The sequence below is a fragment of the Helicobacter canadensis MIT 98-5491 genome (assembly GCF_000162575.1).
GTDB classification, from domain to species: domain Bacteria; phylum Campylobacterota; class Campylobacteria; order Campylobacterales; family Helicobacteraceae; genus Helicobacter_D; species Helicobacter_D canadensis.
In genome coordinates this window covers 1,469,900-1,527,570 of the sequence record NZ_CM000776.2, presented here as the reverse complement: position 1 = coordinate 1,527,570, position 57,671 = coordinate 1,469,900, and the positions used below count along the sequence as shown (strand labels likewise).

General features: G+C 33.9%; 59 protein-coding genes and 1 tRNA gene (1 of these 60 cut by a window edge). 27 read left to right on the top strand and 33 right to left on the bottom strand.

Features of this window, described 5'->3' with window-relative positions; all coding sequences use genetic code 11:
• The 4 genes in view from HCAN_RS07560 to HCAN_RS07545 are tightly spaced (at most 58 nt apart) and all read left to right on the top strand, a layout consistent with a single transcriptional unit that may run on beyond the window.
• A protein-coding gene (locus HCAN_RS07560; RefSeq protein ID WP_006656520.1) for a D-alanine--D-alanine ligase crosses the window boundary here: on the top strand, positions 1-262 show its end. 776 nt of this gene lie to the left of the window's left edge; the window shows 262 of its 1,038 coding nt (coding positions 777-1,038); the start codon falls outside the window, past its left edge; it ends in the stop codon at positions 260-262.
• Entirely contained in the window at positions 262-996 is a 735-nt protein-coding gene (locus HCAN_RS07555; RefSeq protein WP_006656519.1) for an alpha/beta fold hydrolase, read from the top strand. The genes HCAN_RS07560 and HCAN_RS07555 overlap by 1 nt, the downstream gene beginning before the upstream one ends.
• Before the next feature lie 58 nt (positions 997-1,054).
• Entirely contained in the window at positions 1,055-2,512 is a 1,458-nt protein-coding gene (locus HCAN_RS07550) for a Mur ligase family protein (RefSeq protein WP_006656518.1), read from the top strand.
• A gap of 8 nt (positions 2,513-2,520) precedes the next feature.
• Positions 2,521-3,027, top strand: a complete 507-nt coding sequence (locus tag HCAN_RS07545) for an HIT family protein (protein ID WP_006656517.1) — start codon at positions 2,521-2,523, stop codon at positions 3,025-3,027.
• Between the two features lie 3 nt (positions 3,028-3,030).
• Here the strand turns inward: HCAN_RS07545 and HCAN_RS07540 are convergent, their stop codons facing one another.
• The 3 genes from HCAN_RS07540 to HCAN_RS07530 all read right to left on the bottom strand — a co-directional run bounded on the left by HCAN_RS07540 (position 3,031) and on the right by HCAN_RS07530 (position 5,568).
• Positions 3,031-3,414: a cyclophilin-like fold protein gene (locus HCAN_RS07540; RefSeq protein WP_006656979.1), complete on the bottom strand. Its 384-nt coding sequence runs from the start codon at positions 3,412-3,414 to the stop codon at positions 3,031-3,033.
• A gap of 83 nt (positions 3,415-3,497) precedes the next feature.
• On the bottom strand, positions 3,498-4,550 hold the full coding sequence (locus HCAN_RS07535) for an alpha/beta hydrolase (RefSeq protein WP_006656978.1): 1,053 nt from the start codon (positions 4,548-4,550) through the stop codon (positions 3,498-3,500).
• Positions 4,551-4,734: 184 nt separating this feature from the next.
• Positions 4,735-5,568, bottom strand: coding sequence for an aldo/keto reductase (locus HCAN_RS07530; RefSeq protein ID WP_006656514.1), 834 nt, complete (start codon positions 5,566-5,568; stop codon positions 4,735-4,737).
• A gap of 251 nt (positions 5,569-5,819) precedes the next feature.
• On the opposite strand from HCAN_RS07530, the gene HCAN_RS07525 reads away from it, so the two are divergent.
• Positions 5,820-6,227, top strand: coding sequence for a DoxX family protein (locus HCAN_RS07525; protein WP_006656977.1), 408 nt, complete (start codon positions 5,820-5,822; stop codon positions 6,225-6,227).
• Positions 6,228-6,243: 16 nt separating this feature from the next.
• Here HCAN_RS07525 and HCAN_RS07520 read toward each other — a convergent pair whose 3' ends face one another.
• Positions 6,244-6,933, bottom strand: a complete 690-nt coding sequence (locus HCAN_RS07520; protein WP_006656512.1) for a DNA-methyltransferase — start codon at positions 6,931-6,933, stop codon at positions 6,244-6,246.
• Positions 6,923-8,272, bottom strand: a complete 1,350-nt coding sequence (purB, locus tag HCAN_RS07515; protein WP_006656511.1) for an adenylosuccinate lyase — start codon at positions 8,270-8,272, stop codon at positions 6,923-6,925. The genes HCAN_RS07520 and purB overlap by 11 nt, the downstream gene beginning before the upstream one ends.
• Positions 8,273-8,392: 120 nt before the next feature.
• Here purB and HCAN_RS07510 point away from each other — a divergent pair, with 120 nt between their 5' ends.
• Positions 8,393-9,292: an RluA family pseudouridine synthase gene (locus HCAN_RS07510; RefSeq protein ID WP_006656510.1), complete on the top strand. Its 900-nt coding sequence runs from the start codon at positions 8,393-8,395 to the stop codon at positions 9,290-9,292.
• An 89-nt stretch (positions 9,293-9,381) separates the two neighbouring features.
• Here the strand turns inward: HCAN_RS07510 and hemB are convergent, their stop codons facing one another.
• The 8 genes from hemB to HCAN_RS07465 form a co-directional block, all read right to left on the bottom strand.
• Positions 9,382-10,347: a porphobilinogen synthase gene (hemB, locus tag HCAN_RS07505; protein ID WP_006656509.1), complete on the bottom strand. Its 966-nt coding sequence runs from the start codon at positions 10,345-10,347 to the stop codon at positions 9,382-9,384.
• A 3-nt stretch (positions 10,348-10,350) separates the two neighbouring features.
• Complete coding sequence (locus tag HCAN_RS07500) at positions 10,351-11,592, bottom strand: ArsS family sensor histidine kinase (protein ID WP_006656508.1); 1,242 nt, start codon at positions 11,590-11,592, stop codon at positions 10,351-10,353.
• The gene (locus HCAN_RS07495) at positions 11,585-12,271 is read right to left on the bottom strand and encodes a response regulator transcription factor (protein ID WP_006656507.1); all 687 of its coding nucleotides are present in this window, start codon (positions 12,269-12,271) and stop codon (positions 11,585-11,587) included. The genes HCAN_RS07500 and HCAN_RS07495 overlap by 8 nt, the downstream gene beginning before the upstream one ends.
• A gap of 235 nt (positions 12,272-12,506) precedes the next feature.
• Positions 12,507-12,899, bottom strand: a complete 393-nt coding sequence (locus tag HCAN_RS07485; RefSeq protein ID WP_006656974.1) for a CiaD-like domain-containing protein — start codon at positions 12,897-12,899, stop codon at positions 12,507-12,509.
• Entirely contained in the window at positions 12,890-13,141 is a 252-nt protein-coding gene (locus HCAN_RS07480) for a hypothetical protein (RefSeq protein ID WP_006656505.1), read from the bottom strand. The genes HCAN_RS07485 and HCAN_RS07480 overlap by 10 nt, the downstream gene beginning before the upstream one ends.
• A gap of 85 nt (positions 13,142-13,226) precedes the next feature.
• A complete protein-coding gene (gene trpF / locus HCAN_RS07475) occupies positions 13,227-14,714 on the bottom strand; it encodes a bifunctional indole-3-glycerol phosphate synthase/phosphoribosylanthranilate isomerase (RefSeq protein ID WP_006656504.1) in 1,488 nt (495 codons plus the stop codon).
• A gap of 2 nt (positions 14,715-14,716) precedes the next feature.
• Positions 14,717-16,336: a bifunctional anthranilate synthase component II/anthranilate phosphoribosyltransferase gene (locus HCAN_RS07470; protein WP_006656503.1), complete on the bottom strand. Its 1,620-nt coding sequence runs from the start codon at positions 16,334-16,336 to the stop codon at positions 14,717-14,719.
• A gap of 48 nt (positions 16,337-16,384) precedes the next feature.
• Positions 16,385-17,857, bottom strand: coding sequence for an anthranilate synthase component I family protein (locus HCAN_RS07465; protein WP_006656502.1), 1,473 nt, complete (start codon positions 17,855-17,857; stop codon positions 16,385-16,387).
• 117 nt (positions 17,858-17,974) lie between these two features.
• Between HCAN_RS07465 and trpB the strand changes: the two genes are divergently transcribed.
• Complete coding sequence (gene trpB, locus HCAN_RS07460; RefSeq protein ID WP_006656501.1) at positions 17,975-19,243, top strand: tryptophan synthase subunit beta; 1,269 nt, start codon at positions 17,975-17,977, stop codon at positions 19,241-19,243.
• A 1-nt stretch (position 19,244) separates the two neighbouring features.
• Positions 19,245-20,024, top strand: a complete 780-nt coding sequence (gene trpA, locus HCAN_RS07455) for a tryptophan synthase subunit alpha (RefSeq protein WP_006656500.1) — start codon at positions 19,245-19,247, stop codon at positions 20,022-20,024.
• A 153-nt stretch (positions 20,025-20,177) separates the two neighbouring features.
• Here the strand turns inward: trpA and HCAN_RS07450 are convergent, their stop codons facing one another.
• Positions 20,178-21,674, bottom strand: a complete 1,497-nt coding sequence (locus HCAN_RS07450; protein ID WP_006656499.1) for a flagellin B — start codon at positions 21,672-21,674, stop codon at positions 20,178-20,180.
• Positions 21,675-22,022: 348 nt separating this feature from the next.
• Here HCAN_RS07450 and HCAN_RS07445 point away from each other — a divergent pair, with 348 nt between their 5' ends.
• Both HCAN_RS07445 and HCAN_RS07440 read left to right on the top strand, forming a co-directional pair.
• Positions 22,023-23,432 carry a DegQ family serine endoprotease gene (locus HCAN_RS07445; protein ID WP_006656496.1) on the top strand — a complete coding sequence of 470 codons (1,410 nt, stop codon included), beginning with the start codon at positions 22,023-22,025 and terminating at the stop codon, positions 23,430-23,432.
• A gap of 258 nt (positions 23,433-23,690) precedes the next feature.
• Positions 23,691-24,599 (top strand): AEC family transporter, encoded by a 909-nt coding sequence (locus HCAN_RS07440; RefSeq protein WP_006656973.1) that lies wholly within the window; start codon positions 23,691-23,693, stop codon positions 24,597-24,599.
• A 76-nt stretch (positions 24,600-24,675) separates the two neighbouring features.
• Here the strand turns inward: HCAN_RS07440 and rplS are convergent, their stop codons facing one another.
• From rplS to ffh, 6 genes are all read right to left on the bottom strand, one after another.
• Complete coding sequence (gene rplS / locus HCAN_RS07435) at positions 24,676-25,032, bottom strand: 50S ribosomal protein L19 (protein WP_006656494.1); 357 nt, start codon at positions 25,030-25,032, stop codon at positions 24,676-24,678.
• Positions 25,022-25,726, bottom strand: a complete 705-nt coding sequence (trmD, locus tag HCAN_RS07430) for a tRNA (guanosine(37)-N1)-methyltransferase TrmD (protein WP_006656493.1) — start codon at positions 25,724-25,726, stop codon at positions 25,022-25,024. Before trmD ends, rplS begins: the two co-directional genes overlap by 11 nt.
• On the bottom strand, positions 25,726-26,277 hold the full coding sequence (gene rimM, locus HCAN_RS07425) for a ribosome maturation factor RimM (RefSeq protein WP_006656492.1): 552 nt from the start codon (positions 26,275-26,277) through the stop codon (positions 25,726-25,728). The genes trmD and rimM overlap by 1 nt, the downstream gene beginning before the upstream one ends.
• Positions 26,277-26,516 carry a KH domain-containing protein gene (locus HCAN_RS07420; RefSeq protein WP_006656491.1) on the bottom strand — a complete coding sequence of 80 codons (240 nt, stop codon included), beginning with the start codon at positions 26,514-26,516 and terminating at the stop codon, positions 26,277-26,279. The genes rimM and HCAN_RS07420 overlap by 1 nt, the downstream gene beginning before the upstream one ends.
• On the bottom strand, positions 26,516-26,743 hold the full coding sequence (gene rpsP, locus HCAN_RS07415; protein ID WP_006656972.1) for a 30S ribosomal protein S16: 228 nt from the start codon (positions 26,741-26,743) through the stop codon (positions 26,516-26,518). Before rpsP ends, HCAN_RS07420 begins: the two co-directional genes overlap by 1 nt.
• A gap of 101 nt (positions 26,744-26,844) precedes the next feature.
• Complete coding sequence (ffh, locus tag HCAN_RS07410; protein WP_006656489.1) at positions 26,845-28,185, bottom strand: signal recognition particle protein; 1,341 nt, start codon at positions 28,183-28,185, stop codon at positions 26,845-26,847.
• A gap of 278 nt (positions 28,186-28,463) precedes the next feature.
• Between ffh and HCAN_RS07405 the strand changes: the two genes are divergently transcribed.
• Positions 28,464-28,871 carry a Fur family transcriptional regulator gene (locus HCAN_RS07405; protein WP_006656488.1) on the top strand — a complete coding sequence of 136 codons (408 nt, stop codon included), beginning with the start codon at positions 28,464-28,466 and terminating at the stop codon, positions 28,869-28,871.
• 75 nt (positions 28,872-28,946) lie between these two features.
• Here HCAN_RS07405 and kcuS read toward each other — a convergent pair whose 3' ends face one another.
• From kcuS to msrA, 6 genes are all read right to left on the bottom strand, one after another.
• A complete protein-coding gene (gene kcuS, locus HCAN_RS07400) occupies positions 28,947-29,153 on the bottom strand; it encodes a KCU-star family selenoprotein (protein WP_006656487.1) in 207 nt (68 codons plus the stop codon).
• 70 nt (positions 29,154-29,223) lie between these two features.
• Positions 29,224-30,159 carry a Ppx/GppA phosphatase family protein gene (locus HCAN_RS07395; RefSeq protein WP_006656486.1) on the bottom strand — a complete coding sequence of 312 codons (936 nt, stop codon included), beginning with the start codon at positions 30,157-30,159 and terminating at the stop codon, positions 29,224-29,226.
• Entirely contained in the window at positions 30,159-31,397 is a 1,239-nt protein-coding gene (locus tag HCAN_RS07390; RefSeq protein ID WP_006656485.1) for an ATP-binding protein, read from the bottom strand. The genes HCAN_RS07395 and HCAN_RS07390 overlap by 1 nt, the downstream gene beginning before the upstream one ends.
• Complete coding sequence (locus HCAN_RS07385; protein WP_006656484.1) at positions 31,390-32,058, bottom strand: response regulator transcription factor; 669 nt, start codon at positions 32,056-32,058, stop codon at positions 31,390-31,392. The genes HCAN_RS07390 and HCAN_RS07385 overlap by 8 nt, the downstream gene beginning before the upstream one ends.
• A 2-nt stretch (positions 32,059-32,060) precedes the next feature.
• Positions 32,061-32,420 (bottom strand): hypothetical protein, encoded by a 360-nt coding sequence (locus tag HCAN_RS07380; RefSeq protein WP_006656483.1) that lies wholly within the window; start codon positions 32,418-32,420, stop codon positions 32,061-32,063.
• A gap of 111 nt (positions 32,421-32,531) precedes the next feature.
• The gene (gene msrA / locus HCAN_RS07375; RefSeq protein WP_006656482.1) at positions 32,532-33,035 is read right to left on the bottom strand and encodes a peptide-methionine (S)-S-oxide reductase MsrA; all 504 of its coding nucleotides are present in this window, start codon (positions 33,033-33,035) and stop codon (positions 32,532-32,534) included.
• A gap of 172 nt (positions 33,036-33,207) precedes the next feature.
• Between msrA and HCAN_RS07370 the strand changes: the two genes are divergently transcribed.
• The 11 genes from HCAN_RS07370 (at position 33,208) to HCAN_RS07320 (ending at position 47,718) form a co-directional block, all read left to right on the top strand.
• Positions 33,208-35,781 (top strand): ATP-dependent Clp protease ATP-binding subunit, encoded by a 2,574-nt coding sequence (locus HCAN_RS07370; protein WP_006656481.1) that lies wholly within the window; start codon positions 33,208-33,210, stop codon positions 35,779-35,781.
• 86 nt (positions 35,782-35,867) lie between these two features.
• Positions 35,868-37,622: a methyl-accepting chemotaxis protein gene (locus tag HCAN_RS07365; protein ID WP_006656480.1), complete on the top strand. Its 1,755-nt coding sequence runs from the start codon at positions 35,868-35,870 to the stop codon at positions 37,620-37,622.
• A gap of 219 nt (positions 37,623-37,841) precedes the next feature.
• A complete protein-coding gene (locus HCAN_RS07360; RefSeq protein ID WP_006656971.1) occupies positions 37,842-38,897 on the top strand; it encodes a quinone-dependent dihydroorotate dehydrogenase in 1,056 nt (351 codons plus the stop codon).
• Positions 38,898-38,944: 47 nt separating this feature from the next.
• Entirely contained in the window at positions 38,945-40,204 is a 1,260-nt protein-coding gene (locus tag HCAN_RS07355; RefSeq protein ID WP_006656478.1) for a M16 family metallopeptidase, read from the top strand.
• A 7-nt stretch (positions 40,205-40,211) separates the two neighbouring features.
• A complete protein-coding gene (gene dapA / locus HCAN_RS07350; protein WP_006656477.1) occupies positions 40,212-41,126 on the top strand; it encodes a 4-hydroxy-tetrahydrodipicolinate synthase in 915 nt (304 codons plus the stop codon).
• An 8-nt stretch (positions 41,127-41,134) separates the two neighbouring features.
• Positions 41,135-41,905 (top strand): enoyl-ACP reductase, encoded by a 771-nt coding sequence (locus tag HCAN_RS07345; RefSeq protein WP_172617279.1) that lies wholly within the window; start codon positions 41,135-41,137, stop codon positions 41,903-41,905.
• Positions 41,905-42,447, top strand: a complete 543-nt coding sequence (gene pgsA / locus HCAN_RS07340) for a CDP-diacylglycerol--glycerol-3-phosphate 3-phosphatidyltransferase (RefSeq protein WP_006656475.1) — start codon at positions 41,905-41,907, stop codon at positions 42,445-42,447. The genes HCAN_RS07345 and pgsA overlap by 1 nt, the downstream gene beginning before the upstream one ends.
• 3 nt (positions 42,448-42,450) lie before the next feature.
• Positions 42,451-43,521, top strand: coding sequence for an RIP metalloprotease RseP (rseP, locus tag HCAN_RS07335; RefSeq protein WP_006656474.1), 1,071 nt, complete (start codon positions 42,451-42,453; stop codon positions 43,519-43,521).
• Between the two features lie 9 nt (positions 43,522-43,530).
• On the top strand, positions 43,531-44,202 hold the full coding sequence (locus HCAN_RS07330) for a YggS family pyridoxal phosphate-dependent enzyme (RefSeq protein ID WP_006656473.1): 672 nt from the start codon (positions 43,531-43,533) through the stop codon (positions 44,200-44,202).
• A gap of 159 nt (positions 44,203-44,361) precedes the next feature.
• Positions 44,362-46,458, top strand: coding sequence for an RNA degradosome polyphosphate kinase (locus HCAN_RS07325; protein WP_006656472.1), 2,097 nt, complete (start codon positions 44,362-44,364; stop codon positions 46,456-46,458).
• 9 nt (positions 46,459-46,467) lie between these two features.
• Positions 46,468-47,718, top strand: a complete 1,251-nt coding sequence (locus HCAN_RS07320; protein ID WP_006656471.1) for a glutamate-5-semialdehyde dehydrogenase — start codon at positions 46,468-46,470, stop codon at positions 47,716-47,718.
• A 4-nt stretch (positions 47,719-47,722) separates the two neighbouring features.
• Here the strand turns inward: HCAN_RS07320 and ispG are convergent, their stop codons facing one another.
• The gene (gene ispG / locus HCAN_RS07315; protein ID WP_006656470.1) at positions 47,723-48,802 is read right to left on the bottom strand and encodes a flavodoxin-dependent (E)-4-hydroxy-3-methylbut-2-enyl-diphosphate synthase; all 1,080 of its coding nucleotides are present in this window, start codon (positions 48,800-48,802) and stop codon (positions 47,723-47,725) included.
• Between the two features lie 15 nt (positions 48,803-48,817).
• Positions 48,818-50,962 (bottom strand): WD40 repeat domain-containing protein, encoded by a 2,145-nt coding sequence (locus tag HCAN_RS07310; protein ID WP_006656469.1) that lies wholly within the window; start codon positions 50,960-50,962, stop codon positions 48,818-48,820.
• Positions 50,963-51,087: 125 nt separating this feature from the next.
• Between HCAN_RS07310 and HCAN_RS07305 the strand changes: the two genes are divergently transcribed.
• Positions 51,088-51,163: transfer RNA gene (locus HCAN_RS07305), tRNA-Glu, on the top strand.
• A gap of 1 nt (position 51,164) precedes the next feature.
• Here the strand turns inward: HCAN_RS07305 and pglC are convergent.
• A complete protein-coding gene (gene pglC / locus HCAN_RS07300) occupies positions 51,165-51,770 on the bottom strand; it encodes an undecaprenyl phosphate N,N'-diacetylbacillosamine 1-phosphate transferase (RefSeq protein ID WP_006656468.1) in 606 nt (201 codons plus the stop codon).
• A complete protein-coding gene (locus HCAN_RS07295) occupies positions 51,751-52,902 on the bottom strand; it encodes a glycosyltransferase family 4 protein (RefSeq protein WP_034556400.1) in 1,152 nt (383 codons plus the stop codon). The genes pglC and HCAN_RS07295 overlap by 20 nt, the downstream gene beginning before the upstream one ends.
• 111 nt (positions 52,903-53,013) lie before the next feature.
• Here HCAN_RS07295 and HCAN_RS07290 point away from each other — a divergent pair, with 111 nt between their 5' ends.
• Together HCAN_RS07290 and HCAN_RS07285 are read left to right on the top strand one after the other, a co-directional pair.
• Positions 53,014-53,490 carry a hypothetical protein gene (locus HCAN_RS07290; RefSeq protein ID WP_006656466.1) on the top strand — a complete coding sequence of 159 codons (477 nt, stop codon included), beginning with the start codon at positions 53,014-53,016 and terminating at the stop codon, positions 53,488-53,490.
• Positions 53,491-54,270, top strand: a complete 780-nt coding sequence (locus HCAN_RS07285) for a histidinol-phosphatase (RefSeq protein ID WP_006656465.1) — start codon at positions 53,491-53,493, stop codon at positions 54,268-54,270. It begins immediately after the preceding gene.
• A gap of 33 nt (positions 54,271-54,303) precedes the next feature.
• Here the strand turns inward: HCAN_RS07285 and HCAN_RS07280 are convergent, their stop codons facing one another.
• Complete coding sequence (locus HCAN_RS07280; RefSeq protein ID WP_006656464.1) at positions 54,304-54,585, bottom strand: EscU/YscU/HrcU family type III secretion system export apparatus switch protein; 282 nt, start codon at positions 54,583-54,585, stop codon at positions 54,304-54,306.
• A 1-nt stretch (position 54,586) separates the two neighbouring features.
• Positions 54,587-55,201, bottom strand: coding sequence for a riboflavin synthase (ribE, locus tag HCAN_RS07275; RefSeq protein ID WP_006656463.1), 615 nt, complete (start codon positions 55,199-55,201; stop codon positions 54,587-54,589).
• 74 nt (positions 55,202-55,275) lie between these two features.
• Here ribE and HCAN_RS07270 point away from each other — a divergent pair, with 74 nt between their 5' ends.
• Positions 55,276-56,067, top strand: coding sequence for a TatD family hydrolase (locus HCAN_RS07270; RefSeq protein ID WP_006656462.1), 792 nt, complete (start codon positions 55,276-55,278; stop codon positions 56,065-56,067).
• A gap of 68 nt (positions 56,068-56,135) precedes the next feature.
• Here HCAN_RS07270 and HCAN_RS07265 read toward each other — a convergent pair whose 3' ends face one another.
• Positions 56,136-56,669, bottom strand: a complete 534-nt coding sequence (locus HCAN_RS07265) for a phospholipase D-like domain-containing protein (protein ID WP_006656461.1) — start codon at positions 56,667-56,669, stop codon at positions 56,136-56,138.
• A 101-nt stretch (positions 56,670-56,770) separates the two neighbouring features.
• Between HCAN_RS07265 and HCAN_RS07260 the strand changes: the two genes are divergently transcribed.
• Positions 56,771-57,671 (top strand): hypothetical protein (locus tag HCAN_RS07260; protein ID WP_034556399.1); only part of this gene is annotated, 901 nt, incomplete at its 3' end.

The window sequence follows — 57,671 nt, the reverse complement described above, 5'->3', positions numbered from 1 at the left end:
ATTAAAACAGACTTTGCAAGAAAATTTTACCAAGATTTATGGAAATTTGTTTGATGGTGCATTAATACGCTGCGATTTTTTTGTTAAAGAGAATCAATGTTATCTTAATGAGATTAATCCGATTCCTGGAAGTTTAGCGAACTATCTTTTTGTGGATTTTAGAAATGCTTTAGAGGAATTAAGTAGAAATTTGCCCAAGCCAAGAGAAATTAAAGTTGCTTATGAGTTTTTGCATAAGATTCAATTTGCAAAGGGTAAATAGTGGCACAAAAAAGCATTCTTTACAAGAATCAAAACTTTGATATTTCTTTTGAAATTGTAAATTTTCATTTATCAAAAACTTTGATCTTTTTGCATGGATGGGGATCTAATAAAGCTTTAATGAAGCAAGTTTTTTCTGAGAGCTTTAAAGAATTTCGCCATTTATATATTGATATGCCTGGATTTGGAAAATCAAAGAATCCTCCATTTAGTTTGGATACAAGAGATTATGCGGCAATTTTAAGCATTTTATTAAACGAAATAAAAATAGAGGAATTTAGTATAGTTGGGCATAGTTTTGGGGGAAAAGTTGCGACTTTGTTAAACCCAAAAGAATTGATTTTATTAAGTAGTGCAGGAATCTTAAAGAAAAAAAAACTAAAGGTGCGAATGAAAATTGCACTAAGCAAGAAATTAAATCAGATTTCTCCCGCTTTAGGTCAAATGTTTAGTCAAATTTTACGATCGCGTGATGTGTCAGGGATGAGTCAAGTGATGTATGAAACTTTTAAAAAAGTTGTGGATGAGGATTTTAGTGGAATTTTTGAGAACTTTAAGAATCAAGCTTTTATTTTTTGGGGTAAAGAAGATAGTATTACCCCTTTAGATTGTGGAGAAAAAATCCATAGCTTAATAAAAAAATCATATTTCTTTCCTTTGGAAGGAGACCATTATTTTTTCTTAAAACAAGCTAAAAAAATTGAGGAACTTTATTTTAAAGCAAAATCAATTTGAGAACTTATTTATTTTTATTTTGTTAAAATTGTAAAATTTCATAAAGTAAGGATTATTTTTGCAGAATATTGATGTTTTTATGATGATGAGTCGGTGGATTTTTCTTATCGCGCTTGGATATTATGTGATTATTAATCTCCAATGGTATCACTATAGGCTTTCGCGAGTTTTGTTTAAACATCATAAACAACGATGGCATTTTTTCTATTTTTTAGTCCCAGTGCTTTATTTTGTTTTTATTCCAGAAAATATTTATTTTTATTTTGGCTTTTATTTATATATTTTTGCATTGATTATTTGGGCTTTGCGCTTAAGTAAGGGGTTAGTATTAACAGGAAGAGTTTCACGCTTTTTTGGTCTTTATTTGATTTTTATCCTTTTTAATGAGTTGCTACTTTTTGGGGAGGAATCTTCTTCTTTAATGCGTGTGGTGTATCTTTTGCCTTTAGTTATTTCTGTGTTTTTATCCTCTTTAGTAGAGGGAATTTTACTTAGTCGTTATAAAAAGATTGCAATAGAGACTTTAAAAAGTATGCCAAACCTTACTATTATTGCCGTTACAGGTAGTTATGGTAAGACAAGTTTAAAGAATTTTTTGGTGCAGGTTTTGCAAGATGAATTTAAAGTGTATGCCACTCCAAGAAGTGTTAATACGCTAACAGGGATTATTGCTGATATTAATCAAAATCTTTCATCTTTGACAGATATTTATATTGTAGAAGCAGGAGCAAGAAGAATTGGCGATATTAAAGAAATTGTAGAGCTAATCAAGCCGCAAATTGCAGTGATAGGCAAAATTGGTCCAGCACATATTGAGTATTTTAAAAGTTTAGATAATATTTATAAAGCAAAATATGAAATTCTTCAAAGCCCTAATTTACAAAAAGTTTATAATTATAAGGATAATACACCACCACAAAATTTTTATGGTAATATGATTTGGTTTCCACAAAATGTTTCTAGTGTCGATACGAGTTTGAATGGGACTAGCTTTTCTTTGACTTATAATGGTGAAAAAATGGATTTTGAGACTAAAATTTTAGGTGCTTTTAATGTTGCTAATATTAGTGCAGCTATTCAGGTAGCAAAGGATTTTGGAATCTCAAGTGAAAGAATCATTAAGCAGGTTTGCCGAATGGAAGGGGTTAGTCATCGCTTAAGTAAGATTATGGTAAATGATAAAGTGATTTTAGATGATAGTTATAATGGAAATTTAGATGGAATGTTAGAAGCCATTAGACTTTCTTCTTTGTATGATGGCAGAAAGGTTATTGTTACCCCAGGTTTGGTGGAGAGTTCTAAGGAGGCTAATATTGCTTTAGCAGAAGCCATTGATAGAGTGTTTGATATAGCAATTATCACAGGGGAATTAAATTCTAAATTATTAAAAGAACATATTCATAAGCCGCAAAAAATTATTTTAAAAGATAAAAAAAATATGGAAAATATTTTAAAATCCGCAACTATGGCAGGAGATTTAATTCTTTTTGCTAATGATGCACCAAGTTATATCTAGGGGAAATAATGGAGCATTTATACGCACCTTGGCGGAGTGGATATTTTAAGGAAAGGCAAAAGGAAGGTTGCATTTTTTGTAACATTTCTCAAGCTCCTCATTTGGATTTGCAGAATCGCGTTTTTTATCGGGATGAGAGTTTATTTTGTGTGATGAATAAATTTCCTTATACTCCTGGACATTTTTTGATTGTTCCACATTTCCACACGCATTCGCCCGAATTTTTGGAAGAAGATTTGTGGTTAAATTTGCAAAAATGTGCAAGGAAAGGGATTAGTTTGCTTAAAGAATTTGGCGCTAAAGGAATTAATTTGGGTATGAATTTAGAGCAAGCAGGTGGAGCAGGGATTCCAGAGCATATTCATTTGCATTTGTTGCCGCGTTATGTTGGGGATACAAATTTTTTTACAACTATTGGTGATTGTAGGGCTTATGGTGTGGATTTTGATGAAATTTTTCAAAAAATTAAAGAATTATCATTGAAGCATTTTAAGAATCAACAAAGCAATCAATGAGCATTATTTTGCTTTGAGGATTGCTTTGAAATCTTGCTTTATTTCTCTTAAAGTTTCTATTTCATTTTCTCCCAAGTTAGATTGTAAAATCTTGCCAAGATAGACTAAACCATTAAAGGGTGGTTGTTTGCCATAAAAAATCCCGATGTTTCCCCATGGAGAAAAGTAGAAAAAATCTCCAATTTGTGGATTATAATTTGGCGTATTTTTAACACTTAGGTTGTATGGTAAATGAGCTACCTTTTCTTTGTTTGCGTAATCGCTAAATTCTAACTCCAAAGGAAGTTGTTTAATGAATTCCTTTGAAGCGACATTTTCTTCTAATTCAATGTATAAAGTTTTCTCTTTTTGTTTAGTCTCATTGATAATTTCCATTGTAATCATCATTTTGTTTCCTTGAATATAGGTAGAATCAGCATAGACAAAACAAAGACATAATATTCCAAAAAGATACCCAAATCTCACTAATCTCACTGCAAATTCTCTTTAAAAAATTCTGTGATTTTAGCAAAAGGGATTTTGTCTAGATTGTCATATAAATCAACATGATTAGCATCTTTAATAATCATTAGTTCCTTATTGTCTCCTTTGAGTTTTTTGAATGCATCTTCAGTGAAATATCTGCTATGAGCTCTATCGCCGTGAATCATTAATACAGGGGTATTAATCTCATCGCTATATGCTAAAATGGGCATATTAATAAGGGAAAGTGAGGAAGTGAGATTCCAATTGCCATTTGAATTAATGGAACGAGGGTGGAAACCTCTTTCTTTATTTTTATAATAGTTATAATAATCTTGAATGAATTGCGGTTCATCTCCATTTAATTTTTCAGGCAAACCTATTGCTTTTGCATAAGTGTTGTTTTTGAAATCTTTTGTGCGTTGTTCATTAAGCGATCTTTTGAGTTCTAGTCTTGCTTTTGCATCTATTGAGTCATTATAGCCTTTTGCATTGACTCTTGTCATATCATACATTGTAGAAGTTACTGTTGCTTTGATTCGTGTATCTATAGCTGCGGCATTAAGGGCAAATCCACCAAAGCCACAGATTCCTAAAATACCTATTTTGTTAGAATCCACTTTTGAATAGTTAGATAGAAAATCCACAGCAGCACTAAAATCTTCTGTATTAATATCAGGTGAAGCGACATTTTGAGGTAAGTTTTTGTTTTCTAGAGCACTTTCGCCTGTAAAAGACGGATCAAATGCCAAAGTAATAAAGCCTTGTTCGCTTAAGGTTTGTGCATATAATCCAGAAGCTTGTTCTTTGACTGCTCCAAATGGACCACTAATTGCAATGGCAGGAAGTTTTGCATCTTTTGATATATTTTTAGGTATATAGAGATCTCCAACTAAAGTAATACCATAGCGATTTTTGAAAGTAACCTTTTGTATTTCTACATTATTGCTTTTGGGAAAGGTTTTATCCCATTGTGTTTGTGTGTTTGCTTGTGCCATAGTTGCACCTCCTAAGATTGAAAGTATTCCTAAAAGAAATGTTTTAAAGAATAGGCGATTCATATAAACCTCCAAAATAAACTTGCAAAATAAAATGACAGAATCTATACAACAAAGTTTGTGCTAAAAAATGCATTTTCAATATTTTTTAGATTCTAAAAAAGTATTATAAAAGATGAGAGTTACTCTAAGTCAAGAGAAAAGCACTAAAATTTTAAAAATATTATAAAATTACTTTTTGGCTTTATTAATATCCCCAGCTAAATTGTGTCGCGTTTTTATCGAATGTTTTGATAGTTTTTATTTCCTCTTTAGTTAAATTAAAATTGAAAATATCTATATTTTCTTGCATATGTTCCTTTTTGGATGCTTTTGGAATAGTCACAATGCCTTGTTGTGTAAAAAAACGCAAGATAATTTGTGCTATGCTTTTGTTGTATTTGTGAGCGATTTTTGCCAAGGCAGAATCATTAAAAAAACCATTTTTATTTTTTGAGACTTTACCTGCTATAAAAGGACTCCAAGATTCTAAAGTTGTTCCATAGGGTTTCATTGTTTGAAGCAATGCTGCTTGTTGATAATAGATATGTGTCTCACATTGATTGATTGCAGGAGGTATCTCGCAGGTTTTGATAAACTCTTTAAAAGTGTGGAGTGTAAAGTTGGAGATTCCAATAGCTTTGAGTTTCCCTTCTTTATAATAAGTTTCCATTGCTTTATACATTTCTTTGGCTTTTGGATAGGGCTCATGGATTAAGATTAAATCAATATAGCTAGAATTTAGAGATTTAAGGCTAAACTCTATCCCCTTTTTTGCTTCTTGAAAATTCATATTGTTAGATAGCTTAGTTGTAATAAAGAAATCTTCTCGTTTGATTTCCATTTTATCAATAGCTTCTCTTATTGCTGTGCCGACTTTGTGCTCATTTCCATACATTTGTGCCGTATCAAAGAGGCGATATCCATAGCTAATGGCTTCCAAAATTGTATGGCTGTCATTGATAGAGTATGTGCCAAATCCTAAAATTGGCATTTTTATTCCATTGTTGAGGGTTACATATTGCATTATTGTTGATTGCATAGTTATTTTCCTTGTCTATTAATTAATGTGAATCAATTTAAATCTCAAAGAGATTATTGCTTTGGTTGAATTAGCTTTTTGTCGTGTTAATTGATTTTGATAATCGCATTATAAAAGATGAGAGTTACTCTCAGTCAAGATACTTGGTTCTATTAATATTAGAATAATTATAATTTGCAAGATAGGGTAGTTTTTGTAAGGATAAATGCTATAATTTTAAGTTTAATGAATATTATCGTAAGGAGAATTTTATGATGTTGAATCCTGATTTAGCAAAATTGCTTTTAAGACTTTGTGTGGGTGGGCTTATGCTATTTCATGGTGTGTTTAAAATACTTCATGGTGTAGATGTCTATATGGGTATGTTAGAATCAAAAGGACTCCCAGGAATTATGGTATATGGTGTGTATATTGGTGAGGTTTTAGCACCCCTTTTGATACTAATAGGCTATCAAGTGCGAATTGCTGCTTTGATCGTTGCTTTTACAATGATTATGGCTATTTATTTGGTTTATGGATTTGAAATTTTTGCACTTGATTCTTATGGTGGTTGGGTTATTGAACATCAACTCTTGTATATTTTGCCTTGCCTTGCCTTGTTTTTTATGGGTGGAGGAAAATATGCGTTTTTCAAAAAAGAAGAAAAAATTAAGGCTTAAATTTTAATATTTAAGCTTATTTTGTAGTGAGATTTGTCCCTATAAAATTTCTCCCTAATTCCTTGCAGCACTCTAGCACACTAAAGCTTCCTGCTGCTGGATCACACACTAAATCTCCGATATTGGTGCAAGATTCTATAAGGGTTTTTTGCAAGGTTTTTGGTTTGCTATGAGGATGTGCTTTTAGCTCGTTTTGTGGAATTTTTTCGCTACACACATCGCGGATATTATGGAGTTTCCAAGTCCCCTTTGCTTTAATAGGCTTTTTTTGCACGATGAGTAGATATTCGCTTTGTTTTCTTGTGCGGTAGCCCATACCCATTTTCATTTTATCCCAAGTGATAAGATCCACAATCTCTAAAGATGTAGAATCTAGCCAAGGTCTCACGCCCTCACACAGATGAAATTTATCAATCCATAGCATAAGATAGCGACTAGACTTTAAAACTCGGCTAATTTCTTGGATAAAATGTATAATCGTTGATTCAGACATTTGCACCAAGACACTACGCCCCTTTTGTCGCTCACCCTCATTGCCATAGCGCATTTTATCTAGCACACCACGATATTGTGGATCAAAAAAACATAAATCAATACTACAATCCCCCAAACTTTGGAGTAATTCTAAGCCATCAATGGTGAGTTTGGTGTTTAGGTCATACAAACTCAAAACCTTTTTTGCAGCAAAATTATTGTCATTTCCCAAACACCCTTTTAAAGATAGAATCCACATTTTTTGTATAGTAGGCAAACTCAAAGCGATCGCGGATAATCTGCTCTCCATTGCCACCATTCTTGCTAAGAAGTCCCACAAGTTCAGAATCTGCCAAAAGATATTGCAAATAAAGCGATTCGCCCTTTGCATTAAGCGCAGGTTGTCCCTCTTGCAAACTCTGCCATACTTTCATCGCATTTCTTTGCACGATCTTATAAGCATCTTCGCGACTTACACCGCATTTTGGAAGCTCTAGCAAGATTCTTTGAGAAAAAACTAAACCACCTGTGAGATTAAGATTTTTTAGCATATTTTTAGGATACACAACAAGCTTATCAATCAAACTTGTAAGGCGCACAAGCATAAAATCCGTCGTAATAAAACCATCAGGCAAAATAAATCGCTCCACACTTGAGTGGCTAATATCTCGCTCGTGCCACAATGCGACATTTTCCATAGCCGGTAGCGCAAAACTGCGTATCACACGACATAGCCCTGTGATGTTTTCAGATAAGACAGGGTTGCGTTTGTGTGGCATTGCACTACTTCCTTTTTGTCCTTGGCTAAAATACTCCTCTGCCTCATACACTTCGGTGCGTTGCAAATGTCTAATTTCAACAGCAATTTTTTCACAACTACTTGCTAAAAGCGCCAAATCAGTCATAAGCCGTGCGTATCGATCTCTTTGGATAACTTGATTACTTGCTGGAGCAGCCTTTAGTCCTAGATTGGCACATACAAGCTCTTCAAGTTCTATAGGAGTGTGGGCGAGATTCCCCATTGCACCGCTTATCTTGCCTACGCTAATCACCTCCAAGGTGGATTCTAAACTCTGCAAGTGTCGCCCTATCTCATCATACCATATCGCACATACTAAGCCAAAAGTGATAGGTTCGCCGTGAATTCCGTGACTTCGCCCGACCATAAGCGTATCTTTGTGTTCATAAGCGCGTTTTTTTATCACTTCACGCAATGCTTTCACATCTTCAATGATAATCTTTAGCGAATCGCGCATTTGCAAAGCCACAGCGGTATCAATCGTATCGCTAGAAGTGATTCCATAATGAAACCATCGCGATTCTTCACCTAGAGATTCTGCAACACTTGTAGTAAAAGCAATAAGATCGTGCTTAGTAACCGCTTCTATCTCATCAATTCTTGCAATATCAAACTTCGCATTTTCACAAATTTTCTTGCAATCGCAATCAGGAATAAGTCCTAATGTATTCCACCCCTTAACCAATGCCTTTTCTACCTCTAGCCAAGCGGAATACTTCGCATTCATATCCCAAAGCTTTTTCATCTCTTCTCTTGCGTATCGCTCTACCATTATCAATCCTTTAAAAATGTGCTACAATATCCTAACATAAGACCACTTAAAAGTTGCAAAATGCCCTTTATAAAGCAAAAATTTTATTTTCAAACTCCCATTAAAGCTTACTTGTTTTTAATGCGACAATTTAATTTGAATATGGCACAAGCTCAAAGTTATATTAATAAGGGCAGAGTTGTTTATGAGAGTAAGATTCTAGGCAATAATGAGAAAAATAAAGTCTTAGAAAGGGAAGTAGAAGTTTGGATTTTTAAGCCTAATTCTATTGGGCTTAAACCCATTTATGAAAATGAAGATTTTGCTCTTTTTAACAAACCTGCTCAAATGTTAATTCACCCAAAGGGAAGGTTTTTTCATCATAGCTTGATGGATGAGGTGCGTGAATATTTTGGCACTGAAGCTTCTTTGATTCACCGAATCGACAAAGAAACAAGTGGTTTAGTTTTGGTAGGGAAGCATAAAAGAAGTATTGTTGAGCTAGGGGAATTGTTTGCTAATAATCGCATAAAAAAGAAATATTTAGCACTTATTAAAGGGAAAATGTGTAAAACTAGCAAGATTGTTGGAGATTTTTGCCTTTTGATGCCACTTAGTTTGCAAGAAAAGGGTGGGGATTTAAGTGTGCGTTCTGTGTTTCTAGGGCAGAATCTAAGAAAAGATTCTAAGCTTTTAGGGTTTAGAGATGCAAAAAGCGAGTTTGAAATTTTGGGGGAGTTTGGGGGAAATACTTTGCTAAAAGTTTATCCTATAACAGGCAGAACGCATCAGATTAGAGTTCATCTTTTTTCTCTTGGTTTTCCGATTTTAGGCGATCCGCTTTATGGTTGTGAGGATTGGCAGAGTAGAGAGTATTTAGATAGTGAATTTATAGAAGAAAACCGAGATTTTGGGCTTTGTGCGGAGAAAAGAAAAGAATATTTTGGGGCAGATCGGTTGATGTTGCACGCTTATAGTTTGGAGTTTTCTTACAAGGGGAGGGAATATTATTTTAGGAGTTGCGAGGGATTTTGTTTGTAGAATTTAATCATATAAAAGAGATTTGTTTTTTTGGTTAAATAGGGGAGATTGTAAGGGTAAAAAGGGCACTAAGCCCTATAGTGTTCTTGTTAGATTAGATTAGCGATTTCTTTGGCGTGATAGGTGATGATAATATCTGCTCCAGCGCGTTTAAAGCTAATCATTGTTTCTAATAAAACGCGTTCATAGTCTATAATTCCCGCTTTTTGTGCAAACTTTAGCATAGCGTATTCGCCGCTTACATTATAAATTGCTAAAGGTAGCAAGGTTTGCTCTCTAATATCTCTAACAATATCCAAATAGGCTAGGGCAGGTTTAACCATTAAAATATCCGCACCTTGTGCTTCATCTTCTAGGCTTTCTAAAATCGCTTCGCGTCGATTTGCAGGGTTTTGTTGATAGCTTTTTCGATCACCAAAACTTGGAGTGCTTTGGGCTACATCTCTAAAAGGTCCATAATAGCCACTTGCAAATTTTGTGGAATAACTCATTAAGGGAATGTGATTAAAGCCATTAGAATCAAGTGCAGTTCGCAAACTTTCTATCATTCCATCCATCATTGCACTAGGTGCGATTAGATCCGCACCACTTTGGGCTAGAATCAAGGCTTGTTGATTGAGAATTTCTAGGGTTAAATCATTATCAACAGAATTAAGTTTAGGGTTTAAGATTCCACAATGTCCGTGATCAGTGTATTCACAAAAACACAAATCAACACACACTAGCATATTAGGAAATTTTTCTTTGATGGCTCTTGTGGCTTGAGCGATAATCCCTTCTGGGCTTAGGGCTTCGCTACCGATGCTATCTTTGATTTTTGGAATCCCAAAAAGAATGATTGAAAAAATTCCAAGATTTTGTAAAACCTCACATTCTTTTAGGGCTTCATCAATGCTAAGTTGAAAAACATCAGGCATTGATTCTATTGGATTTTTAATATTTTTGCCATGTGTAATAAAAAGTGGATAGATAAAATCTTTTTTATGCAGGGTGGTTTGTGTTAGCATTTCTCGAATGTTTGGGTTTAATCGCATACGTCTTAATCGCTTGAACATAAATTATCCTTTTAAAGTTTTATGGGATATTACTCCTTTTACTATAAAATTATTCTGATTTTCTTTGTAAAAATATTCTAATTCTAAGCCTTGTGATTCTAGGGTGCTTTTAATAATATAGATTCCAAGTCCTAAGCCGCTTGTATTGGATTTAGAATCTTTAAAGAAAGGCTTGGAGTGATCTTGCAAACTATAAGGCAGCGGCATTCCATAGTTTTTGATTCCTAAATTTTTATCTTGAATATAAATTTCAATTTGTCCTTGTGTTTTATATTTGATAGCATTGTCAATGAGATTTTTAATCACCAAAGCAATCATTTCAAAATCCGCATACAAAAAGCATTCTTCTTTGGGGAAGATAAAAAGTGTGGAAATTTGCTCTTTATCCAAAAGTAGCATTTCAAAAACTTTATCCAAAACCGCTTTAAGAGAAATATTGCACTTATTAAGACAATAATTGCGTGAGCTTAATTCCTCAATCTTTGCAAATTCATTAATGAGCGAATTTAGTCGCTCAAACACCGAACATAAACGCTCTTTGTAAAGTGCATTGTCAATCATTTCAGCCGTGATTCTTCCTTTGGTGATAGGAGTTTTTAGCTCGTGCATAATGGAACGCAAAAAAAGATGTCTGGATTGATTTAGGGCATTAATTTTTTTAACGGCATTATCAAATTCTTGTGCTAATTCTCCAATTTCATCGTTTTGATCAATTTTGCAGCGAATGTCTGTTTGCCCATTGGCAAATTTTCTAATCTCCTTTTGGAGTGTTTTAAGCGGTAAGAGGCTACGAATGACAAGCACAAAGAGAAAAACCACAATAATAAAAGCAATGAGAGTAATAATATAGTAGTTAAAAAGTCTATCAAAATGAATGTCTCCATAAACACGCCAACCATTTGGGGTTTGTAAAAATAGATAAATTCCTTTTTTTTCTTTGATAATTTTTGCAATCACTCCTTGGCTAAAGTTGGGTGTAATATGGTTTTGAAAATGGCTTAGAAATTCTGGATTATCAATTTGGACTAAGCCTAATTCATTAAGATATTTTTCAATCAAAGCAATGTTTCCCCCAAAACGCACGAGTTGATTAATAGTAGCTAAGAATTGCGTGTATTTGAGCTGGTTTTCATAGGCTTTTTTATTGATTTCTTCGCGGATAAAATAATAAGAAAAAGCACTCAAGCCAACAATGGCAATCAAAAAAAGAATAGTAATTTTTACGATGATTGAGTTTTTATTCATTATCTTTAGTTTGGAATTTATAGCCGATTCCACGGATTGAAAAAATATATTTTTTACCTTCTTTTTCAATTTTAGATCGTAATCTACCAATGATGACATCAATGCTTTTATTGGTGCTATCTGGGCTAATTGAATCAGAATGAGCTGCGATAGAATCACGCGTTAGGGCTTGGTTTTTGTTTTCTATCATAAAACTTAGGATTTCGTATTCTGCTTTGGTTAAATCTAGTGGTGTATTGTTTAGAAAAATTTCTCGACTACTTTTATTCAGTCGAAAAGGGGGGCAAATAATTTCAGTAGAATCAGGTTTCTCAATCGTTTTATATCGGCGTAAAACACTATGGATTCTAGCTACAAGTTCTTTGGGATCATAGGGTTTTGGAATGTAATCATCAGCACCATATTCTAATCCTAATACTCGATCATCAACATCGTGTCTAGCAGAAGAGATAATAATGGGGATGCGCTTTTCTTTAGCGACTTTCTTGCAAACCTCAAGCCCATCTAAGTTTGGGAGTGTTAAATCTAAAAGAAGGAGGTCAAAATGTCGAGTATTAATTGCACTCATACCCGTATAGGGTTCATCATAGTTTGTTGCATTAATATTATGGGCTTTGAGGTATTCGCTAAGAATGGTTGCTAATTCCAAGTCATCCTCAATCATTAAAATTTCTAGCATGGTGTTTTCCTTACAAAAAGGAGGATTGGGTATTTTAGGGGGTTAATTAAAAATTCAGGAAAACACCCACTAGAATAAATATCTCTAATTAAAAATAAATTCTCTTCACAAAGGAGAAACGGATGAAAAACTCTAACTAATGTTGTGCGGAACATTTGTATCTCAAGCCATCCCGCTTGAGACAATGAAATTATAAAATAATAGAGTAAATCAAAAGTAAATGAAAAAGTTTTTTTCATTTTTGATTCTTTTTTTCATCAATAATGGCTAAAGTGAATTCTAAAAAGTTGAGTATCATATCAACTTTTTCCTCAATATTTCGGTTGTTTGGTGATTGCAATCCTTCAAACAAAACAAGAATTCTATCTTGAAGGTTATTTAAAAATTTTTCTTCTTCAGAATAATATTTGATAAGAAGTTGCTTTAATTCTTCATTGTTTTTTAAATCAAGTTTTTGGATTTTTCTTTCATAAGAAGCAGGAGTTGTGGGTGATTCTTTTTTTGTTTCTTCAGTGGCTATGATGTCTAAAAGAGCATCTCTTTCGGGTTTTTCTTCAGGTGAAATTGTGGAGTCTGTATTTGTGTCAATTTCTGCTAGGGTTTGTAAAATCGCTTCTTTTAATTCCATAATTGTAATAACCACCTTTCAAATTCATTAAATTCAATTTTAGAATCCATTTGCACAAAAAGATTAAGCATATTTTCATCGGCTTTGCCATAACTTTTGCGGTTGCTTGTTAGCCGTTTTAATGCTACTTTTGCTTCGGTGTTATTAGGATTTTCTTGTAAGATAGTTTTGTAAATTTGAGCGGCTTCATAACGATGTCCTTGAGTTTCATAGATACTTGCAAGTGTAAGTGTTTTCATCATATAGCCTCAAAAATTGAATTCCAATTCACCATTTTAACATAAAATTTTATAAGTTTAAAGTTCTAAACATAGAATTAATATTATTTTAAGATGTAAAAATTTTTAAAAATTCAGAGATTTTTTGTTGATCTTTTTTGCCTATTGAGGATTCTAAGCTTGAATTGACATCAAACATTTTAACTCCAATTTTCCTTAAATCTTGAATATTTGAGATTCCTACCCCACCTGCGACACAGAGATAATGATTGGTTTTTTCTTGGAGTGATTCTAGGGTTTTTGGTGCGATATTTTTGCCACTTCCACCTCCTAGAGTGCTTTTAGAATCTAATAGGACAAAAGGGCTTATAAAATCTCCTAAATCCTCTGGTTTCTCTATATTCCAAGCTTCATAAAAGGCAAAATTTGCATTTTTTAAATCCACACCACCAAAGCTTTTTTGGCTTACTCCGTGGAGTTGCAAAGCATCAATAATGCCTTCTTTATAGAGATTGATAGCTATTTGCATCATTTCTTGATCATCTTTAACCACGGCGATTTTAAGGATTTTTGGATGAGCTTGTAGGGCTTTAGCGATTTCTTTTATGGTTTTTGGGCTAGTAAATCGTGGAGAATCTTTAGCTAAAATAAATCCTAGCGCTGCAATTTTTTCTAGGGGCGAATTTAGGTTTGATTCTAGAGCTTTAGCACACATTAGTGCATCTTCGCTAGAGGTGATTCCACAGATTTTTAAAAAGCCTTGCTTGGAATCAAGGAGTTTAAAAACATTGCGATAAAAAGTATTGGGCGATTGTTTTCCACTAATGATTGAATCTTTTAGGCATTTTAGGGTTTGTGTAGGTGCAGAATCACGCACAAGATAACTGCCACATAAGATTCCATCAAAGCCAATATTTCCTACTACAAAGCCATCAAAACTGCATTCAATGGAAGATTCAAAGATAATTTTGCTTTGTGGATTTGTCTTTTGAATGCAATCTAAGAGATTGTAAGCTTGGATTTTATTAATACTAAAAGTGTGTAAATCGCGTGAGTTAATGCCAATAAGAGTTGCTTGAAGTGGAGTGATAAAATCAACTTCTTTGGCATTATGAACTTCTATTAAGGGGGTTAAGCCAAGTTTTAATGATTCTTCATAAAGTTGCTTAAGTCTTGCAAAGCCACCATTTTCATTATCATCTCCGATAAAAACAGCGGCGATTAAAAGCACCATATCTGCACCAAAATCATAAGATTCTTGAATCTGATCAAGTTCTGTGATAAAGTCTTTGCGTAATATCGTGGAATTTTCGTGACTTAGTTTGGTTGCTCTTAGATCTTCTAAATCACCTTTAAAGAAATCTTTTTCACATAAGACAGAAATCGCACTAGCTCCACCATTAAGATAGCTTTGGGCTAGATCTTTGGGGCTGTTTATCGCTCCAATATCTCCAGCTGAAGGGCTAGCTCTTTTAATCTCGGCAATCAAAAAAGGAAAGCTAAACTTTGGGGGAGTGAGTTTAGTTGTTCTTGTAGCCTTCAAAATAGGGTATTTGGCTTTTGTTTGGAGAATCTTTTTAAGAATAGTTGGAATCATCATTAATCCTTTATTGGGCGTTGATTGCTTAGGGTTTTAAAGGATTCTAGAAGGGGAAAAATTTCTTTGCTTTGAATGATTTCTTTAGCTTTAAAAAAACCTTCTTTGATACTTTCGGCTTGATTGCAAAGATATAAGGCAGCACCCATATTTAAAGCAACTAAATCAAGTTTGGGAGAGGGTTTGGCATTAAAAATATCAAGTGTGATTTGTAAATTTTCTTGGCTATCTCCGCCTTGTAAGAGTGAATGATTGACAAAGTCTAATCCCACTTCAATGGGGTTAAAAATATAGGTTTTAATGCTTCCATTTTGTAATTCTGTAATTTGTGTTGGCGCACAAAGTGAGATTTCATCATAACCATCAAGTCCGCTCACAACCATTGCTCGTTTCACGCCTAGAATTGCTAAAGCTTTTGCCATAATTTCGGTGTAAGATTTATCAAAAACACCAATAAGTTGGTGGGTTATTGGGCTTGGATTGCTTAGGGGACCTATGAGATTAAAGGCAGTCTTAAAGCCAAGTGAGGAGCGAGCATTGGCTGCAAAACGCATTGCAGAATGGAATTTTTGGGCAAATAAAAAGGTAATGTGGAGATTTTCATAAATGGTTTTAACATTACTAAAATCCATAGTTACATTAATGCCAAGTGCATTTAATAAATCAGCCGACCCACTTTTAGAAGTAACGGCTCTATTGCCGTGCTTAATGATTCCAAAGTTTGATTTTTGGGCTTGTGTGGCAAGAAGTAGAGCAGCTGTTGTGGAGACATTAAAAGTTTTTGCTTCGCTTCCACCTGTGCCAACCATATCAAAACGAATGTTAAAATTATCTTTTAAGTTGAGTTTAACTGCTTTCTTTTTAAGCACAGATGCAAAACCTGCTAATTCATATTCATCAATGCCTTTGATTTCTAGGCTAGTTAAAATACTTCCAATTTGTGCATCACTTAAGTTGCCTTCAGTGAGTTCATCCATTAGATTATAGCTTTCTTGGAAATTAAGGGATTTTTGGTGAAGGACTTTTTTGAGATAGTCTTTTGTGGGGATTGGCTCTCTTGTGTAATGCAAGAAATTAAGTAGCATTTTAATGCCTTCTTTTGTGCCAATGGATTCTGGGTGGAATTGCAATCCTACAAGATGATATTGCCTGTGTTCAACCGCCATAACTTCACCATCTTCACTCATTCCGCTAATTAAAAAACAATCTGGAATCTCTTCTTTTTTTCCCACAAGAGAATGATAACGCGCAATGGGAGTTTTTTGGCTAATATGGCGGAAGATTCCTTTGGCATTGTGAATGAGTGGTTCAACTTTTCCATGCACAATATTTTTGGCATTTTTGATTTCAACTCCAAAAGCACTTAGGATAGCTTGGTGTCCAAGACAGATTCCTAAAATTGGATAGATTCCTTTAAAGTGTTGCACAATTTGGACACTAATTCCTGCATCTTTTGGGGATTTTGGACCAGGTCCTATAATGATGTAGCTTGGGTTAAGTGATTGGATTTCTTCTAGGCTAGTTTGATCATTTCTTAAAACTTTAATGGGATAGTTAAAGCGACTAAAAGCCTGATAGATATTATAAGTAAAAGAATCGTAATTATCAATAAGGAGAATCATAACACTTCCTTTGTGTTTTTAGAGATGAGAGAGTCTTTTTGTGTTGGTTTAGTTTGCATTATTTTCTCCCATAATGGCTTCCACTAAGGATAGCATTTTATTTTTGGTTTCTAGGTATTCTTCTTTTGGGATAGAATCATAAACAATCCCTGCACCAGCTTGGAGATAATAAATGCCTTTTTGATAGACTGCAGTGCGGATAGCGATTGCAAAATTCATATCGCCATCTTGTGTAAAATATCCAATGGCTCCAGAATAAATGGCTCTTTTATGTTCTTCTAAAGATTCGATGGTTTTTATAGCTTGAATCTTAGGTGCTCCACTCACAGTTCCAGCAGGAAATGTTGCTAAAATAGCATCATTTTTATTATGGATTTGTAAATCCATTATACCCTCTACTTCAGAGACAAGGTGCATTACCCTAGCGTATTTTTCGATCACTTTTTCTTGAGTAACTTCCACGCTGCCACCTATTGCAACCTTTCCAATATCATTACGCCCTAAGTCTAAGAGCATCAAATGTTCAGCATTTTCTTTTGGATTATTTTTTAATTCTTCTTCTAATTGCAAATCTTGAATCTGATTGTTTCCTCTTTTGCGAGTTCCAGCTATAGGGCGAAGAGTGATTTTGGCTTTTTTATCATCAATTTTTTCAACTTTAACTAACACTTCAGGGGAGCTACCAATAATTTGAAAATGCCCAAAATTGTAATAATACATATAAGGGCTTGGATTGTTGGTGCGTAAATTTTGATAGGCTCTTAACGGCGGTAAGTCGCTTTGTATTTGCATACTTTGGCTTGGGACACATTGCAAAAGATTGCCTTTATAGATTTCATCTTTAAGGAAGGTAACCATATGAGTGTAATAGGATTGCTTATCGCTAGAAATAACCTTTGAATGATAATTTTGCGGAGATTCTTGTTTTTGTTGAATATTTTCTAACTTTTGGATAAGTTTATCAAGACGATTTTTTAGGTTATGGGATTGTGTCTCTTGGTCATAGGCGACACTAATGAGATAAAGCGATTCATAAAAGTGATCAAAAATAGCAAAATCACGCCCAAAAATAAAGGCATTGTCATAGCAATCATAAAGGGGGGGATTATTAAAGCTAAGCGATTCAATCTCGCTAAAAAATTCATATCCCAAATATCCCACTCCTCCAAGCGGTAAAGGTAAATCGCTAGGCAGGGTGGAATTAAGTTGAGAATCATTTGGATTTGGAGCAAGTTTTCTTAAAGATTCTAAGGTTTCTAAAAAGGGTCGTTTGGGGAGAATGTGTTTAGAATCCAAAAAAAGCAAGGAGGTTTCTTGATTATCTTTTGTAACTCTAAAAGCTTCTTCTAAAATAAGAATAGAGAAGCGTCCTTTTCCACTTTTTAAAAATGCCGATTCAAGCAATACAGGAGCATTGAAAGTTTCACAAAGCATTAAAGGTGTAAGCTTAGAAGCCGGAATCTTGCAGAATTCCAAAGCCGAATCATAGCCTTTTTGATTGAGATTTAAAAACTTAAACATAACATTTCTTTAAAAATTAGTTTTAAAAATTAAATTTTGAATTATACTATTATTTTTTTAAAAAGAAATTTGAGTTTGGATTAGATATAATGGTGCAAAAAATTATAAAGAAAACAAATGGCAGAAAAAATATTTTTAAAATCAAAAAAAGGTTTTTTTGGAGAGAATAAGGGTGATTTCCACGCTTTTGGTGGGCAGTATGTGCCAGAAATTTTGTATCCAGCATTAGAAGAATTAGAAAAAGCTTATAAAAAACTTTTGTTTTCTAAGGGATTTCAAAAGGAATTTAAAGAACTTTTAAAAGAATTTGTAGGTCGTCCAACGCCCCTAATTTATGCAAAAAATGCTAGTAAGATTCTGCAAAATCAGATTTATTTAAAGTTTGAAGGTTTAGCAAATACAGGTGCGCATAAGATTAATAACGCTATAGGGCAAGTGCTTTTGGCTAAAAAAATGGGTAAAACAAGAATCATCGCAGAAACAGGTGCAGGTCAGCACGGACTTGCAGTGAGTGCAGCGTGTGCAAAGCTTGGCTTAGAATGTGTAGTTTTTATGGGAAGTAGGGATGTGAAACGACAATTTCCTAATGTGTTTAATATGCAACTTTTGGGTGCTAAAGTGATCGGCGTAGAGAGTGGATCACAAACGCTTAAAGATGCTGTTAATGAAGCCTTAAGAGAATGGAGTAAAGATAGCAAAAATACTTTTTATGTGCTTGGAAGTGCATTAGGACCTTATCCTTATCCAGATATTGTTAGAGAATTTCAAAGCGTGATTAGCAAGGAGCTAAAAACTCAAACGAAGCAGTTTTTTAAAGGTAATCCCGATATTATGGTGGCTTGTGTTGGAGGTGGAAGTAATGCAATGGGATTTTTTAGGCATTATTTAGAGGATCGAGAAGTTACTTTGGTAGGAATTGAAGCAGGGGGAATGAGTAAGGAAAAGGGGAAAAATGCCATAAGAATGGGGAATGCAAATGCACATCTTGGAATCGTTCAAGGCTATAAAAGCTATTTTTTAAGCGATAATTATGGTAATCTTTTAGAGACTTATTCAATTTCAGCAGGGCTTGATTACGCAGGAATTGGTCCTCAACTTGCACATTTAAAAGAAATAGGGCGTGTTGAATTTAGCTCTAGTAGCGATAAGGAAGCTTTAGAAGCCTTGGAGTTTTTTGCTAGAAACGAAGGGATTATAGCGGCTTTAGAATCAAGTCACGCTTTAGCAGGAGCTTTGAGCATTGCTAAAAAAGTCAAGAATAAAAAGATTTTAGTAAATGTTTCAGGGAGAGGGGATAAGGATATTTTTATTACCGCAAAAGCCTTGCAAAAAGATCGTTGGAGTGAGTTTTTGGCAAATGAGATTGCAGAGATGAGAGGGCAATAATATGAAAAAAGAAAACATTAAACTAATGGGGCATATTGTTGCTTCATTCCCTAGTTTTGGTGAGAGTTTAGAAGCAGCACTTGGAATCGCACGAGGTGGAGCGGAGTATTTAGAAGTGCAGTTTCCCTTTTCTGATCCTAATGCTGATGGTGTTGTGATTGCGAGTGCTTGTGAAGAATCGTTAAAAAATGGATTTAATACAGATTTGGGATTTGAGTTTTTGCAAAGGCTTAATGAAGCCTTTAAGCAAAGGGATATTCAAACAAAGATTTTAATTATGACTTATGGTAATATTTTGTTTGCCTATGGTATTGAAAAATTTCTTAAAAAAGCCAAAGAATGCGGAGTTTTTGGGCTTATTGTGCCAGATTTATCTTTGCAGAATGATGAGAGACTTTTTGAATTAAGCAAAAAGCACGGGTTAGAGAATATTGCACTTATTGCACCTTATACTGATGCAAAGCGAATGGAGAAGCTTGATGGGGCAACAGGGAGTTTAATTTATGTTATTGCAAGAAATGGCATTACAGGTGATGGGACATCAATTGATTCTACTCTTTTAGAATATATAAAGAGAGTGAAAAAACATACAACAAAGCCTATTGCATTGGGATTTGGAATTCATAGTAGAGAGCAAATTGATGCTTTGCGTGGGATTGTGCCAATCGTGGTTGTGGGGAGTGCGTTTGTGAGAATGATTGCTCAAAGTGCTGAACAAAAAGTGAATTTGCAAGATAAGCTTTATCATTTTACAAGGGATTTAATAGGAATTACACTTTAGAGTGTGGATTTTAAAGTTTGAACTATTATCTAAGTAGTTTGAAAGTTATAGAGTCTTAAATATTGGATAATGTTAAATATTGTGAAGTTTTAATCAAAAAAGAGAGTAATAAAATTTCTCAAACCCAAAAAGGGCTTGAGATTGATTAAAAGACTATTGAAGTAGTCTTAAGATATTTTGTTGCACAGTGTTAGCTTGGCTCATTGCGTAGCTTCCAGCTTGTGCAAGGATATTTAGGTTAGAGTAGTTTGCAGATTCGCTAGCGAAATCAACTTCTCTAATTCCTGATTCAGCAGATTTAACATTCACTTGTGTGATAGTGATGTTATTAACTGTTGATTGCATTTGTTGTTGCACAGAACCAAGGTCAGATCGGATAGAGTCAAGTTGTTTAATAGCTGATTCTGCGATATCCATTACTAGCATCGCACCTTTAAGGGTGATAACTCCTGCTTCTAATCCTTGTCCAGTTGCACCACTCCAAGCTCCTGCGTTTGCACCGATAGCAGATTTGACATCCGCACTTAAGTTTCCTTTGATATTTCTAAGAGTAGTTGTAGTTTGAGCTGTTCCGCTTGTCTTTGCAACATTTGTTAATCCTGTACCACTAATTTTAATGTCATTAGCACCCACTCTTGTAAGAGTTAAAGAACCAACAAAGGTGCTAGTTGCATTAGCAGCAGTTATAATAGCCGCACCACCCGCACTCATACCGCCACCTGCAACTTGGATTGCACGACCATCATTGGAAGTGAGCACTAGTCTTCCTGCTTCATCGGTTGAAGCTTGAACACCGGTTTGTTCTTTGTAAGCATTGATAGCTTGGACAAGTCTTCCATCAGAGTCATTGGCTTGGATTCCTGCGATATCACCGATTTTTATACCATTGATTGTTAGGCTTGTAACATCACCTGCTGCGACACTTTGAGTTCCTGTTCTAATAACTGTTGCTTCTGCACGAACTCCTCCTAGCGCATTAGAGTTTTTGTTGATTACTTCTGCTAAAGCACCCAAACCTGTCCCTGCTGAAGTTGAGATCACAACACTCTCTAGTGTAACATCGTTAGTCCCTTGTGCTTGGACAAAGTTTAAAGATGTAGTGCCTAATGCACTAAATTTCAAAGTTTCACTTCTAACATGTCCGATTTTATCCGAGCTTGTTGCACCAATGCTAGCTCTAATACTTTGGTTAGAGAAAGCTCCCACTTGGAATTCTTTGTTAGTAAAGCTACCAGAAAGCAATGACAAACCATTATAAGAAGTAGTTTGCGCAATGTTATCAAGTGATTCAATAAGACGATTAATGTCAGCTTGAATAGCAGTTCTTGTGGTTGAAGTTTGACCATCTTGTGCTGCTTGAGTTGCTTTTGTTTTGATAGTGTCAAGGATTTTTACTTGCTCATCCATCGCCTTATCAGCAATTTGGATAATTCCCATACCATCATTTGCGTTACGGATTGCTTGACCTAAAGTGTTTGCTTGAGAACGCAAACTATCTGCAATTGCCATACCTGAAGCATCATCTTTAGCAGAGTTGATTCTTAAACCTGAACTTAACTTTTGCAAAGAACTAGAAAGACTATTTTGTGTAAAAGTGCTTTGTGCAGTTGCATTTAATGCATTAACATTTGTATTGACTTGAAATGCCATTTGAAACTCCTTTTTGTGTTTTGCCTTGCCTTCCTTGGCTTAGCATTGATTTAAATTTAACCCTTAAGCAAAAAAGCGATTTAAAAGCTTGGGGCTAGTTTCTAGCCTCTTACTTATAGGTGCTTTTCTGTTTGGTTATGTGATTATATCGGATTTTTTTTTTAAAAGCTTTAGTATTTTTTGTGAAAAATTACAAATTTTTAAAAAATTTATTAGATTGACTTAAGATACTTTGTTTTTGCAGGATTAATTTCATAGAAAGTTTTTCAATATTTTTTTGATTATTTATTGATTTACATTTTTTGGTAATAATTTCTTTATTCATTTTATTTTGACAAAGGAGAACAGATGAAAATCAAGACACTTCTTTTTGGAGCATTGTTAGCTGGAAATGTTTTTGCTTTTGAAGTTAGCACATTGCCCAATATTACCTCTAGGGAAACTCCCGATATTTCAGAAAATAAAGTTTATTCTTTTTATGATTCTATTAAGGAAGCTAAAAAGGGTGTGGTTAATATTTCTACACAAAAAAAGGTCAAAGCGGCTAATATTCAAGGGCATCCTCTTTTGAATGATCCATTTTTTCGGCAGTTTTTTGGTGATGCTTTTGGGGCTATTGTGCCTAAAGATAGAATTGAACGAAGCCTTGGAAGTGGCGTAATTATTTCAAGTGATGGTTATATTGTTACCAATAATCATGTGGTTGAAGGTGCAGATAAAATTATTGTTGCTTTGCCAGATTCTAATAAAGAATATGAGGCAAAAATTATTGGCAGGGATGAAAAAAGCGATTTAGCAATTGTAAAGATTAATGCAAAAAATCTTCCCTTTTTGAAATTTGCTTCAAGCGATGATTTGCAAGTGGGTGATGTTGTTTTTGCTATTGGAAATCCTTTTGGTGTGGGCGAGAGTGTAACGCAAGGGATTATCTCTGCACTTAATAAAAGTGGAATTGGCATTAATGATTATGAGAATTTTATCCAGACAGATGCTTCTATTAATCCGGGAAATAGTGGCGGAGCTTTGGTAGATAGCCGTGGTGGATTGATTGGAATTAATACCGCTATTCTTTCACGCACAGGTGGAAATCATGGTATTGGATTTGCGATTCCATCTGAAATGGTGAAGAAAATTTCTAAAGCCTTAATAGAAGATGGTGTGATTGAGCGTGGTTATCTTGGCGTAAGTATCCAAGATATTAATGGTGATTTAAAAGAAGTTTATAAGAATCAAAATGGTGCGGTGGTAATTTCTATTGAAAATGATTCTCCAGCACAAAAGAGCGGTTTGAAAGTTTGGGATTTGATTACCAAAGTTAATGGAAAGCCCATTAGATCTGCTGCTGAACTTAAAAATTATATTGGCACTTTTAGCCCTAAAGATACAATTAATCTTACTATTATAAGGGATAAAAAGGAGCAAAATTTAACATTAACTTTAGCAAAACTCGCTAATACTCAATCTATTGCAAAGGAAGTAGGTAGCATACAAGGGCTTGAGGTTTCAGAGCTAACGCCAACAATGAAAGAAAATTATGGAATTCCAAGCAATATTCAAGGGATTTTTATTTCTCAAGTGGCACCAAATAGCAAGGCAGAAGAGCTAGGATTTAGAGAGGGTGATATCATTGTTCAAATTGAGAGCTTTAGTATTTCAGATCTAAAATCTTTTAATGATGCACTTAAACGCTATAAAGGACAACCAAAGCGAATGCTAATCAATCGTGGTGGTAGAATCTTTAGTATCGTTGCTAAATAAGGGATAGGGGAACCTATCCTTAATGGCTTTTGCAAACTCCCCTAAGCTTTTTTAAAAATATTTCTTTTCTTGCTTTATTAATTTGTGATATTTTCTAATAGCTTTTAAAGTTTAAAATAAGGTTAATAGAATCTTATAAAAGATTGATTATTTGAGATTTTATTAGAATATATCATTAATTCTTTCAATAAATTAAACTTTTATTAGTTTCTTTTAATTTTTTAGAATTATAATTACGCATTTTTTTAGGATACTGCAATGTTTATTTTTACTCCTTTATTTACAATTTTTGTGTTGCTACTTGGTGGATATTTAGCAAAAAGAGTTGGAGTTTTGAAACAAAAGCAATCGCGTATGTTTTTGGATTTTGCAATTCTTTTTGCCTTACCTTGTTTGATTTTTGATAAGACTTATCATCTTAACTTTGATTTAAGCCTTATTGCTTTGATTCTTGGCGGATTGCTTTCTTGTGTGCTTGCAGCACTTTTTGCAGTGGTGCTTGGAGTGATATTTAAATTTTCAAAAAGCACTTTAGCAAGTATGTTTTTATTAGCTGGTTTTGGTAATACCCTTTTTGTTGGTATCCCTATTGTTTCAGGAGTGTATGGGGAAGTGTTTTTAAGTGAAGTTATTTTTTATGATGCTTTAGCAACGGCGATTCCTATCTCCATTATTGGTCCTATCGTGCTTTCTTGTGTGGGTAGTCAAAAGGTTAATATGCTAGAAAATATTAAAAAAATTTTATTTTTCCCTCCTTTTATTGCTTTGATGTTAGGTTTTATTTGTAAGATTTTTGTATTGCCAGAATTTGTTTTTAAGCCTATTGTTATTTTTGGAAATTCTGCAACAGCAGTCGCACTTTTTGCCATTGGTCTTGGTCTTGGATTTGGTGCTATCAAAACAGCTTACAAGCCTACAATTATTGTTGTTTTATGTAAAACCTTATTGGCTCCTTTAATTTTTATTATTCTTCTAAAACTCTTAGCGGTGGAATTAGAGCCTCGAATTATTGTTGCTATTTTAGAATCTGCAATGCCTACAATGACACTAGCTGGTGCGATGATTATGAAAGCTAAATTGGATACTAATTTGGCTGTGAGTTCTATTGCATTTGGAATTTTGTTTTCTTTTGTTTCTATTCCACTTTTATGCTATTTTTTATTTTAAAAAAAGATAAAGTGAAATCAACTAACTTAATAATAAAAAAATAAAAGGAAGATTTTTAAAATGTGGGTTAAAGAGATTATTTTCTAATCTCTTTAATTCTTGCAGATTTTCCACTTCTTGTGCGGAGATAGTAAAGTTTTGCTCTTCTAACGCGACCGATTTTAAGCACTTTAATGCTATCAATGCTTTCTGAATAAAGAGGGAAGATTCTCTCAACCCCAACTCCATTAGCACCAATTTTGCGGATTGTAAAAGTTTTGCCTGTGCCAACACCACGCAATGAAATACAGATTCCTTCAAAGTTTTGAATTCTTGTTTTGTCACCTTCTGAAATACGAATCCCTACTCTTAAGGTATCGCCTGCTTTAAATTGTGGAATCTCTTTTCCCGCTATTTGTGCATCTTCGAAATGCTGAATGTATTTATTTCTCATTTTTCAACCTTTGTTTATATTGCCAATAGAGGTCAATCCTGTGGAATCTTGTTTTTGCCTCTGATGCCTTTAGTTTTAAATCGTGAATTTTAGCATGATTTCCCTTTGAATACTCTGAAGGGACACTTAAATTTTTAAAAATATGGGGTTTTACAAAATTGGGTGCTTCTAATAAAAAATTTTCATAGCTTTCACCTTGGAGTGATTGATTGTTTCCAAGCACTCCATCAACTTGCCTTGAAACGCTATCACAAAGGCATAAAGCTGCCAACTCTCCACCTGTTAAAATAAAATCTCCAATACTTAAAACCTCATTAGCATAAAGCTCAATAAGTCTTTCATCAAACCCTTCATAACGCCCACAAACAAGGATAATGTGATCTTTTTTTGCCAATCGCTTAGAATCACTTTGATTAAAGGTTTTGCCACAAGGTGTAAGAAAAATAATATGTGCTTTAGGATCGCGTTCTTTTAACTTTTCTAAAGCTTTACTTATTGCAAAAGGCTCTAACACCAATCCCGCTCCACCTCCAATTTGGTAATCATCAACTTTTAAAAAGCGATTGTTGCTAAAATCCCTTGGATTAATAAAATCTATAGAAATCTTTTTATTCTCTATAGCACGATATAAGATTGAATCGCTAAAGTAAGATTGTATTAAATGAGGAAATAGGGTAACAAAAGAAAAGTGCATTAACTATTTTCTAAAATCGCTTTGCAAAGTTGGGTGCGAATGATTTTAGGATTAAGATTTGTTTCTACCTCTAAGATATAACGCGATTCATAGGGGATTAGAAAACTCTTTGGCAAACCATTTTTGCAAAGCTCTTTGGCGGTTTTTATAACTAAAAAATCTTTCTCTCCTAGCCGTTCTATCTCACTTACTTCACCTAAAATCTTATCTTCTTCCATAATTTGGCTTCCTATAATGTCAAACCAAAAAAATTCATCTTTTTGCAAAATACAATGTTCTTTAGTAAAATCTTGTGTCGTATAAAGAATGAGATTTGTAATTTGTTTGGCTTTTTCAGGAGAATCAATTTGCGTGAATTTTACACGCGAATTTTCTTTGTTATAGTTTTGGATAGTTAAAGTGCCATTTTGTGTAAAATAGGTATTTCCAATTTTTAGTGATTCGGGAAAATCTGTCAATAAATGTAAAAGGACTTCGCCTTTTACACCGACAGCTCGACCTATTTTTGCGACACTTACCCAATCTTTTTGTGTTTTATTTTTTTGAAGCATTATTGTGTTTTTACAATCATGCGATAAGAATTGCCATCTTTTGCTTTTGAACCAGAAATGATAGTTTTAATAGCACCAATCATTTTACCATCTTTGCCGATTAATCTTCCAACATCTTGGGCGGAAGAAACAATTTCTATTTCATAGAAATTGGTATCTAGCTCTTTTTTATTGACTTGGATTTTTTCAGGTTCGCTAACAAGCTTTTTGACATAAAGTGCTATGAAATCTTCAACCATTATTTTGTGATTGCCTGCACTCTCTCGCTCATTTTAGCACCAACACTTACCCAGTATTTCAAGCGTTCTGCATCAAATTTTACTGTGGAAGGTTCTGTTAGGGGATTATAATATCCAATTGATTCAATCCAGCCCCCATCTCTTTTTTTTCTGCTATCGGTTACTACGATTCGGTAGAATGGTTTTTTCTTGCGTCCCATTTTGGTTAGGCGAATAACTGTTGCCATAAGCAAACTCCTTAAATAAAATAAATCTTATTTTACAGATATAAATCTGTCTAAAAGGGAGAAACTCCCTTTTAGACAGATTTATTATTAGACAAACTTAGCTATCGTCTAAGATTGCCCATTCTTGCATCTTTCATTAAAGCCATCAGATCATTCATTCCGCCTTTTCCGGAGAATTTTTTTGCCATTTTAGCAGCATTTTCAAATTGCTTCAAAAAGCGATTGAGATCACTCACATCCACTCCTGCTCCTAATGCAATTCTTTTTTTTCTGCTACCATTGAGTAAATCTGGGTTTTCTCTTTCTTTGGGAGTCATAGAATTGACCATTGCCCTTATTTGCTTGATTTCTTTAGAATTCTCTAAATCAATGTCTTTGAGCGAACTTGCCATATTTGAAAGCCCAGGAATCATTGAAAGTATGGATTGCATAGAGCCAATTTTTTTAATATTATCCATTTGGGCTAAAAAGTCATTAAAGGTAAATTTCCCCTTTTTGATTTTTTTGGAAATATCTTTTGCTTCTTTTTCGCTAATGATAGCCGCAGTTTTTTCTGCAAGTGAGTGAATATCTCCAGCCCCCATAAGTCTGCTAACAATGCGTTCGGGGATAAAGACTTCTAGATCGGGTATTTTTTCACCCACCCCAATAAAGCGAAGTGGAATTCCAAGTAGTTGGGCGATTGAGAGTGCAATTCCTCCTTTGCTATCTCCATCAAATTTACTTAAAATAACACCGCTTAAATTCATTTTTTCGTGGAATGTTGCAGCACTTTTTACTCCATCTTGCCCACTTAAGCTATCAACTACATAGAAAATTTCATTAGGATTAATCGCTTCTTTAATAGCTTGTAATTCTTGCATTAAAGCTTCATCAATGGCTAGGCGTCCTGCACTATCAACTAATAAAACATCATAAAGTCCAGCTATAGCCTTTTCTTTAGCAGCTTTAGCGATTTCAACGGGAGTTTTATTTTCTTCATAGAAAAAATCAACTTCCACTTGATGGCTTAGTTGCCTTAATTGTTCTACTGCAGCTAACCTTTGTAAATCACAAGCGGCTAGTAAAACCTTTTTTTGTCTAGTTTTGAGATAATTGGCTAGTTTTGCTGTTGTCGTTGTTTTACCGCTCCCTTGTAATCCTGCCATTAAAACAATGGTAGGGGGTTTTGAGGCAAAGATAAAGCCGTAATTTCCAGGTGCTGTTAAAATATGATTGAGCGATTCTTTGAGTGCGTTAAGAAAGCTTTCCTTTCCGATTCCTGCGAGTTTTGTTTTTTGTTCAACTTCTTCTAGTAAATGTTTTAATACCTTATAATGGACATCAGATTTTAAAAGTGTCTTTTTTAATTCATCAATGGCTCGTTTTAAGGCTTTTTCATCATCTTGAAAACGAATTTTATTGATTGCATTTTGAAAACTTTCTGTAATAGCGCCAAACAATTTTTGTCCTTATCGTATCCATAAAAATTTTAGAAAAAATTGCCGTTATCCTATAAAAATTTAACTTTAAAGCAAATAAAATCAATGAAGATTCTAATATTTTAAGACAAATTAAAATTTTAAATTTTTAATTTTGACTTAATTTTTAATAAAATATTCTATAGAAATTGGATATAAATTTGACAAAAAAGAATATTTATTGTAGGATAAACTTTTATAAATGATAAAAATTTTACCTAAAAGTATATAATTTTTTAAAAATAAGAGAGGCTTTAGTGATGTTAGAACAACTTTTAAAACAAAATAATCTCAAAATTACTCCTCAAAGAATTACTATCCTTAAAGAGATAGAAAAAAGAGGGCATATTAGCATTGAAGAAATTTATGAAAATATTCGCGAGATTCACCCTTCTATTTCTCTTGCTACAATCTATAAAAATCTTACTTCTATGCAAGAGGCAAAAATTATTGATGAAGTAAAATTGCCCAATCAAAAACAACGCTATGAGCTTATTAAAAAGCCTCATATTCATTTAGTATGTGAGAAGTGTGGGAATATTACTGATATGCATTTTGATAATTCTATACAGCAGCTTAAAAAAGATTGCGAAACGCAAACGCATTATAAAATTAAAGATGCTTCCATTGTGTTGCTTGGAATCTGCGAACATTGTCAAAATAATTAAATAGATTATTATAGAGTTTTATTTAGACTTGCTTAAACCCTAAGTTGTATCCATAAACTTATGGCTTTGGGGTTATCAGCATTTATTGCGTCCCGCTCCATATTTGGCTTCCATTGCTTCTTTGAAAAATTCCCTTTGTGTTTTGGGTATTTTATCTGGATGATTTTTTTGCATATGTTCCAAATATTTAGTATAGCTTGGCATTCCTACTAATAAATGAAAAAACTTATCTGATTTTTGATAAATTTTTTTGCAATAAAAAGCAAATTTCTCCCATTTCACGAATTATCCTAAGCTTTTAATGTATTTTTAAAAATTCTAACTTATTTTTTGCTAAAAATCAATCCATTATTTATTTATTTTTTTGGTGCAAGTTGATTTTATCTATTCCCAAAATAGCTGCCCCTTCTCGCACTCCTTCATCAATGATTAGGCATTCTTCAAACTCTAAAATCTCCATAAAAAACAAAAAGAGCATAATGCCAAAAGGCACTACATCAGCCTTAAAGACACCCACTAAATTTTCTTTTTCTTCTTGATTGAGCGTTTCAAATTTATGCAATTCTTCCTTAAAATCTTCTATTTTAAGCACTTTCCCAAAAACTTTTTTGGAATCATAAGATTTTAAACCCATTTTGATGGCACAAACCATTGTGGGAGTTCCGCTATTGGCTACTAAAAAAGCTGGTTTATTATGACTTTGTTCATTAATAAATTCCACAATGGGGGCTATAATTTCCTTTTTATGGGCAATAAAATTTTCTAGAGTTTTGTATTGATCTTTAGCTTGCACAATACCCACTTTGAAGCTTTTTGCTGTAATTCCTTTTTCTGTGCAGAAAATAAATTCACTGCTTGCTCCTCCCATATCCACAATGACAAAGCAATCTTTTTGGTATTTTGGATTGACTTGTGCGAGTTTTTTGACTGATCTTTGCGGTGCAAGAGAAGTGATATAGGCTTCTTCTTCTCCTGTAATGATTTGGAATTCAATTTGTGTTTTTTGTGCGATAATTTCTAGGACTTCTTTGGAGTTTGTTGCTTGACGCATAGCTTGTGTGGTTAGGGCGATGATTCTATCTTGGGGTTTAATTTTTAAAGCTTTTTTGAGATTTTGCAATCCAAGAACAATCCGCTCTAATGCTGCGTTGCAAATTTTTCCACTTTCATTTAAGCCCTCTGCACTTCTTACAACTGCTTCATACTCTCCAAGCACTTCATATTGGGTATTCATTCTAACCCCACGCAAAGAATTGCTTCCTAAATCAATTCCAATAAATTCTTGCATTATATTCCTTTAAAGAGAATCATAAAATAATGATGATTGTCTTTGTATTGATATTTTAATTCCAAATGATGCATTTCTAAAATTCCTTTAATGATTCCAAGCCCTAAACCATGCCCTTGGATAAGTTCGTGTTTTTTATCGCGATAAAAGGGTTCAAAATATTCCCCAATTTCTTTTTGTAATTTTTCGCCCTCATTACCCACTCTAAGACAGAAGCAATTGTCTTGCTTTTGGGTAAAAATCTCTATTTTTCCACCACTTTTATATTTTTTTGCATTTTCAATAAGATTTTTTAGAGCAATGGAGAGAAAATTCAAGTCCCCATAAATTTTAAAATTCTCATTGATTTTGATTTCTACTTCTTCTTCGCTGATAAACATATGGCTTAGCGTTTCTAAGATGAGTGATTCAACAAAAAAATCTTTAAACTCCAATAAATCTTTGCCTTCTTGAACTTTTTCAAAGGTTAGAATCTGGCTTGTTAGGGTATCTAAATTTTGGATTGCTTTACTTAAAATTTCTTTATTGGGGCTTGGTGGGATAAATTCTAGGGCTAATTTTGCTTTAGAGATGGGCGTTTTTAGCTCGTGCCCAATATTACGCAAGATAAATTCTCTTATTTCCATTAATTTAGAAATTTTTGCCGCCATTTCATTGAAGCTACGCGCAAGCAATGCTTGTTCTGGCTCTTTTGGTATTTTGATGCGGACTTTGTAGTTACCTTTGGTGAATTCTTCTAAAGAATTGCGTAAAACTTTCATTGGGTGTAAAATAGCCAAGATAATTGCAAAAGTGAGAAGTAAGACTAGAAAATCTAAAAGAATCCAAAAGATAGAATTATTCCTAAAAGAAAGTTGTTCATTGAAATCTTTTTGCGCTATGTAGGATTCTCCTAAATATTCTAATCCAAAGCCATAATTTTGATGAAATTTAAAAATTTGCATTTTAGCTAGAGTATCGCTACTTTTGTAGATAATAGTTGATTCTTGTGGGATTTTATCTATATGCACAAAATCATAGCTTTTAATAAGAGTGTGGATTCTACGAACATTACCATTAATAAGCTCTAACATAGATTGTTGTGCTAAAAAGGTTGTCTGGGAGATAATTTTTTCTTCATTTTGGCGTAAATTGGCAATGTTTAGGGAATAAGTAATAATGACACTAATAACAATAGAAATAAAAAAAAGTAAATAAATTTGAACAAATAAAGAAGGATAAAGCCACTTTTTAATCACAGAATTTATATCCTATTCCCCAAACAGATTGTATATATTTTGGTTCTTTTGCATCATCTCCAAGTTTTGCTCGTAGATTCCTAATGTGCGTGTCAATACTCCTTAGTGAAGAATCAGGGGCGATACTTGAGATGGCTTGAGAGAGTGATTCTCTTGAGTAAGGTTTGCCTTTGTTGGAAATTAGGAGATTTAAAATTTCAAATTCTGCTGGAGTAAGATCAATAGAGTATCCTTCTAAGGTAACTTTATGCTTATTGTTATCAACTTCTAAATCCCCATAGTGTATCACTTGATTGGCAGAGTATCGCTTCAATAAAGCATTGATTCTTGCAACTAATTCTATGGGTTCATAGGATTTTGCAAGATAATCATCAGCACCCCTCTCAAAACCTAAAATTTTGCTACCTATATCTCCTCTTGCAGAGGACATAATGATAGGTAAATCGCTAATTTGTCTTATTTTTTTGCAGAGTTCTAAGCCATCCATTTCAGGTAGCATAATATCAAGCACTGCCAAATCAAAATTTCTTTTGGATTTTAGCATTTCTAAGGCTTCATTTGGACTATCAGTTGCTATTGCTTCCATACCGCTTTTTTTTAGGTAATCAACCAATAACTTTTGCATATCCAAATCATCTTCAACGATTAAAATTTGATACATTATTATTCCCCTATAAATTCCATTAAAGAAGTGATTTCTTTTTTGTTTAGAATCTGCCCAATTGTTCTATAAAAATTGATTTTTGCTTGTGCATAATTTTGACTATTTTTTTCTAGCATTTGCCTGTATTCTAGAAAATTAACTTCGCCATAGCCCTTATTGGCGATTTCTTGCAAAATTTTATACTCTAAAATTGCGTTATTATTATGGTAATTTTGCCTTTGTTTATAAAATTCTCTTATAGTTTCTTTTAAAAATTGTCCTTTAGGATTTGGAATGTCTAAATATTTTAAACCTTCTTCTATGTTTTTCCCTAAAAGATTCACACCAAAAAAACAAATAAAAACCAATAAAAAACGCATTTAAATTTCCTTTTTTGTATTTGTGTTGTGATTCTACACTAAAAATGTTAAGCCATTCTTGAGAATTTTGTTGAATTATAATGTTCTTGATAAAGCGATTTTCTTTGAAATTCAAGGGATATAATTATTTTGCAATGCCTTGCTTAAATCAATATGGCAGTAGCCATTAGGATTTTTTGCAAGGTATTTTTGATGATATGATTCAGCAGGATAGAAATTTTCTAATTCCATAACTTCTGTTACAATTTCTTGTGAAAAATTCTTTTGTAGATTTTGGATAAATGAATGCACTTCTTCTAGGATTTTAGAATCTTGTGCGTAGATTCCGCTGCGGTATTGTGTGCCAAAGTCATTGCCTTGATAATTGAGTGCAAAAGGATTGATAATATCAAAGAATCTTTGTAAAATCTCATTAAGTGATAAAATTTCATCTTCATAAGTTACTTTTACTGCTTCTACTGCCCCTGTGATTCCGCTGCATACAAGCTCATAGCTAGGATCTTCTATCTTGGAGTTTGCATAGCCCACTTGAGAGCTAACCACTCCTTTTAGTAAATCAAAATATCCTTGAATCCCCCAAAAACAGCCTCCTGCTAGATAAATAACAACACGCATAAAAAAACCTTTAAAAATGAATTTTAAAGTAATTATATCGGATTAAAATTAAATGATTAAGCAATCTATTTTTATTAGTAGTTAGCTACTTTTAGTATTTTATTATTATAAAACTTGACAATAATTGACTAAAGTTATATAATGCCAACAAAATAAATTTTAGGAGATTTCAATGAATATTTTAGAGAAACTCACCAATACTATGCAAGAAACATTGGAACAAGGTGCTTCTTTGGCATTGCACAATCAAAACCAAGAAATTGAGCCCATTCATCTTTTTTGGGCGATGCTAACTAATACCAATTCGCTTTTAAATCAAGCTTTAAACCGATTAAATATCGATAAAGCAGCCATTGAGTTAGAGGCAAAAAGTTTGGCAAATAATCTTCCTAAAAGCTCATCAGTGAGTAAGGAGAATCTAAAAATCTCTCGTAATCTTAGTGATGCACTTAATCAAGCCGATGGCTTAGCAGCAAAAAATGGAGATTCTTATATTGCTATTGATACTTTTATTTTGGCAAATCTCAACACAGAAATGGCAAAAAATTTGTTTGCTAAATATTTAGATTTGAATGAATTGAAAAAAACCTTTGAGGTAATAAGGGGAGGGACAAAAATTAATTCACAAAGTGGCGATGAGAATCTTGAAGCCTTGGAAAAATTCGGAATAGATTTAACGCAAAAAGCAATAGAAGGAAAATTAGATCCTGTAATTGGCAGAGATGAAGAAATCAATCATATGATGCAAATTTTGATTAGAAAAACCAAAAATAATCCCATTTTACTAGGTGAGCCAGGAGTTGGTAAAACCGCAGTTGTGGAGGGTTTAGCACAAAGAATTATTAAAAAAGAAGTGCCAATTTCTTTGCAAAATAAAAAAGTGATTGCACTTGATATGAGTGCATTAATCGCAGGAGCAAAATATCGTGGAGAGTTTGAAGATAGGCTAAAAAAAGTTATTGATGAAGTTACTAAGGCAAAAAATATTATTCTTTTTATTGATGAGATTCACACCATTGTTGGTGCGGGTGCAAGTGAGGGGAGTATGGATGCGGCTAATATCTTAAAACCCGCTCTTGCAAGAGGCGAATTGCATACCATTGGTGCAACAACACTTAAGGAATATCGCAAATATTTTGAAAAAGATGCGGCTTTGCAGAGAAGATTCCAGCCTGTTCCAGTTAATGAACCTAGTGTGAATGAAGCCTTGCAAATTTTACGGGGTATTAAAGAAAGGCTTGAAGCACATCACAATGTAACCATTACTGATAGTGCTTTAGTGGCTGCTGCTAAGCTTTCTAATCGTTATATTACAGATAGATTCTTGCCAGATAAGGCGATTGATTTAATTGATGAAGCTGCAGCGGAGCTTAAAATGCAAATTGAATCTGAACCGACAGAATTGGCAAAAATTAAGCGAGAAATTGAATCTTTGCAAGTGGAAAAAGAAGCACTTTTAATGGAAAAGAGTGAGAAAAATAATGCAAGGATTCAAGAAATTGAAAAAGAATTAAGCGATAAAAATGAAAAGAAAAAAGCCCTAGAAGTGCAATTTGAAAACGAAAAACAAGTGTTTAATGAGATTGCAAATATTAAGGTGCAAATTGATTCTTTGCGGACTGAAAGCGCTTTGGCAAAGCGTAATAGCGATTTTAATAAGGCTGCTGAGATTGATTATGGTAAGATTCCTGAACTTCAAAGGGCATTAGAAGAACAAAATCAAAAATGGGAAAAAATGCAAGAAGCAGGGACACTGCTTAGAAACGCCGTTTTGCCTGAATCAATTGCAGCTGTTGTTAGCCGATGGACACAAATTCCTATTAAGAAAATGTTGCAAGATGAGAAAGATAAAATTCTAGGAATCGAAGAAGAACTTAAAAAAGATGTGGTGGGACAAGATAAAGCACTTCACGCCATTGCAAGAGCTATTAAACGCAATAAAGCAGGGCTTAGTGAGCTTAATCGTCCTATTGGAAGCTTTTTATTCCTTGGTCCAACAGGGGTTGGAAAGACTGAATCGGCTAAAACTTTGGCAAGATTCCTCTTTGATAGCGAGAAGAATCTTATTCGCATAGATATGAGTGAATATATGGAAAAACACGCGGCAAGTCGCTTAGTGGGTGCGCCTCCAGGATATGTTGGTTATGAAGAAGGCGGACAACTCACAGAAGCGGTGCGTAGGAAGCCTTATAGTGTTGTGCTTTTTGATGAGATTGAAAAAGCACATCCTGATGTGTTTAATATGCTTTTACAAGTGCTTGATGATGGGCGTTTGACAGACAATAAGGGTGTAACTATTGATTTTAGAAATACCATTATTATTCTCACAAGCAATATTGCAAGTAACCAAATTATGGAATTAAAAGATGAAGATTCTAAAGAAAAAGCAGTTAAGGAAGCACTTAAAGCTTATTTTAAGCCTGAGTTTCTCAATCGACTGGATGATATTGTGATTTTTAATCCTTTAGGAATCGAGCAAATCACACATATTGTGGATATTCTTTTTAAAAATATTCAAAAGAAAGTGGCTGAGAGAGATATCCAAATAGAATTAGAACAAAGTGCTAAGGAATTTATCGCTAAAGTCGGCTTTGATCCAACCTTTGGTGCAAGACCGCTCAAAAGAGCTTTGTATGAGGAAGTAGAAGACAGATTAGCAGATTTGATTTTACAAGGGGAGATTAAAGAGGGTAGTAAAGTAACTTTTTATGCAGAAAATGAAGAAATTAGGACAAAAATTAATTAAATTAAACTTTAATTTACAACTAAATAATATTTTTTAAGTTTATGTAATATAGAATGCTGAATATTTTTAGCTTTTAGGGAGTAGTTATGTTTAATAATTTTTCTTTAAAAATTAAATTACTTATTTTGGCATTCGGTTTCTTCATTAGTTTTGGCGTATTGATTGGTATTATTTTCTTCAATCAAAATAAAATGACTAATGAAGCTTCTTTGAGTTTAAATTCGGTGATTGAGCAAGAAGTTGCCCAAAAGATAAAGTTAGCTACAGATAGTATGGCATATTCTCTTGGTGAGCTTGTGAATGGATTGGATGAAAAATCACAAATAGCTATTATTGCAAAAGCCATTGAAAATTTTAGATTCGAAGGGGATAAATCAGGATATTTCTTTGTCTATAAAGATCATTTTCCAGTAGCGCATCCAACAAGAAAAGATTTGATTGGAAAGTCGCTTTATGATGCAAAGGATCCAAAGGGCGTTTATTATGTAAGAGAATTATTTGAGAGTGCAAAAAATCAAGATGAGAAGGGAAAATTCATTCGTTTTGAATTTTCAAAGCCATTGCCTAATGGAGAGTTGATTCAAGCACAAAAGATTGGGTATGCACAGATGATACCTAATACTAATAATATGTGGATTTCAACAGGGGTGTATATCGATACTTTGGGCGATTATTCTAATGAAATATCGCATTCTTTAATGAAAGATATTTTGTATGCAATTAATAGCTATATTCTCATAGCCATAATTGTAGCAATACTAATATTCTTGCCATTATTGTTAATGTTTTATAAGAATTTGATAAATAGCGTTAATACTCTTCAAAGGAGTATTTTATTGTTCTTCTCCTATATTAATCACGAAAAGACTGATATACAATTAGTTCAAGTTAATTCAAATGATGAGTTTGGATCAATGGCTAAAGTGATTAATGCCAACATAGAAAAAACTAAAGCGGGATTGATTCAAGATGAAAAAGCAATCGCTCAAAGCGCACAAACAGCTAAAGCCATCGAGAGTGGCGATTTAACAGCAAGAATTGTTGAAAATCCGGCTAATCCTCAATTGGTAGAGTTGAAAAATGTTTTAAATAAAATGCTTGATGTTTTGCAAAGTAAGATTGGTTCTAATATGAATGAAATAACTCGAGTATTTGATAGCTATAAGCGTTTAGATTTTACAACCGAAGTTAAAAACGCTCAAGGTGATGTTGAGGTTATCACAAACATATTGGGTGAAGAGATAAAGGCAATGCTTAAGGCATCGGCTAATTTTGCATCAGATCTAGCTAAACAATCTCAAGATTTAAGAGAATCGATGCAAAAGCTAACAGAAGGTTCTCAAAGTCAGGCTAATTCTTTGCAGCAATCTGTTGTTGCGATAGAAGAGATAAGTTCATCTATGCAAAATGTTTCAGATAGGACTTCGGAAGTTACAAGACAAGCAGAAGATATTAAAAATATTGTAGGCGTGATTAAAGATATAGCAGATCAAACCAATCTCCTTGCTTTGAATGCGGCAATTGAGGCAGCAAGAGCAGGAGAACACGGAAGAGGATTTGCTGTGGTTGCTGATGAAGTAAGAAAGTTGGCTGAGAGAACAAGTAAATCTCTTAATGAAATAGAAGCGAATGTGAATGTTCTAGTTCAAGGGGTGAATGATATGAGTGAATCCATACGAGAGCAAACTACCGGTGTGGGACAGATTAATGAAGCTGTGGCTCAACTAGAGACAATAACCCATAATAATGTGATTGTTGCTAATGATACTAATGCCATTACTCAAGGTGTCAATAAAATAGCTAATGATATTTTAGAGGATGTCAATAAGAAGAAGTTTTAACTTCTTCTTAAAAAGTTATTGAAAATAAGGAATGTTTGGCGATTTTAAATCTTTTAAATTCTTACCCCCCCCCCCCCAATAATTTAAAAGATTTAAAAGAAATTCTTTGTGTGTATTTTTTGTGGAATTAATTTGAAATAAGTTGCCAAAAAAGTTTAAAAAATTATTTAAATAAAAATGCTACAATTCTAAAATTATTTTACTTTGCAAGAGGTAATGATGTTTAGCTACCATTCCATTCGTCCTTATTTATTTAAAAGTGATCCTGAAAAGGCACATTCTTTTGTGGAAAAAATAGCTAAATTGGCTCCTAAGATTCCTGGAATTTTGCCTTTGTTATCTCAAAAAACTTGCATTCAAAATCCCATTTTGGCACAAAAAATTGATGGTATGTCTTTTTATAATCCTATAGGTTTAGCTGCAGGATTTGATAAAAATGCCACAATGATTCCAATGCTTTGTGCACTTGGATTTTCTTATTTGGAGCTTGGTGCAGTTACCCCTAATCCTCAAGAAGGTAATGAAAAACCTCGCCTTTGGCGACATATTCAAGAAGAATCAATTCAAAATGCAATGGGTTTTAATAATGATGGATCAGAGGTAATTGTCAATCGTTTGTCTAAACTTTATCCCTTTGCCATTCCGCTTGGAATGAATATTGGTAAAAATAAAATTACTTCACAAGAAAAAGCACTCGATGATTATCTTTTGTTGGCTAAAAAATTTGCAAATTGCACGGATTATTTAAGCGTGAATATTAGTTCGCCCAATACTCCAAATTTGCGAGATTTGCAAAATGAAGCTTTTATTAAGGAGCTTTTTTTAAAGCTTTGTGAAATCTATTCTAAGCCTATTTACCTAAAAATTGCGCCTGATTTAGAGATTGATTCTATTTTGAAGCTAACGGAAGTGGCTATCCAAAATGGAGCTAGAGGAATCATTGCAACCAATACCACTTTGGATTATTCATTAGTTCAAAACCCTAAAGAAAAAGGTGGTTTGAGTGGTCGAGTTCTCACTCAAAAAAGCAAAGAGATTCTAAGGCAAATTGCTAAAGTGTATGCCAAAAAAACAACGCTTATTAGCGTAGGGGGAATTTCAAATGCACAAGAAGCTTTTGAGAGGATTGCTTTGGGTGCAAACCTTGTGCAAATTTATTCTGCCTTGATTTTTGAGGGACCTATGCTTGTTAAAAAAATCAATGAAGATTTGGTTCAAATCCTTGAATCAAAAGGCTTTTTAAATATCCAAGATGCAGTAGGTATTAATTTATGAGAAAATTTAGATTTTTGATTTTATTTGTTTGTTTTATAGGAGTTTTAATGGCGCAAAATTCAGTTCTTCCAAAATACCATAAAGCAGTGCTTGAAAATGGTTTAGAGGTGTATATTATCCCACTTAATAATCAAAGCAATGTTATTACAACCGATATTTTTTATAAAGTGGGTAGTCGTAATGAAACAATGGGAAAAAGTGGAATTGCCCATATGTTAGAGCATTTGAATTTTAAATCAACTAAGAATCTAAAAGCAGGTGAATTTGATAAAATTATCAAGAGTTTTGGTGGTAGCACAAATGCTTCTACAGGCTTTGATTACACACATTATTATATTAAATCAAGCACTCAAAATTTAGATAAAAGCTTAGAACTTTTTGCAGAATTGATGCAGAATCTTAATTTGAGTGATGAGGAATTTCAACCTGAACGCAATGTGGTAGCCGAAGAAAGATTATGGCGGACAGATAATAATCCTATGGGTTATTTATATTTTAGGCTTTTTAACACTGCTTATGTTTATCATCCTTATCATTGGACGCCAATTGGTTTTATGGATGATATTAGAAATTGGAGTATTGAAGATATTAGAGCTTTTCATAAAACTTACTATCAACCCAAAAATGCAAGCATTGTGATTGCAGGAGATATTGAAGTTAATGAAGCTTTAAAAGCGGTTAGAAAATATTTTGAAAAAATTCCAAATACTGGATTTGAAATACCAAAAGTTCATACAATAGAACCAAAACAAGAAGGTTTGCGTCAAGCAAGTGTGCATAAGCAAACTGAAGTTGAAATCCTTTCTATTGCGTATAAGATTCCACCCTTTAACCATAAAGATCAAATCGCCCTTAGTGCTTTAAGTGAGATTTTAAGTGGTGGGAAAAGCAGTGTTTTATCAAGTGTGATCGTGGATAAAAAGCGACTTGCAGCTGAAGTTTATACTTACAATATGGATTTGGTAGATGAGGGCGTGTTTATTATAATGGCTTTAGCTAACTCTGAAGTAAGTTTGGATAAAATCCAAAAGGAAATCTTGGCTCAAATTGAGCTTATTAAGCAGGGCAAACTTAAGCAAAGTGAGCTAGATAAAGTTAAAATTAATATGCGCGCAAGTTTTCTTTATGAGTTAGAATCAAGCAGTGGTGTTGCTAATCTTTTTGGTTCTTACATAGCTAGGGGGGATTTGCAGACTTTGCTTGATTTTGAGAAAAATTTTGAATCTTTAAATTTGGAAGATATTATTAGAGTGGCAAATCAATATTTTACTCTGAATAATGCCACCATTATGACTTTACAAAAGTGAGAGAAATATGCAAGTAGAAGAAACAATTATAGGTGCAATGACTGCACTTGTTACACCTTTTAAAAATGGAAAGCTCGATTTAGAGACTTATGAAAATCTTATTCAAAGACAAATTAATTATGGCATTGATGTCATAGTGCCTGTTGGGACGACTGGGGAATCTGCTACACTAAGTCATCAAGAACATAGAGAATGCATTGAAGTTACTCTCAATGTTGCCAAGAAAAATAGACTGAATGGGAAAAATATTAAAGTGTTAGCGGGAGCAGGGAGTAACTCCACGCAAGAGGCTATTGAATTGGCAAAATTTGCACAAGCTAGTGGTGCTGATGGAATCTTGTGCGTTACGCCTTATTATAATAAACCTACTCAAGAAGGACTTTATCAACATTATAAAAGTGTTGCTGAGTCGATTTCTATTCCTTTAATGCTTTATAATGTCCCAAGTCGCACGGGTGTAAGCCTTGAAAACACTACAATATTGCGGCTTTTTAGGGATGTTAAAAATATTTATGGTGTCAAAGAAGCAGGTGGAAATCTTGAAAAAGTGATGGATTTAAATGTGAATCAAAAAGATTTAGTCATTGTAAGTGGTGATGATGTGATTAATTATCCTATTCTTTGTTGCGGTGGAAAAGGTGTGATTTCGGTAACTTCTAATCTCTTGCCAGATAAAATTGCAGCCTTAACGCATAGTGTTTTGAGTGATTTGAATTATCAAAAAGCTTATATTTTAAGTAATGAACTCTATAGAATCAATAAAGCACTTTTTGTTGAAAGTAATCCTATTCCCATTAAAGCTGCAATGTATTTAAGTGGATTGTTAAAGACTTTAGAATATCGTTTGCCACTTGTCTCGCCGAGTGTAGAGAATCTTAAATATTTGGAGCAAATTTTAATGCAATATGAGGTGGTGAAATGATAGAAAATATGAAAAACAAAACCTTAGTTATTAGCGGAGCAACGCGTGGCATTGGCAAGGCGATTCTATATCGTTTTGCACAAAATGGCGTTAATATTGCTTTTACTTATAATAAAAATGAAGAAGAAGCACAGAAAATTATTGCTGATGTAGAATCTAAATATCAAATCAAAATTAAAACTTATCCTTTAAATGTTTTAGAGCCAGAAACTTATAAAGATTTATTTGCAAAAATTGATGAAGATTTTGAAAGAGTGGATTTTTTTATCAGTAATGCAATTATTTATGGTAAAAGTGTGGTGGGCGGTTTTGCTCCTTTTATGCGTCTTAAACCAAAAGGTTTGAATAATATTTATACTGCAACGGTTCTTGCTTTTGTTGTGGGTGCGCAAGAAGCGGCTAAGAGAATGCAAAAAGTGGGCGGTGGAAGCATTATTTCTCTTAGCTCCACAGGAAATCTCGTGTATATGCCAAATTATGCAGGGCATGGGAATTCTAAAAATGCTGTAGAAACTATGGTAAAATATGCGGCAATGGAGCTTGGTGAATATAATATTCGCGTGAATGCAGTGAGTGGAGGACCTATTGATACAGATGCGCTCAAAGCTTTCCCTGATTATGCGGAAATTAAAGCAGCAGTAGAATCTCAAAGTCCGCTTGGGCGTATGGGGAAACCTGAAGATATAGCAGGGGCTTGTTTGTTTTTATGCGATGATTCTTCAAGTGCTTGGCTTACAGGACAAACAATTGTGATTGATGGAGGAACAAGCTTTAAGTAATGAATCTAAAAAGTCTTCCAAATTTTTTAACAGCTCTTAGAATCTGTTTTGCAATCTTGCTTTTAGCTATTTTGCTTTATGGTTGGGAGTTGCTACCACCTTCAATTCATTCTACTTGGGTGAATTATCTTGCTTGTTTACTTTTTTGTGTTGCAAGCATTACGGATTTTTTTGATGGTTTTATTGCTAGAAACTTTAAAGTTACGAGTCTTTTTGGGGAGATTTTTGATCCCTTAGCCGATAAGCTTTTAATGCTTGCGGCTTTTATTGGGCTTTTGGTGATTGATAGGGTTAATGCTTGGGCTGTTTTTTTGATTTTGGGGAGAGAATTTTTTATTACTGGGCTTAGAGTTGCTGCTGCTGCAAAAGGTTTGAGAGTGGCTGCGTCAAATCTTGGAAAATACAAAACAGGATTACAAATTACGGCGATTGCTTTTTTGCTTATGGATTATTCTTTTGCAAATGCTACTTTATGGCTTGCTGTAATTATTACCCTTTATTCGGGCTATGATTATGCTAAAGCTTACACAAAGACAAGGTAAAATATGGGTTTTATTGGTTCTATTCTTGTTCTAGCTTTTTTGGTCTTTTTTCATGAATTGGGGCATTTTTTAGCCGCAAAGCTTTTTGGCGTAAAAGTAGAAGCCTTTAGCATTGGTTTTGGAAGTCAAAAATTATGGAAAAAACAAATTGGAGAGACTGAATATTCTTTGCGTCCTATTCCACTTGGTGGTTTTGTGCAGCTTAAAGGGCAAAGCGACATTGATCCTAAAAATCGCAATTATGAAAAAGATAGCCTTTATGGGATTGCCACTTACAAAAGATTGGTTATACTTGCAGCTGGATCATTTTTTAATCTCTTTTTAGCTTTTTTGCTCTATATTGCTATTGCTTTAATGGGGCAAAATGAGTTAGCTCCTGTTATTGGAAAAGTGCAGGAAGATATGCCTGCAAGTAAGGCAGGTTTGCAAGCAGGCGATGAAATTGTTGCCATTAATGGAGAAAGCATTAAAACTTGGGATAAGCTTAATAGGGTAGTGGAATCTTCTGTTGGCGAATTGGAGGTTACTTTTTTGCGTGATTCACAAGTGCAAACTGCGATTTTGATTCCCAAACTTGGGCAAAGTAAAAATATTTTTGGTGAAGAGATTTCTCGCCCTTTAATTGGAATTATTGCGGCTAATGAAATACGCAAAATTTCTTATTCTCCACTTGAGAGTATTCCTTATGCTTTCTCTCAAACTCTCCAAGCTAGCACCCTTATTTTGCAGGGATTAGAGAAGATCATTTTGGGAGTTGTGCCTTTTAGTGAGGTGGGAGGAGTCGTTTCAATTGTTTCTATTACCAAAAAAGCAACAGAATTAGGAATTGTTACTCTTTTGACTTTTACAGCTTTAATATCTGTGAATTTGGGAATCTTAAATCTTTTGCCTATCCCTGCATTAGATGGGGGGCATATTGTTTTTACTCTTTATGAAATGATAACCAAAAAGATTCCAAGCCTTAATGCTATCTATCGTTTAACACTAGCAGGTTGGGTTGTTTTATTTGGGCTTATGGGGCTTGGATTATATAATGATGTTATGCGTATTATGAATGGAACAATGCCTTTTTAAAGGAAAGTGATGCAAAATTTTAAAGAAAATTTAATTAATGCTATTGAAAAGATAGAAAAAGCTAGAATTGCAGTTGATAGACATAGGATTGTGCGGCTTGTTGCAGTGAGTAAATATTCTACTACTCAAGAAATACAAGCTTTGTATGAATGTGGGCAAAGGGCTTTTGGGGAAAATAAAGTGCAAGATTTAACCCAAAAAGCTAATACTCTAGAATCACTGCCCCTAGAGTGGCATTTTATTGGAAATCTCCAAAGCAATAAAATTAATGCACTTTTAAAATTAAAACCTTTTATGTTTCATAGTTTGCACTCTTTGGAGTTAGCCAAACAACTTCAAAAGAGATTGGAGCAAGAGCATATTTATCTTAAAACGCTCTTGCAAATCAATAGCGCTAAAGAATCTACCAAAAGTGGAGTTATGCCTGAAGAAGCGATAGAAATTTATTACCAAATATTAGAAGAGTGCCCAAATGTTAAACTTTGTGGGCTAATGAGTATTGGGGCGCATTCAACGGATTGTAATTTAATTCAAAAAAGCTTTGAGACAACACGGGCTTTATTTGAAAAACTGCAAAATTTTGGTGCTAATACCTTGAGTATGGGAATGAGTGGAGATTTTGAATTGGCGATTCGATGCGGAAGCAATTGCGTGAGACTTGGAAGCACTCTTTTTAAATAAAATGGTAAGATTATTTTGATTCTATAAAAGATTCTAGTTTTTGTTCTTTAAATGAGTAGATTTATTAGAAAAGTTTAATAAAAACTGCTAAATATTTGAGAATCGAGAAGTTTTTTGGTTGAGTAAGGTATAATTGTAGAAAAGCACAAAGGGTGGGCAATGTCTAATCAGCTAAAAGAATCAAGCAACTTTATTAATCGTGAATTATCTTGGCTGCGGTTTAATACACGCGTTTTAAGTGAAGCACAAAACTCTAATAATCCGCTTTTGGAGCGTTTAAAATTTATCGCAATTTATGGCACAAATTTAGATGAATTTTATATGGTGAGAGTGGCTGGGCTAAAGCGACTTTATGCTGCTAGAATCACAGAAAGTGGGGCAGATAGGCTCACCCCTAAAGAGCAATTAGAAGAGATTCGAGGCTATCTTAAAAAAGAAAAAAAGCTTTTAGAGGCGTGTTATTTTGAGATTAAAGAATCATTAAATAAACTTGGACTTTGCATTAAAACTTATAAAGAAGCAAATAAAGAACAACAAAAACAATTGCAAGATTATTTTATGAATCATCTTTATCCTATTGTTGTCCCTATTGCGGTTGATGCTACGCACCCTTTTCCACATTTAAATAATCTTAGCTATGTGTTAGCACTCAAACTTCAAAGTCTTGATAATCCTAATGAAATTAAGTTTGGAATGACGCGTATTTCAAGAATGCTTCCTGGATTTATTAAGCTAGGAGACACTTATGTGCTAACAGATAGTGTTGTAGCAGAATTCACAAGTGAGTTATTTCCTGGATTTTCGGTGCTTAGTTGGACTGCTTTTAGGGTTACAAGAAATGCCGATATGGAGATTGAAGAAGAAGAAGGCGATGACTTTATGGCGTTAATGACAGAAGGGCTGAAATCTCGTCGCAAAGGGGAAATTATTCGTTTAGAAATTGGCAAAACAAAAGATGAAGAACTAAAGCGCTTTATTACAAATTATATCCCTGTTTCTAGTGAAGATATTTATGAATGTGAATTGCCGATGAATTCTAGTATTTTATGGGAGATTGTAGGGAATAAGAATTTTGCACAACTCACTTTTCCAAGTTATACACCAAAGATTCTGCCCCCACTTGATTCTAATGCAAATATTTTTTCAATTTTAGACACTCAAGATGTGTTGTTATTTCAACCTTATGAGAGTTTTGATCCTGTGGTGAATTTTATCCAAAGTGCTGCTAAAGATCCCGATGTATTTTCGATTCGTATGACACTTTATCGTGTAGGGAAAAACTCGCCCATTGTTAAGGCATTAATTGAAGCGGCTGAAAATGGCAAGCAAGTAACAGCATTGGTGGAGCTAAAGGCTCGTTTTGATGAAGAAAATAATTTGCATTGGGCTAAGGCATTAGAAGGGGCAGGTGCGCATGTGATTTATGGAGTCCCTGGGTTAAAAGTGCATGCTAAGATTGCTTTGGTGATAAAGAGTATAGGCAAAGAGTTGCGCGAATATGTGCATTTAAGCACGGGGAATTACAACACGAGCAGTGCAAAAATTTACACAGATATTAGCTATATGACTTCTAAGAAAGAATTTACGCAAGATGCGACGAAATTTTTTCATAATCTTTCTGGTTTCTCTCATAAATCAAGGCTTAATACGCTACTTGCAGCACCTTTGCAAATTAAGCCCAAAATCATAGAATTAATTGAAAATGAAGCCAAAAAAGGAAGTGAAGGAAGAATTATTTTAAAGGCAAATTCTATTGTTGATACCGATGTGATTGTGGCACTTTATAAGGCTTCTAATGCAGGAGTGAAGATTGATTTGATTGTGCGAGGGATTTGCTGTTTGAAGCCAAAAGTGGCAGGAGTGAGTGAAAATATCCGCGTTATTTCTATTGTGGGTAAATATTTAGAACACGCTCGAATCTATTATTTCAAACATGCAAAACCACAAATTTATTTTGCAAGTGCAGATTTAATGCCAAGAAATTTGGAGCGGAGAGTGGAGCTTATGACGCCTGTTTTTGAAGAATCTCTAGCAGAAAAACTCTTTGGGATTATTCGCTTACAAAGTGAAGATAACACAAATGCTCACGAATTGCAAGAAGATGGAGAATACAAAAAGCTAGTTTCTAATGGTAAAAGCATTAATAGTCAAAAAATTTTAGAGGATTATACTAACGCCACTTATACCTCCTTAAAGCGTGAAGAAGAGGAAATTAAAGCAAAGCGACTTGCAAGGCGTATGTTTAGGGAAAGCTAAGGAAGTTATATGGAGTTTTTTGAAACCTTAAGGAAAGCAAAAGAGGCAAAAGTTTATATGAGGCAGATTCCTCACCCTATAAGGCAGGAATTTTTAAGAGAGTGTGCTAAAGAGCTAGAAACACAAAGTAAGATGATTTTGGAGGCTAACCAAAAGGATTTATCTAAAGCACAAGAGTTTGGGCTTTCTGCTTCTATGTTGGAGCGATTGACGCTAAATCAAGAGCGGATTTTAGCAATGGCAAAATCTCTTAAAGAAATTGCGGATCTCCCTGATCCACTTAGTAGGATTCTAGGTGGTTTTAGTAATGCAAAGGGTTTAGAAATAGAAAAAGTAAGTGTCCCAATTGGTGTGATTGGAATCATTTATGAATCGCGTCCAAATGTTACAAGTGATACAGCAGGACTTTGTTTTAAAAGTGGAAATGTATGTATATTAAAAGGAGGCAAGGAAGCACAAAACTCAAATAAAGCCATTGTTGAGATTTTTCATAAGGTTTTAGAGCAATTTAAGATCCCAAAAGAAGCGATTATCTTTCTTTCTTGCGAGAGAGAAGATTTAAAAGTATTGTTGAGTGCTAAAGAATATATAGATCTGGTGATTCCGCGTGGTGGAGAGGGCTTGATAAAATTTGTGAGTGAATACTCAAAAATCCCTATTATTAAGCAAGATAAAGGAGTTTGTCATATTTTTGCCCATTCAAGTTGCAAAATAGAGCAATCTATTGCTGTGATAGTCAATGCTAAAACTTCTCGCCCTAGCGTATGTAATGCGTGTGAGACTTTGCTTGTAGATTCTAGTTTTGCTGAAAAGTTTTTGCCCCAAGTGGCTAAGGCTTTGAAGCAAAAGGGGACAACTCTTAAAGGTTGCAAGGAATCTTGTAGAATTTTAGCTCAAAGTGGGATAGAGTGCGAAGTGATTCCCCTAGAAGCCTATCATACTGAATATAATGAAAATATTTTAAATATAAGAATAGTGCGGGGCTTACAAGGTGCATTGGAACATATTGGTAAATTTAGTAGTGGGCATAGTGAAGCAATTTTGTGCGAGGATTATAGCATTGCAGAGAATTTTTTAAATCAAGTAGATAGTGCTTGTGTGTATGTGAATGCTTCAACAAGGTTTAGCGATGGAGGAGAGTTTGGTTATGGAGCAGAGGTAGGGATTTCTACTTCTAAGCTTCACGCTAGAGGTCCTATGGGTGTGGAATGTCTTACAAGTTATAAATATAAGATTAGGGGTAATGGGCAAATAAGATAAGAGATTACAAACCTTGGTTTTGTATCATTTCTTGTTCGGTTTGTAAGACTTCTTTGATAAAGACATCAATAAGTTCTGATTCTTTGTATTTTCCTACTATTTGACCTTTTTTGATGATTAACCCATCTCCACTGCCAAAGGCAATGGCAACATCTGCGTGTTTAGCTTCCCCGAGTGCATTCACAGCACAGCCCATAACAGAAAGCTGCATAGGAGTTTTGATTTTTGGCATTCTTATTTTAAGTTCCTTTAAAATAGGCACCAAATCAGCTTGTAATCTACCACAAGTAGGACAAGAGATATAAGTGATTCCTTCTTTTTGTCTTCCGCTATAGCGTAAAATAGAGCGTGCAACTTCTATTTCTTTTTCTAGCTCACCAGTAATAGAGACTCGCATTGTATCTCCAATGCCTTCCATTAAAAGTCCCCCTAATGCCATTGAGCTTTTTATCATTGATGATTCTAGATCCCCAGCTTCTGTTACGCCAAGATGAAAAGGATAAGAAACTAAAGGACGCAACATTCGATAGGCTGCCATTGTGCGTTCAACATCACTTGCTTTGAGAGAAACTTTTAGATGAGTAAAGCCAAAATCTTCTAAAAGTTTAATATTATAAAGTGCTGATTCTACCATTCCTTTTGGAGTAGCACCATATTTGTCTTCAAATTGTTTCTCTAAACTGCCGGCATTAACACCAATGCGAATAGGAATATTTCTTTCTTTGCAGGCTTCTACAACGGCTTTGATTTTTTCTTTTGACCCGATATTTCCAGGATTTATGCGGATACAATCCACAGATTGAGCAGCAATAAGAGCGAATTTATAACGGAAGTGAATGTCTGCAACTAAGGGCAAGGAAATCATACTTTTAAGTGTTTTGAGTGCTTTTGCATCTTCTTCATCGCTCACAGCCACACGCACAATATCGCAACCAGCAAGTTGCAATCGATCGATTTGATCTTTGGTAGCTTGTAAGTCTGCTGTTTTTGAAAAAGTCATACTTTGCACAGAGATAGGTGCATCACCACCAATCTTGACTTCTCCGATTTGAATTTGTTTAGTAGGATAGCGTTGTATTTGCATTTTTAGCCTTTATTGTTAGTTTAGTGGTTGTTCATCAATACAAAGGAGGGATTCGACTAAGCTTACATTGAGATAGCCTTGTGGATTACCTTCTTGCGAAATACTCTCTAGGGTATTTTCTAAGCCCATTTCGGTAGCTACCTTTTTAAGCTCTTCATCTTTTCCATAGCGTTCAATGTAGTATTGAAAGCTTTCTTTCCAATTAATATTTTGGCTATTTTGGTGAGCATTTTGAAGGAATTCATTGAGATAAGCAATTTTTAAAATAGAGGCAATTTTATCTTGCCAACATTTGATGTTAAGGTATTCTTTTAAGGTATCTATCACGCCTTTACCATCTCCATTAGAAGCAAAGCCAAAGGCGATTCTGCCTTTAGCTCTAAATTCTTCATAGAGTGTTTTATATTCCAATGTAGAATGGAGTTCAAAATGTTCTTCTGCCATTTCAAAAGCTTTTGAGAGTTGTTTAGAAGCACAATATTGAGAAAATTCTTGTTTGAGTTGAATGTTTTTTGATTTTTCATTGGCAATACTTTTAAAAGGGAACATTGCATTAAGAAGCTTACAAACTTCAAGTGCTTTTTGGTAATTATTTTGGTTTTCTAAAGTGCTAATGTGTTGTATGATTTGGTTGCCTACAAGCAAAGCATTTTTGTAGCTTCTTGTAGCCTGCAAAAAGGGAAATTTTTCACAAATTTTGAAATATTCCACAAAATTTTTGGCTTTAAATTCCTTATCAGCTTGAAGGAATTTATCAACATTTTTCAAAAGGGTAGTAATAACTGCTTTTTTAATTGGAACATTTGCAAAAGGATTTAGTAATTCTTTGACTTTATGGATATTAAGCTGTGCATCTTCTGCTAATAATTTTTTGGCAAGTTCAAAGGTTTTTTCCCATAATTCTTCAAGTTGTGTATAAGCCATTGTGTTTTCTAAATAAGGATATTGTTTGATAAGTTGATAAGCTTCAGTGTAGTTTTTCTCCTCAATAAGATCCATAAAGCGTGCAACACTAGCTTTTTGACGCCAATAATAATCAAATTCTTCTTTTTTGCTGTTATCATACATAAAGGGTTCTATTAGACTTTGTGCTTCTTGTAATCTATCTTTAGCGAGTAGATCGATGGCTTCAAGTAATTTATCTTGCCAGAGTGAATCAAGTTTTTCTTTATATTGGGGTAAAGTTTGAAGAAAGATATTTTTTTCTTTAATAAGCTTAAGGCAGGATTGCAAATCATCATTGGCAAGATATTCTAACATTTCTTCTTTTGCAAGATCAATTTGAGCAATCTCAATTGCGCCATTAGAGTAACCTATATATAACAGATTTTTATCTAAAAAAAGCGAGGTTGCACCAGTGTATTCTGATGGGATAGTGTCAATGATTGCGTTATCGCTAATACGAGCCAATCTTAATGGATTATATTTTCCTCCAATAACAGCAAATTCTTCCCCAGGAAGTTTTTGGCAGGTTGTAAGCCACGAGTTTTGTAAAGCATTTTGGCAAAGATATTCTTGTTTGTAGATATCATAAGTAAAAATTCCATTTTTAGTAATGCAGAATAATTTGGTGTTGTTATCATAAAAAAAGGCATCTTCCACAACAAAATCGGTTTTGAAATCTATGATTTTTGTATTTTTTAAGATGCTAAAAACCATAGCAGTTTTGCCAAAACAAGCACTAAAAATAAGTGTTCCACATTCGCTAAATGCAATAGATGAAATATAATCTGGGAAAGGTGGCAAACTGAGAAGTAAATGATAATTTTCTCCCATGTAAATAAGCACTCTACCATCTTCTCCGCCTGTGGCAAGATAATTATCATCATAAGAGAAAGCAATTTTAGAAATTTCAAGCTTTTGCCAAGTAAGCACTGCAATAGGTGTAATTTTTGGCTTAGTTTTTAAGACAATGCCTTTGGAAGTTGAAGTAAAACCAGTTACAACTCTTCCGTTTTTATGGGAAATAGCAACAGATTTGCTAAAAGGGTGTAGAGGTTCCGTATCTTTTGAGAGTTGCAGGGTTTGATTGATGACTTTATCTTGAATAGAGAAAGTAACGATATTATAGAAGTTATCTGCACAAATAATATAATCCTCATCAGTAGCGATTCCTAAAACACTACCAATAAGTCTTAATTTGCTTTGTAATGGAAACATAAAGCCTCCTTTAAGAAACCAAATAATCTTTGGAAATTTGGGTTATTATACTTTTTTATCCCTAAATGATAGCTTTTAGAGCCTAGATTTATTTTTCTATAACTAAAATATGTTAAAATTCCGCCGACCCTTTCATCTAGTGGCCAAGGATAATGCCCTTTCACGGCAGTAACGGAAGTTCAAATCTTCCAAGGGTCGCCAATTACTCATTCCCCTTGAATTTTTCCATTGTGACATTGGTGTTTGAATTAATGTCTTTGCGTTTTAATACTTTAAAGAAAGTAAGATAAAGAATTTTAAGATCTAACCAAAAACTAATATGTTTCACATAATATACATCAAGTTTGAATTTTTCTTCCCAAGAGATAGCATTGCGTCCATTGACTTGAGCCCAACCTGTGATGCCTGGTTTAACTTCGTGGCGTTTAGCTTGTTCTTTATTATAGAGTTTTAAATATTCAACTAAGAGTGGGCGTGGTCCTACAAAGCTCATTTCTCCCTTTAAGACATTAAAGAGTTGTGGGAGTTCATCAAGGCTACTTTTGCGAATGAATTTACCAAATCCTTTTAGTCTTAATTCATCGCTTAGCAATTGCCCATTAGAATCTCTTTGATCGCTCATTGTGCGAAATTTATAGATTTTAAAGATCTTTCCCTTTAATCCTGGGCGTTCTTGTGTGAAAAAAATAGGCGAACCAAGTTTTAGTCTAATTAGCAAGGCAACTATCAAAATAATTGGCGAAAAAAGAATAATCAAAATAAGAGCTAATGAGAAATCTAAGATAGGCTTAATGAAATGTGGATACATTTTTTACCTCTTTATATAATTGAAGATAGGATTTTACAATAGATTCCACGCCAAATTCCTCGCAAATTTTTTTGCGGCTATTTTTTCCAAATTCTTTTCTTAAAGATTCGCTTTGTGAGAGTTGGAGAAGTTTTTCAAAGAGAATTTGACTATCTCCAATGGGGACTAAAAATCCATTGTATCCATCACTAACAACTTCCTTGCAACCAACGGCATTAGTGGTGATGATAGGCTTTGCCATACTGCCTGCTTCTAAAAGTGTGCGTGGAATCCCTTCTCTATAACTTGGAAGCACGAAAATATCACAGATTCCAATGAGTTCTTTAATGTCTTGCCTTTCGCCTAAATAATGCACTTGTTTTTGATTTTCTAGGAATTCTTTGTCTATAGGTGCGATATTTCCTGTATCAATCCCTCCTACATATAAAAAGTGTAGCTTTAAATTAGCCTCTTTTGCTAAGTTTGCTGCTGCATAATATTCTTTTATGCCTTTGTGTAAAATTGCCCTTGCTATCATTAAGACTACAAGAGAATCTTGAGGAATTTTTAGACTTTGAAGTAAGGCTTGATTTTTGGGGAGTGGAGAGAAAAATTCTGTATCAATTCCAGAGCCTTTTATAAGGATGGTTTTTTCGCGTGGCACTAAGCCTTTTTTGACATAAAGATCTAAGTCATCTTGATTTTGAAAAAGCACCTTTTTAGCAATTTTAAAGGCAAAGAAATTAAGTCTTTCAATTAAGATTTTAAGTAAAAAAGTTTTAGGAGATTTTTGAATATAAAAACTTCCCAATCCTGTTAGAGAGTTAATTACATAAGGAATCTTGGCGATTTTTGCGGCAAAAGATCCATAAATATTTGGCTTTAGCATAAAAGTGTGAAGAATATCAGGTTTTTCCTTTTTGAGAATTTCTGCGATATTTTGAATAGTTTTTAAAGCTTTAAAGGGATTAAGACTGCCACGCTCTATGGAATAATCTATCGCTTTAATTTGATGTTTAGCAAATTGCGAGAAATATTCTCCTTTTGGAGTAAGAGCTAAGACTTCGTGTCCAGCTTTTACTAGGGCAATCATTACAGGAAGCCTAAAGCGATAGAGATTTGAATCGGTGTGTGAGAGAAAAAGAATCTTCAAGAAATTCCTTATTAAAATAATGAAATATAGCTGAAATTATACCATTTTTATTTTTTATGTTTTTTGTTGTGTTATAATTTTGATTTTTAAGTTTTGGATAAGGTGTTCTAAGTGGAAGATGAATTTGCAAATGAGGATGGAGATTTTTTAAATCAAGCCGATCAAGAATCCGTTGTTCAAAGGGTTTGTCAAAATATTGATTCAAGCAATGGTGTGATCAAAGAGTTAAAAAATAGGCAAGCAAGTGTGATGCTAGAGACAACGAGTAAAATGATTTTGGATAAAAGTGGGCTAGTGCATTCAGGAAACCTTTACTCTAGTGCAGCTTATAGCGCTTTATTGGCAGTGAATAATCCCAATGCTATTATTATTGGAGTGGAGATGAAGTTTTTAGCTCCCATTGAGCTTGGAAATGAAGTACTTTTTAAGGCGCAATGTCTGCAAGAGGATACTAAAAAGCGGGAAGTGAAAGTTGAGGGATTTGTGCTTGATATTAAAATTTTTGATGCAATGTTTTCTATTGCAGTGTTTGATAAGCATATTTTAAATCTTCATATTACTAAAGAAATGGAAAAAAGGGTGGAATAAATGCGAGTGGATTTGCATAATCATACTAGTCTATGTAAGCACGCTAGTGGAACTATGGAAGAATATATTCAAAAAGCCATAGAAGAAAAAATAGATATTTTTGGATTTTCTTGCCATAATCCTATGGAGTTTGATGAGCAATATCGTATGGATTTTGCGGAATTACCCTTTTATTTGCAACAAATAGAAGAGTTAAAGGCGAAATATGCTTCACAAATTTCTATTAAAATGGCTTTGGAGATTGATTTTTTACCCCATCTTTTGGATGAGAGAATCTTTAATTTGCCATTAGATTATCGTATCGGAGCGGTGCATTTTCTAGGAAATTGGGGATTTGATAATCCTGAATTTATTCGGGAATATGCAAAGCGTGATATTAATGCTTGTTGGGAGCAATACTTTGAAGCTGCCAAGCAAATGGCGATGAGTGGTGAATTTGATATTGTTGCACATATGGATTTATTAAAGATTTTTAATTATCGTCCTACAAAAGACTTACGCAAAACTATAGAATTAACTCTCAAAGCAATTAAAAAAGCCAATATGGCAGTGGAAATTAATGCTGCAGGACTGCGTAAAGAAGTCAAGGAGCAATACCCTTCTAGGGAAATTTTGGAAATGTGCTATGGGCTTGATATTCCTATTGTTTTTAGCAGTGATGCGCACGCCATAGAGCAGATTGGATTTGCAAGAGAGACTTTAGAAGCTTTAGCAAGGGAAGTGGGCTATACAAAATGTGCGACTTATACAGCACGCGATAGAGAGTTAGTGGAGTTTTAAGGAGAATCTGCAACTTTTAAAATAGCTTATAAATTATGAATGACTCATTTGGGTTTTTTGTTCGGTTTTGTAAAGCCAAATAAATACTTCCACAACAGCTTTGTAAAGATCAGGTGGAATCTCTTCATCAATTTCTAAATGAATAAGTGAATCCACTAAAGCTTTGCTTTGAAAAAGTGGAATGTCGTATTCCTTAGCCTTTTCAATGATTTTTTGGGCGATTAGTCCTTCTCCTTTAGCTAAGACTTTTGGAGCTCGGTGTTTGTTTTGTTCATAAGCTAGAGCGACAGCTTTTTGAGAAAGTGGCAAAGGCATTTTAATAGCTCCCTAGGATTCTATCAACTTTTTCCCAAGTGAGATTGGAATCTTTTTTGTTAGATAAGAAATGTTGCACCATTCTTGCAAACATATCTGTTTCAATATTGACTTTTGTTCCAACTTTGTATTGCCCAAAGAGTGTGTTTTGGATTGTGTGTGGAATGAGCGTAAGGCGTAGTGAATCATCTAAAACTTCATTAATAGTAAGACTAATTCCATTAATTGCAATACTGCCTTTAGGGATGCAAAGTTTCAAAATATCGCGATTAGCGGTGATAAAAAAATCAATACCAATGGAGTGTGGAATGATTTTAATAATTTCTCCTATGCCATCTATATGGCCTTGCACCAAATGCCCATCAAGTCTATCTTGTAATCTTAAAGCCGGTTCAATATGCACTAAGTCTTGATAGGATTCTAAGGCAATATGTGATTGTGTCTCTTCGCTTAATTCTACGCTAAAACCATTGTTGAAAATTTCTATAGCCGTTAAACAAGCACCATTAACTGCTATGCTATCTCCGACTTTTGGGCGGTGTTTTGCTTTGAGCGTAAGAATGTTTTGTTGGAATCCAAGCACTTTCCCAAACTCTCTAACTAAGCCTGTAAACATTTATATTCCTTAATTTAAGCCAAGTTCTATTAAAATTTTCATAATTGTAACAAAAAAAAATTAAGGAATATTTTATGCAACTTTGTGATACACATTGCCATTTAGATGATAAAAGATTTGAAGAGGATTTTGAAGCCATTTTGGATCGTGCTAGAAATGCTGGAATCACTCGTTTTATTATTCCTGCAGCGCATCCAGAGGATTTAAGTAGAGCGCGTGAGTTAGCCCATAAATATGAAGAAATCTATTTTGCAAGTGGGTTGCATCCAAATTATGCCTATTTATATGATGAGGCTTTTTTGGAGCCGTTTTTAGAAGATGAGAAATGTATTGCAGTGGGCGAGTGTGGGCTTGATTATTATTGCTTGGAAGAAGCATTGGCTCAATCAAAGCTAGAGAGCATTGAGAAGTTAAAACAAATTCAAAAAGAGGTTTTTATTGCACAAATTCAATTAGCTATTGCTTATAAAAAGCCTTTAATTGTCCATATTAGAGATGCTTCAGCAGATAGTTTGGAGATTTTGCAAACTTATTGTGATGAGTTAGTTGGAGGAGTTTTGCATTGTTTTAATGCAGATTTTCAGCTCCTTAGCCTTGCTAAAAAAGGCTTTTATTATGGGATTGGAGGGGTTTTAACTTTTAAAAATGCTAGAAAATTGGTGGAAATTTTGCCTAAAATTCCAGTAGAATCTCTGCTTTTAGAAACGGATGCACCCTATCTTACGCCTCATCCACACAGAGGAAAGAGGAATGAACCTTCTTATATTCCTCTTGTGTTGGAAAAAATGAGTGAGATTTTAAATGTTTCAAAAGAAAACTTGGTGGGCTTAATCAATCAAAATACTAAAATGCTTTTTGGAATTTAAGTTTTAATTCAACTTTAGTGCTTGGGGGGCACTAAAATGTCATTATTTGGCGAGATGATTTTATAAGATTAATATTTCTCACACTCTTCAAACATTGTTTCAAATTCTTTTTGTGCTTTTTGGATAAATTCTTTATTATCTAAAATTACCAATGTTTCATAATTAGTTTCAAATGCACTTTTAGACCAATTTGCCGATCCTAAAATTAAATGTTTGTCATCTATAATTGCCATTTTGCTATGCATTAATCCATTATATTTGCCATTGCGTGAGCGTTTGCCCTCTAAAAAGCAAGTTTGTATATTTTTAAGTTTAGCAAGATAGCCAATGGTAGAGTGATTATTTTTTTGATTAGACTTTTTGTCATAAATAATTCGCACCTTTACGCCTTTTTTGGTGGTGTCTCGGATGGCTTTGCTAATTTCACGATTTGTAAAACTATAAATAGCAATATCAAGGGTATTTTGGGCGCTCTTTATGGTGTTGATTAGCTGCTTGATGGCTTGATTTTGTTCTTTTGGCATAAAATAAAGCGATTGCGCAAAAGAGGGAAGTGAAAGCATAAAACAAAAGCAAAAAAGATAGAAAAGTTTGCTAAACATTAAAATTTCCTTGTGAATCTTAAGATAAAAGTTGTTAAAATTTTGAAATTTTAACAAATTCTTTATTGTAGAATATTAAAAAAAATGGAGCGCTTCTTAAAATGAAAATATACTTAGTCAATAAAAATCCAATGATTACTAAGCTTGCCTCACTTAGTATTTCAAAGATTGGTTTAGATATGGTTGAGACACAAGGAATTGATTTGACTTTGCAAGCTGATGTGCTTTTATTGGATGATGAGTGCTACCAACAAGAAGAATTAGAGCAATATAAACAAGCAAACACAGAAGTTAAAACGATTTTACTCTATGCAAAATCAACACAAAGGGTGGAAGGGTTTGATGCATATGTTCAAAAGCCTTTTTTGCCTACAGATCTTGTGAAAACTCTATCCGAAGTTTGCGGAATAGAAACTTTTGTTGAGGCTAAGGAAGAAGAAAAAGTTGATGAAGCAGAAAAGCAAGATAGCGATTTGCTAGATTTAGGGGATTTAGGATTGGAAGTAGATCCATCAAAATCACTCTCTCCAAAAGTGCTAGATGAAAGTGATATTGAAGAAGTTAAGCAGTTATTTACCGAAGAATCTGATGATGAAAATAAGAATTTTGAAGAAGCAATTGGTTTGGATCAAAAGCAGGATATTTCTGCAGAAGAAATTCAGAAAGAATTAGAAGAGGCAGAGAATCAACAAGATGAGGTGGAATTATCACAAGAAGATCTAGAAAAAAGTCTTGAAGATTTAGAGTTTGATAAGGATCAAAATGAGGAATTAGAAGAATTAGAAAAAAATAATGAATCTAAAAATACAGAAGTTGTTGAAACTGCACAAGATGAGCAAGAAATTGATTTTGAGGCTTTATTGAATGATATGCAAGAAAGTAATGATGAAGACAAAGAATTAGTGAATAATGAAGTTAGCAAAGAAGCAGAAGGAGAGTTTGAAACACTATCTTTAGAAGAAAATGAATTGCCTCAAATGCAAGTTGATTCTATTGAAATAG

Bases quoted from the DNA above. Each gene is read 5' to 3' on its own strand.
- HCAN_RS07545 (WP_006656517.1), top strand. From the start codon at position 2,521: ATGGAGCATTTATACGCACCTTGGCGGAGTGGATATTTTAAGGAAAGG.
- HCAN_RS07540 (WP_006656979.1), bottom strand. From the start codon at position 3,414: ATGATGATTACAATGGAAATTATCAATGAGACTAAACAAAAAGAGAAA.
- HCAN_RS07535 (WP_006656978.1), bottom strand. From the start codon at position 4,550: ATGAATCGCCTATTCTTTAAAACATTTCTTTTAGGAATACTTTCAATC.
- HCAN_RS07530 (WP_006656514.1), bottom strand. From the start codon at position 5,568: ATGCAATCAACAATAATGCAATATGTAACCCTCAACAATGGAATAAAA.
- HCAN_RS07525 (WP_006656977.1), top strand. From the start codon at position 5,820: ATGATGTTGAATCCTGATTTAGCAAAATTGCTTTTAAGACTTTGTGTG.
- purB (WP_006656511.1), bottom strand. From the start codon at position 8,272: ATGGTAGAGCGATACGCAAGAGAAGAGATGAAAAAGCTTTGGGATATG.
- HCAN_RS07510 (WP_006656510.1), top strand. From the start codon at position 8,393: ATGCGACAATTTAATTTGAATATGGCACAAGCTCAAAGTTATATTAAT.
- hemB (WP_006656509.1), bottom strand. From the start codon at position 10,347: ATGTTCAAGCGATTAAGACGTATGCGATTAAACCCAAACATTCGAGAA.
- HCAN_RS07500 (WP_006656508.1), bottom strand. From the start codon at position 11,592: ATGAATAAAAACTCAATCATCGTAAAAATTACTATTCTTTTTTTGATT.
- HCAN_RS07495 (WP_006656507.1), bottom strand. From the start codon at position 12,271: ATGCTAGAAATTTTAATGATTGAGGATGACTTGGAATTAGCAACCATT.
- HCAN_RS07485 (WP_006656974.1), bottom strand. From the start codon at position 12,899: ATGGAATTAAAAGAAGCGATTTTACAAACCCTAGCAGAAATTGACACA.
- HCAN_RS07480 (WP_006656505.1), bottom strand. From the start codon at position 13,141: ATGATGAAAACACTTACACTTGCAAGTATCTATGAAACTCAAGGACAT.
- trpF (WP_006656504.1), bottom strand. From the start codon at position 14,714: ATGATTCCAACTATTCTTAAAAAGATTCTCCAAACAAAAGCCAAATAC.
- HCAN_RS07470 (WP_006656503.1), bottom strand. From the start codon at position 16,336: ATGATTCTCCTTATTGATAATTACGATTCTTTTACTTATAATATCTAT.
- HCAN_RS07465 (WP_006656502.1), bottom strand. From the start codon at position 17,857: ATGTTTAAGTTTTTAAATCTCAATCAAAAAGGCTATGATTCGGCTTTG.
- trpB (WP_006656501.1), top strand. From the start codon at position 17,975: ATGGCAGAAAAAATATTTTTAAAATCAAAAAAAGGTTTTTTTGGAGAG.
- trpA (WP_006656500.1), top strand. From the start codon at position 19,245: ATGAAAAAAGAAAACATTAAACTAATGGGGCATATTGTTGCTTCATTC.
- HCAN_RS07450 (WP_006656499.1), bottom strand. From the start codon at position 21,674: ATGGCATTTCAAGTCAATACAAATGTTAATGCATTAAATGCAACTGCA.
- HCAN_RS07445 (WP_006656496.1), top strand. From the start codon at position 22,023: ATGAAAATCAAGACACTTCTTTTTGGAGCATTGTTAGCTGGAAATGTT.
- HCAN_RS07440 (WP_006656973.1), top strand. From the start codon at position 23,691: ATGTTTATTTTTACTCCTTTATTTACAATTTTTGTGTTGCTACTTGGT.
- rplS (WP_006656494.1), bottom strand. From the start codon at position 25,032: ATGAGAAATAAATACATTCAGCATTTCGAAGATGCACAAATAGCGGGA.
- trmD (WP_006656493.1), bottom strand. From the start codon at position 25,726: ATGCACTTTTCTTTTGTTACCCTATTTCCTCATTTAATACAATCTTAC.
- rimM (WP_006656492.1), bottom strand. From the start codon at position 26,277: ATGCTTCAAAAAAATAAAACACAAAAAGATTGGGTAAGTGTCGCAAAA.
- HCAN_RS07420 (WP_006656491.1), bottom strand. From the start codon at position 26,516: ATGGTTGAAGATTTCATAGCACTTTATGTCAAAAAGCTTGTTAGCGAA.
- rpsP (WP_006656972.1), bottom strand. From the start codon at position 26,743: ATGGCAACAGTTATTCGCCTAACCAAAATGGGACGCAAGAAAAAACCA.
- HCAN_RS07405 (WP_006656488.1), top strand. From the start codon at position 28,464: ATGTTAGAACAACTTTTAAAACAAAATAATCTCAAAATTACTCCTCAA.
- HCAN_RS07395 (WP_006656486.1), bottom strand. From the start codon at position 30,159: ATGCAAGAATTTATTGGAATTGATTTAGGAAGCAATTCTTTGCGTGGG.
- HCAN_RS07385 (WP_006656484.1), bottom strand. From the start codon at position 32,058: ATGTATCAAATTTTAATCGTTGAAGATGATTTGGATATGCAAAAGTTA.
- HCAN_RS07380 (WP_006656483.1), bottom strand. From the start codon at position 32,420: ATGCGTTTTTTATTGGTTTTTATTTGTTTTTTTGGTGTGAATCTTTTA.
- msrA (WP_006656482.1), bottom strand. From the start codon at position 33,035: ATGCGTGTTGTTATTTATCTAGCAGGAGGCTGTTTTTGGGGGATTCAA.
- HCAN_RS07370 (WP_006656481.1), top strand. From the start codon at position 33,208: ATGAATATTTTAGAGAAACTCACCAATACTATGCAAGAAACATTGGAA.
- HCAN_RS07365 (WP_006656480.1), top strand. From the start codon at position 35,868: ATGTTTAATAATTTTTCTTTAAAAATTAAATTACTTATTTTGGCATTC.
- HCAN_RS07360 (WP_006656971.1), top strand. From the start codon at position 37,842: ATGTTTAGCTACCATTCCATTCGTCCTTATTTATTTAAAAGTGATCCT.
- HCAN_RS07355 (WP_006656478.1), top strand. From the start codon at position 38,945: ATGGCGCAAAATTCAGTTCTTCCAAAATACCATAAAGCAGTGCTTGAA.
- dapA (WP_006656477.1), top strand. From the start codon at position 40,212: ATGCAAGTAGAAGAAACAATTATAGGTGCAATGACTGCACTTGTTACA.
- HCAN_RS07345 (WP_172617279.1), top strand. From the start codon at position 41,135: ATGAAAAACAAAACCTTAGTTATTAGCGGAGCAACGCGTGGCATTGGC.
- pgsA (WP_006656475.1), top strand. From the start codon at position 41,905: ATGAATCTAAAAAGTCTTCCAAATTTTTTAACAGCTCTTAGAATCTGT.
- rseP (WP_006656474.1), top strand. From the start codon at position 42,451: ATGGGTTTTATTGGTTCTATTCTTGTTCTAGCTTTTTTGGTCTTTTTT.
- HCAN_RS07330 (WP_006656473.1), top strand. From the start codon at position 43,531: ATGCAAAATTTTAAAGAAAATTTAATTAATGCTATTGAAAAGATAGAA.
- HCAN_RS07325 (WP_006656472.1), top strand. From the start codon at position 44,362: ATGTCTAATCAGCTAAAAGAATCAAGCAACTTTATTAATCGTGAATTA.
- HCAN_RS07320 (WP_006656471.1), top strand. From the start codon at position 46,468: ATGGAGTTTTTTGAAACCTTAAGGAAAGCAAAAGAGGCAAAAGTTTAT.
- ispG (WP_006656470.1), bottom strand. From the start codon at position 48,802: ATGCAAATACAACGCTATCCTACTAAACAAATTCAAATCGGAGAAGTC.
- HCAN_RS07310 (WP_006656469.1), bottom strand. From the start codon at position 50,962: ATGTTTCCATTACAAAGCAAATTAAGACTTATTGGTAGTGTTTTAGGA.
- pglC (WP_006656468.1), bottom strand. From the start codon at position 51,770: ATGTATCCACATTTCATTAAGCCTATCTTAGATTTCTCATTAGCTCTT.
- HCAN_RS07285 (WP_006656465.1), top strand. From the start codon at position 53,491: ATGCGAGTGGATTTGCATAATCATACTAGTCTATGTAAGCACGCTAGT.
- HCAN_RS07280 (WP_006656464.1), bottom strand. From the start codon at position 54,585: ATGCCTTTGCCACTTTCTCAAAAAGCTGTCGCTCTAGCTTATGAACAA.
- ribE (WP_006656463.1), bottom strand. From the start codon at position 55,201: ATGTTTACAGGCTTAGTTAGAGAGTTTGGGAAAGTGCTTGGATTCCAA.
- HCAN_RS07270 (WP_006656462.1), top strand. From the start codon at position 55,276: ATGCAACTTTGTGATACACATTGCCATTTAGATGATAAAAGATTTGAA.
- HCAN_RS07265 (WP_006656461.1), bottom strand. From the start codon at position 56,669: ATGTTTAGCAAACTTTTCTATCTTTTTTGCTTTTGTTTTATGCTTTCA.